We start from the raw sequence: 57,671 nt of genomic DNA, 5'->3' as shown, positions 1-57,671 counted from the left end.
TCTTCGGTATTATAAATTCCATTATCTCCTGTTACCATTTTAATTACCGTTGCCCCATTGTAAATGTTTTTTCTTACGGCTTTTTTGATTTCGTCAGGAGTGTCAGCGTCTAGGTACTCAAAGTCCCAAAAGTGCTCATGTTCTGTATTAATACCTCTGGTTTGTCCACCATATGGAGCTATAATTTTTCCAGCATAGATAATTGTCGGGCCTTGTATCCATCCTTTTTTAATTGATTTTATAATGTCGGCAGTGGCATAGTTCGCATCATTGCCAATTTCCTTGATTGTTGTAAAGCCATTGTCTAAAAATTGTTTAGCAACAACTACACCCCTTATGGCGCGGAGAGAGGTGCTTTCTTCTACATACATCAGTTTTGTCTCTACGTTTCTGTAGGGAAGGTTAGCCGTTATATGAACATGGCAGTCCATAAGTCCTGGTAATACCCATGAGTTAGAAAGGTCAATGATCGTGTCTTTTTCATTGATTTTTAGATTTGTTCCAACTTCTTTTATTTTTCCCTTCTGTACTATTATCATTTGGTTATCCAACATTTTGCCATTTCTGGAATCAAAAAAATGCCCTGCTTTAATTACAGTGTTTTGAGCATGAAATCCTAAAGTTGAAATTACAAGTAATAAGGTAATTTTAATTTTTGTTGTCATTATGGTGTTTTAAGGTTATTGTTAGTTTGTTGTTGTTTTTGAGTATCCGTGTTGTAAACGCAACGATTGAGTAATAAATTAAAATTAACGCTCGTACCAAAAGAGCGTCAAAGATTGCAATCTGGATTAATTCTGTGGTTTAGTTCCTAGTTGTTCAATTGTTTTTTTAGCAGCTGCTAATCGGATTCTTTTATTTTTTTCTACCAGTTTATGTACTGTCCAGTGTTCTATTTTGTGATGTAATGGAACGAGTATTGCAGCAATACAGACCATTGCAATTAGCATAAGTATTGGAGAATGATGTGTTAGCTCACCTAAATAAGGATGCAGGAGTAGATTTAAAAATTCAAAGACAATAAGAAGTGCAATAACACCTAAAGAGTCAATCAGTTTTTGATTGGCTATAATGGTATGGCTGAGTAGTAAAAACAAAATTGCAAAACTGATTAGTCCTAAGGCAATTGCAGCATACTGCAGATTGTTATTGTGTTCTTCATTTTCCTGCTCTCTTTTTTCAGTGAGTTCTTTTTGTCGCTCTTTTTCTTGCATGAGCATACTTTCTATTTTCTTTGTTTTGGTAATGCTATTAATGCTGTCAGTTGCAACAGTATAAATTTCGAGGTATTTCAACGCGTCGGCGGTATTTTCTCTTTCCTTATAAATTTCGTAGATCATTTGTGAAGCAGCCGCTTTTTTAGAAAATTGGGGACTTTTTTCTGCGAACTTGTAGAACATGGCGGAATAATAAAAGGTAGAGTCTCTGTTATGGATACTTTTATAGTAGGTTGCTAACCCTTGGTATACATTCATATATTTATTTGCAATCGAAAATTGATCAGTTTTTTTGGAGGCTGCTTTTAATCCAAGATGGAAATAAGCCAATGCTAAAGTAGGGTTATGTAATTGGTTGTATGTATTGCCGAGCTCTGTCAAAATTGAGACATCCAAATCAAAGGCTTTGATACCTATTTGTTTTTGACGTAGGTTCATTTGATAAGCCTGTTGTAAATAGGTTAAAGCCAAATCATACTGTTTCAAACTACGACGGTAAATTTGTCCGATTTGCAATGTGGCCAATATTTCCCAATCGAGTTCTTTTGTTTTTTTTGCAAGCACTCTAACTTTCTTTTGTATTTTGATTTTGTTCGCAATATTATCATCGCAAAATGATAAACAATTATACAAACGAATCATGACCCTTGGGTTATTGTGCTGTTCGCCTAATTTCATTGCTTTTATGAAATGGCTCAGTGCTTGAAGATTGTTGCCATTTATATAGAAATAATACCCCACAAGCTTATGTCCAAGGGCTTCAACATCCTTATTTTTATTTTTTTGACCTATTGCTATGATTTGATAGGGATAAAAAGTACCTGAGTCATAAACGCCACTTTTACCTTGATCCATATCATTCCAGGCAATAACTGCATCAGTTTGTAAGCTGTCAGTTTTTATGTTTTCTAACTGATGAATAAATTTTTCTGCTGCTTTATTTTGCCCGATGGCTGAGAGTGTCGCGAACATGATGAACAAAACCATTAATGAGGTTCTTAGATTAAGTATGTTTCTTAGCATAGATATATTGTTAATTAATAGTGTCTGAAGGTGTGATATTGAAGTTGTGACAACTTATCTTTTGGTGCTAACTTCTATGTGCAAAACTTTGTTTAACTAATTTTCCTAAATTAAGTTTTATATATAAAGTTCAGTTTCAGACGTGTTATCTTTTCAAATATATAACTTAATGACGAAAATGCTGATTAAAATATTCTGTTTTTGTATATTTATTTAAAATAACTTCTTTTGATTCAGTTATTTATGAGAAAATGTAAATACTGTTTTTTAGTACAAATTCCCTAGTCCTAATTGCTTTGCCTGTTTGCTTCGCTCGTGTGAAACGGCATCCTTTTTGCGGATAAAAAGATATAGCGAATAGCAGGAAACAGCTTCTAAAAAAATGAAAAGCACCCTTAAATTAGCTTAATTATATTCTGGTTCCTGTAAATTGTAAACTGAATAGTTTTTTTGTACTTTTGCACTCCGAACTGAGTGAATGTTTTTTAGGAAGTTAAAAAACAGTTATCAAAGGTTTAGTATGCCTTTTGGCAAAAATAAAATAGAAAAAAAATAAAGATATATACAGATGTTAGATAGACTTCAATATGTAAAACAGCGTTTTGACGAGATTTCGGATTTGATTATTCAACCGGATGTTATTGCTGATCAAAAACGGTATGTGCTGCTTAACCAAGAGTACAAAAGCATTAAAAACTTGGTTGAAAAGCGTGAAGAATATATTTTGGTATTGGCCAACATTGAGGAAGCCAACGAAATTATCGCTGACGGAAGTGATGCCGATATGGTGGAAATGGCCAAAATGCAACTTGATGAAGCGAAAGAAAGATTACCACAATTAGAAGATGAGATCAAATTCATGTTGATTCCTAAAGATCCAGAAGACGCGAAAAACGTGATGGTAGAGATTCGTGCCGGTACAGGTGGGGACGAGGCCAGTATTTTTGCAGGTGATTTGTTTCGTATGTATACTAAATACTGTGAAGGACAAGGATGGAGAACTTCGGTTGTGGATATGAACGAAGGTACTTCGGGGGGGTTCAAAGAGGTGATTTTTGAGGTTACTGGAGAAGATGTTTATGGAACTTTGAAGTTTGAGGCGGGAGTTCACCGTGTGCAGCGTGTACCACAAACGGAAACTCAAGGACGTGTGCATACATCGGCAGCAACGGTTATGGTACTTCCGGAAGCGGAAGAATTTGACGTTCAAATTGATATGAACGATGTTCGTGTGGATTTCTTCTGTTCATCAGGACCTGGAGGACAATCGGTAAATACTACGAAATCGGCAGTTCGTTTGACGCACATTCCAACCGGATTGGTGGCACAATGTCAGGATCAAAAATCACAACACAAGAATAAAGATAAAGCTTTGACGGTTTTACGTTCTCGTTTATACGAGATGGAATTGGCCAAAAAACAAGCTGAGGATGCTACAAAACGTACATCTCAAGTAAGTTCTGGTGACCGTTCGGCTAAGATTCGTACTTACAATTATGCTCAAGGGCGTGTAACCGATCACCGTGTTGGCTTGACATTATATGATTTGGGTAACATCATGAATGGTGATATCCAGAAAATTGTAGACGAGCTAGCATTAGTTAACAATATGGAAAAATTAAAAGAAGCAAGCGAAGTTTTCTAAAATTCACCCTGTTTATTTTATAAACACTTAATTGGATAATAAACCAATTAAGTGTTTTTTTTTGTCGTCCGCATTTTAAATGAAATAAATTATCCCCCTTTTTAATATTAATCTTAAACCAATTTGATGAAAAAATCATTACTTTTTTTACTAGTTTTTGCTAGTGCTTTTACAGCAAATGCCCAGTCCTATATGGGATATATTCCGGATAATTATGCAGGAATTCAAGGAGTACTTTTTAATCCAGCCTCTATCGTTGATTCTCGTTTTAGAGCAGATATCAATCTTTTTTCTACCAGTAGCTCTTTAAACAATGATTACTATGGTATAAGTTTGTTTGATTTAACAAAAAGCTCTTATGATGCGGGTACAGAAGGTAAAAGAACACCAACTAAAAATAATGGAGGAATTGTATATTCTGATGTGATGGGACCTTCATTTATGTTCAATATTGCTCCAAAACACGCAATTGCTATTTATACAAGAGCCAGAGCTATAATAAATGCAAATGATATAAACGGAGAATTATACGATCAATTGAAAGATGGTTTGGATGATGCATCTGATTTTAATATTCTTGTGGGTAATCCAAATGTAGTTGGACATACCTGGGGAGAAGTAGGAGCATCTTATGCTGCTGTTTTATGGCAAAGTAAACAACATTTTCTTAAAGGAGGTTTTACTGCTAAATATTTAGTTGGAGGAGCAAATTCTTATATGCAAGGAGATAATGTAACTTCAGCTTTTAATCAGACAAACGATCCAATGACAAGTACTTTGGTAACTACCGGTACACTTACAATTGGAAGTAATCCGGATTTCATTACTGGAGATGAGGATTTTGAATTTAACCCTGACTCAAAAGGATATGGAGCTGATTTTGGGTTAGTATATGAGTGGAGACCTGATTATGAGTCTTATGATTTGAAGAATGCCAAAGCCGCTGACAATAATTTCAAGGACTTGAATAAATATAAATTGCGCTTTGGAATGTCTATCACAGATTTAGGATCTATTAAATACAATAATTTAAAAGAAGATTTTTATAATATTAATGGTGTGGTTTCTCAACAAGATATTGATGATGCCGAAGACTTAGGCGAATTTTTGGAGACTCATTATGGAAAGCCTACGACAAGATATTTTTCTAAAAAAGCCAATTTGCCTACCGTAATGCACTTGGATGCCGATTGGAATATGTACAAGAAATTCTATTTGAACTTAAATGGAAATCTTAGTTTAGTTGACAAATCATCTCTTGGAAAAACGAGTTCAGCTAACACTTGGATTTTGACTCCACGTTACGAAACAAAATGGTTTACATTCTCTTTACCTATAAATTATATGGAATATAGCGGAATGCAAGTAGGTACTGGATTGCGTTTTGGACCTTTGTTCGTTGGTTCTAGTTCATTAATTACTAATGTTCTTTCAAAAGAATCTAGAGCGGCAGATGTTTATTTTGGTTTTAAAATTCCAGTATATCAACATAAATTTAAAGATACCGATGAGGATGGAATCTTAGATAGTGATGATAAATGTCCAACAGTTGTGGGGCCTATAGAAAACAAAGGATGCCCTTGGCCAGACAGTGATGCAGATACAGTTTTTGATAAAGATGATAAATGCCCAACAATTGCAGGTCCAGTAGAAAATAATGGATGTCCATGGGGAGATGCTGACAAAGATACTGTTTTGGATAATGTTGATGCTTGCCCTTCTGTTGCAGGCCCTGTTGAAAACAAAGGTTGTCCTTGGCCAGATACTGATGGAGATTCAGTGCTAGATAAAGATGATAAATGTCCAAACGAAAAAGGATTGGTTGCTAATGCAGGTTGTCCTGAGATGGATGCCGATAAAGATGGTGTTACTGATAAAGAAGATGCTTGTCCTACTGTTGCTGGACCAGCAAGTAATAAAGGTTGTCCTGAAGTAACTGCAGAAGTATTAAAAGAATTAAAAGTTCAAGCAAGAGCTGTGTTTTTTGTTACTGGAAAAGCAGTTTTGCAAACAGCAGATAAAGGACAAACGGACGGAAGACTTGATGCTATTAAAGAAATAATCAAAAATTATCCAAATGCCAAATTCTCTATTGAAGGGCACACAGATAATGTTGGAAAGCCTAATGCCAATCAAAAACTTTCTGAGGCTAGAGCCAAAGTAGTTATGGATGCTTTAATTGCTAAAGGTGTTAATCCAGATAATTTAACGTATAAAGGTTATGGAGCTTCGAAACCTGTTGCTAGTAATAAAACGGCAAAAGGAAGAGCTGAAAACAGAAGAACCGAAGTGATTCACGTAGGGACTATATACGAAGGAAAATTATAATTTTATTCTATATAAAAAAAATGAGGTCTCTGCAGACCTCATTTTTTTTATATAGAATAATCCTTTAGGTTAAGAATACGACTTATTTTTTTGCTTGGCTATTTTCATCTGATTTTGCACCCATTCTATTTAGAGTGTACATTGGAGAAAATTTAAGTTTAAGTCCTGCAATTTTATTATTATCATGACTAGTTAATCCTTCATTTTCAACAGTGTTTTTTCGAGTATCCAATGCTTCATATACAAGTTTAATTTCATCCCAATCTTCACGAGAATAGGAGTCTTTGTTTTTCTCTACAGTGTTTACAAAATTTTCATATACACTTAATATATTGTCTTTGTTTACCCAATTAAATTTCATGTCATCATTAACATAACCTGAACCAAACAAGATTCGGTACTTCACAGTTTTAGGATCATCTGCGTCTGTAGCCTCTTTTTCTGCTAAAATATTATTTTTGAATTCTTCATATTTCGCTTCAGAATTATTCAAATTGGTTTCCAATTTTGCTTTGTCAGTTGCATTGGCCAATGAGGTTTCAGCATCTGTTTTCAATCGGGAATAATCATTTTCGATTGCATCCCAATTTTCGGTGGCTTCTTCTTTTGTAATATTGCTTACAGAATCCACATATTTGCTATATGCATCCAATGATTTTTGTGCTGTTTCCTGTTTTTCATCTTTACAAGATGTAAAAGCTATTCCAATCACAAGTAGTACGAATGTTAATTTTACGTTTTTCATTTTTTCTAAATTTTTAAGACTAAATTATTATTATTTGAAACTCTTATTTATGTAGTAAGGAATGATTTTAATATCCTAACTCTTTATTGATACTTTTGATATTTTTAAGCTCAATATCGTTCATTCCTTGTTTGATTAATTCTTCTCCTTTGTTTGTAAATGAATTGTATTTTTCAGAGGCAGAATTCACAATGTTACTTGCCTTTTCTTTCAAATCATTTGTTACGTCTGAACTTTTTTTGATAATTTTTTTTCTAGTATTTGAACCTTTATCTGGTGCAAATAATATTCCTAAGGCTGTTCCTACTGCAACTCCGCCTAAAACCCCAATTACTGCTTGTTTAGTTTTCATTTTATTTATTTTTATATTAATTTTTAAACTTTTTTTCCACTTATAAATCTTAGTAAAATGGAGACTACGGCGATTACCAATAAAACATGGATTATGGATCCTGCACTATAAACAAATACGCCTAAGGCCCATGATAGTAATAAGATAACTGCGATTAAATACAATAAATTAGACATGGCTTCTGTTTTTAAAATATTACTACTTGGTTTCTACATTACAAAGTTGCGCAGGAATAGACCTATTTATGTTATGATATATTTTCTATATTTTATATAATTCACATTTTTTTCTAGATGTATGTAGAAATAAAGAAACAAAGTGATGTTTTATCGGGTAGGTTGTTCCTTTTTAAGTGCCTGAAGTTCTTTATCTGCTTTTTGAATTGTTTGTTTTTCAGATACTATTTCAACAGATTGAACTAGCTCAGCAAATTTTGAAGGAACAATAGCACTTGAGAATTTTATAGCATAACTTTTGGCAAATTCCGCTCCAAAATACAGTATAACGGAGGAATAATAAACCCAAATCATTAAAACTACAAATGATCCCGCAGTTCCATAAATGTTTTGAATATCAGAGTTGGTAATATAAAAGGAAATCAAAAATTTACCAGCCATGAATAATATTGCCGTGGTAAAAGAAGCCAGTCGAACTTGCCTCCATTTTATTTCGGCATCTGGAAGAATTGTGAAAATGGAACCGAATAATAATGAGATTATAATAAAAGTCATCAGGCTGTTAGTTATATAAACTATATAAAATAAGGAGTCTGGAAATTGAGAAAAAAACCGATCGCTCAATGTATCCATTATTGTTGAAATTCCTAATGACACTAATAAAATAAATCCAAAACTGCCGATTACACCAAAGGACAACAATCGTGCTTTAACGTATAACCAAAACCCTGATTGCTTTTTCGGTTTAATGCCCCAAATAGTATTTATCGAATCTTGAATTTCTGCAAAAACGGATGTTGCACCTATCAACAAGGTGATTCCACCAATTATTCCAGCTAAATTGCCTTTGTCTGATATGGACAAATTTTTAATTATCGTCTGAATCTGTGCTGCACTTGATGGTCCAACAAAGTTTTTAATTTGACTGTAAATCGTTCCTTCGGTTACTTCTCTGCCGCTTCCCCAGAATATGTCAGATAGAAATAAAATAACCAATAGTAATGGACCCATCGAAAACATGGTCGTGTAGGCCAAAGCGGCACTCATTTTTAAAACTTTATGTTCCAAAAAACTGTTAGCGGCTTTTTTAATCACCTGACCTAATGAAATAATATAGTTTTTGTAATTGTCCATTTTAAATACTTAAAGTGTTCTCAAGTGCAGCATTATTACTTTGTATTGTTTTTTTTGAATTTTTGGCAAATATTTTAAAATCAATATTTTGAGAAGTGTTTTCTATGTTTTTAAATATTGCAGTTTGATTTTTGATTTCTGTTCGTAATGCTTTTAAAAGGTATAAATTGGGATTTTTTCCTTTTAAAGAATCAGAGTTTATATTAAAATGATAAGACAGTTTAGGAACGATTATCAGATTATTTTCGGTCAGTCTTTTTAATTCAGAATCAATTTTTTGATGGTCTTTTTTTATCTTCAAAAGCAACTGAAGTGTTTTTACATCTTTAGTTTGGTAGAATGTAATGGTTGCGAGTGAAATAGTTTTTTTATTTGATTCGTTTAAGCAATCAATTAAATTAAAATCAATTGTAGACTCAGCCTTGGTAGGTTCAACTTTAAAAATGGTATCGTTGTTTTCTTTGTCAGTACAAGAAATCACACTGATGTTTACAATAAATAGCAATAGATTGTAAATAATATATCGGGGAAAAAAAAGCTTTTTCATTGCCTTTGTTTTACTACAAAGTTCATGATAAACAGATATAAGTAATTATACTATTTGCTTTTAAGCTTATATTATTTACATGTAAATTATTGTATTATGTAGCAAGAGGAACAGGAAGGTAAATTGTAAATATCGCTCCTTGATTTGGACTACTGCTGGCAAAAATATACCCTTTGTGGTTTTCCACTATTTTTTTGCAAATAGCGAGTCCTACACCAGTTCCCTGGTATTCGGTTTTGCCGTGAAGACGGTTGAATAGTAAAAATATTTTTTCGGCATATTCCTGTTCAAAGCCTATTCCATTGTCTGTAAAGTTTATTTTGTAATATTTTTTTAAACTTCTGTCTTTCAGAATTGGTTCTGTATTGGCAACAATTTCGCTGCAATTAATATCAATTATTGGAATACTGTTTTCTTCTGAATATTTCAGTGAATTACTCAATAAGTTGGAGAAAAGCTGTTGCATCTGAAAGCTAATTCCGTTTATTATAGGTAATTCAGTGTAATTTATAATTGCTTTTTTGTCTTCAATATTTTGGGATAATTCCAATAAACTATTGCTTAAGGATTCATTTAAATCAGTTTCGACAAGATTTTTTTCAGATCTGTTGGCTTTTGAATATTGTAATAAGTCGTTGATTAGCACCCGCATTCTGTCAGAAGCTCTTTCCATTCTAGATAGATATTCTTTGCCAAGATCCGTCAAGTTTTCTTTGTCTTTCTCATTAATTCGAGAAATAAAAGTTTGAATTTTTCGTAAGGGTTCCTGTAAATCATGACTCGCTACCTGGTTAAAATCATTTAGCTCTTTGATGTGTTTTTCTAATTCCGAATTTCGATGTCTTAATTGTAAGCTTTTGTTATAATCTTCAGAAACATCTTGGGTTGTTCCAATCATACTTTGGGTGCCTCCCAAATCAGTAAAAGGCTTTGCAATAGTTTTAAATTGCTTGATTTTTCCATCTTTTCTGATGATTCTATAATTTATGGCAGGAATTTCCATTGTAGATAAAGCTTTTTTAAATGCTTTGTCTACAATTTGTTTGTCTTCGGGATGGACATGTTCCAAAAGGTTTTCAATATTTGGTTCAAATGACTGAGGTTCGAAACCTAATAATCTAAAATTGTTGTCTGAATAAGTGAAATTTAAGGTGTCATAGTTTAAAACCCAGCTACCATATTTTCCAAGTATTTCTGCCTGTTTGCTTGATTCGTCAAAAATTTTGAGTTGGTTGTTTACCTTAATAAGATCTTCATAGTTGCTGTTTAATAATTCGTTTTTAACATGCTCATCAGTAATATCACCAGTTACGCCCAAAACAGTTTTGTTGCCTAGTTTATCCACAAATAATTTTCCAAAAGATCTTAAAACACGAATGCTGCCATTGGGTCTTATAATTCTAAAGTAGGTGTGGGGTAAATTTTCATCATTGGTAATTTTTTCAAAAATAGTATTTACAATTGCTGTATCTTCAGGGTGAACAAATTTCATGAAATTTGTTTGTCCTGCTTCAAAAGATTGAGGTTCAGTTCCTAAAATTCGATACAAATTATCGGAATAGGATATTATATTGGTGTTTAAATTCCATTCCCAAGTTCCAAATTCAGAAAGAATTTCGGCTTGATAGCTTAAAAAATGAGATTTGTTTAAATTAATGTTTGCTGCTTGGAATTTGCTTATATCTTTTGTGATTTGGTAATAAGTGAAAATCAAAAGTAAAAGCGTTATAAACAAAATGCTTAAAGTTAAAATAGGAGTAAGGAATGTTTGATTATTATATACGGTGTTTCGTTGTTTTAAAAAGGCTTTTTCAATATTCACCATTTCGTTAACTTTATTCCTGATTTTAACTAATAATATACTGCTTTCATTAAAATTTTTTTTGAAGATGTCATTATTGTTTACATCAAAATTGTTGTTAAAGTTTGAATAACTGGCTATATACTCATATCTTATGTTGATAATCTTATACAGTGTTTCTAAATTTTTTTGTTGTTCAGGATTATCCTGGGTTAGTTTTTTAAGTAATAAAAAAGAGTTATTGACATTTTTTATATCAGTTTGATATGGTTTCAAATAGATTGAATCTTTTGAAATCAAATAACCTCTCATACTGCTTTCCGAGCCTTTTATGTGGGAATATAAATGTTCTAATTCTAAATTTACTTCATAGGTACGTATCAGTAATTTTGAAGAATCAGAAATGTTGTTGATGTGTTTTACTGTAAGAATTCCAATAAAAAATAATATAAACAAACTTATTGTAAATATAATTTTATGATAAATAGAAGATTTATAGCTAATGTTTCTCATGAATTATAATCGAAGTAAAAAATTATCTTTATTTAGTCCGTTAGTGTGATATTGCCAATTGATGATAACAACATCTGACAGTATTTTTTTTAAATCATTAAAACTACTTGGCTTTTTGATGTAAATATTAGCCCCCAAAACAAAGGTGTTTTCTATATCCTGATCAGATGATGAAGTCGAATATATTGCAATAGCAATGTCATTAAATTTATCGTTCTGTTTTATTTCTTTCAAACAATCTATTCCATTTAAAATTGGCATGTTCAAATCCAAAAAAATAATATTCGGTAAAATTGTTTCCGGATGATTTAAGAAATTCAATAATTCCTTACCATTATTTACGGTATTGACGACTGTATTAATTTTTAATTCCTCAAAAGCATCGGTAAAAAATAATCTGTCGTCTTCATCGTCGTCTGCCAAGGTGATAAGTATATGGTCGTGTTGCATATTTTTTAGTTTATATTTTTAGAGGCAATTTCTCTTCGTCTTTTTATTATTCTCTGAAAGGTTGAAGGCGTTATACCAGTAGTGTTTTTAAACTGTGTACTTAAATGTGCAACGCTAGAGTAATTTAGCTTAAAGGCTATTTCTGTTAAAGATAATTGATTGTTGATAATTAATTGTTTAGTGTATTCAATTTTCTGAAGAATGATGAAATTTTCAATAGATGTATATGTTATTTCAGAAAAAAGATTAGATAGATAGCCATAAGAGTGGTTTAGTTTTTCGGATAAATACACAGAGCTTTTTACGTTTACATCTGTATCTTCATTAAAAACCATATCCACAATTGTGTCTTTTATTTTTTGAATTAAAACCGTTTTTTGATTTTCTACAATCTCAATTCCGTAAGGGCGTATCGATTCAGTAAACAACTTCAGTTTTTCTTCGGGTACTTTTTCTAGGAATTCAACTTCACCAAATCCCAAAGTCCTGAATTTTATTAGACATTCGTCTAGTTTTTCTTCAAGAATTTTTTTGCAGGTGGTGTTGAGATCAAATTTTACAAATACCTTCATATGCTAAATTGTTAGTTTATTGGTAGTTAAAAATGCTAAATTATGTTTCTTTAATGAAAAATTATTATAGGATTAACGCAAATTTGATTTGAAAATTACTGATGTTGTTTTACCAAATAAGTTTTAAAAGGTACAAAATTAAAAGTTAACTATATTTTACGCGGTTTTCAAGTCTTATTTTTTTCCAAATTTTTAATCTGTTTTTTGCTTTATTATTAAAGTATTTTTCTTTTGCTTCGCCTAATAAAATACCCATTGGTTTCATTTTTTCGGAATTGTCAAAAATCACTTTTAACGAAGCGGTGATTGGCAAAGCCAAAATCATACCTGGAATTCCCCATAACATCGAAAATAAAATTATAGACAAGATAGAAACAAATGCATTTAATGAAACTTTTGATCCAGTGATCTTAGGAGTTATAAGATTTCCTTCTAAAAACTGGATAAATCCAAATATTGCAATAACCCCAACCGCATACCAATAAGAATCTTTTGTTGCAAAAGCAATTAATGCTGGCAAAAGAGAGCCAATTATGATACCAATATAGGGTATGAGTAAGAGTAAAGCAGCTAAAAATCCAAAGAAAAGAGCGTGTTCGATTCCTAATAAAAACAGACCTAAACTATTCAGGATACCAACTATAGCCATTACCATAATTAACCCTGACAGATAGTTTTGTTGTACTTTATAAATTCCGTTTAGAATAAATCTCATTTTGGTTTTATTGCATACTCTTGCTGTTGCTTTATATATAAAGCTGACTAAAAAGTTTCGATATAATAAAAACAAAAACATATATAATGGGGATAAAACGAAATCCCCCAAAATACTACCTGAAGTGGCTACAAAATCCATGATATTGGTTGAATTTTGTTTTGCTATTTCTTTTATTTCCAAATCGTTGCTTCCTATGATGTCTTTACTACTAATTCCTGTTGATTTTTCTGTTTGAGTTAATAGAGGAATTATTTTTTGTTCAATCTGGACATAATATTTATCGCTTTTGCTAACAATTTCTTCAAATTGAAGACCTATTAAAATAAAAACAGTAAAAACTAAGCTAGTGAAAATAGTGATGGCAATGGTTATGGAAACAATTCGGTTAAAACATAATCGGGATTCGAAATAGTGTGCAATAGGATAAATTAGGATGCTAAGAATGATGGCGAAAAATAGCGGAATTAAAAAATCCTGTATCATGTATGCTATGAATACGATTGAAATAAAGGCTAATAAATCCAGTGCAATATGGTCTTTTTTATCTGTTGTATTCATCTGAATTTTTTTTAAAGTAAAGAACTGTCTATAAATTAATAACCTCTAAAAATTAGAAATTAGTAAAAGAATAGACAGCTCAATTTTTTAGGATGAATTCTTTACAATTCAGCAATCCATTTTGTAATTTCATCTTTTGTTTTGCCGATTTTTTTTTGAATTTTTCCGTACAATTCATCTTCTTTTCCTTCTTCGTACAGTAAATCATCATCCGTTAGATCTGCATACTGTTGCTTCAATTTACCTTTAATTTCGTTCCAATTTCCTTTGATTTCTGTAGTATTCATAATAATTTATTTTGAATTAATAATTTAACTTTGATTATCTAATGAATCGTCTTAATAATCAACTTTACAAAGATATTTAAGCACTCCCGTAAATCCCTTACACAATTATTTAGGATTATTACAAAATTTCAAGATTTTTAGTTTCAAGTTTGTAAATTTGCCACACAACAAAATTTCAAATGACTACACAACAACTTCACGACCAAATTAAAATCAAAAAATCATTTCTATGCGTAGGATTAGATGTTGATTTGAACAAAATTCCAAAGCATTTATTGGAATTGGAAGATCCTATTTTTGAATTCAACAAAGCCATTATTGATGCTACACATGATTTGGCTGTGGCTTATAAACCGAATATTGCTTTTTTTGAAGCCTATGGATTAAAAGGATGGATTTCATTGCAAAAGACCATCAACTATATCAATGAAAATCATCCCGAAATTTTCACGATTGCCGATGCCAAAAGAGGCGATATTGGAAATACGTCATCAATGTATGCCAAAGCTTTTTTTGAAGATTTAAATTTTGATAGCGTGACTGTGGCTCCTTATATGGGAAAAGATTCGGTTGAGCCATTTTTGGCTTTCGAAAATAAACATACGATTATGTTGGCTTTGACGTCGAATGAAGGTGCTTTTGATTTTCAGACATTACAAGTTGATGGAAAAGAATTGTACAAAAAAGTATTGGAGACTTCAAAAACTTGGAAAAACTCCGAAAATCTGATGTATGTTGTTGGCGCTACCAAAGCCGAATATTTTACAGAAGTTCGTAAAATTGTACCAGATAGTTTCTTGCTAGTTCCTGGTGTTGGTGCACAAGGCGGAAGTCTTTCTGAAGTGTGTAAATACGGAATGAATGACAATGTTGGATTGCTTATCAATTCTTCCAGAGCTATTATTTATGCTTCGAATGGAACTGATTTTGCTGAAGTTGCGAGAGCCGAAGCTTTGAAAATGCAACAGGAGATGGAAGAGATATTAAGCACAAAATAATATATTTTTTTAGTCACAGATTAACACAGATTGATTTGTAAAAATCTGTGAAATCGGTGTTTTAAAACCCTTGCATACTTTGAGGTTCAATAAATGAAACAATTCACAGACCAAATCGGTATTACTCACACTTTTAATTCTTCTCCCAAGCGAATCGTTTCTCTTGTGCCTTCGCAAACCGAATTGTTATATGATTTGGGTTTGGAAAACAGCATAGTGGGAATCACCAAGTTTTGTGTACATCCCTATCATTTCAAATCGACAAAAAAAATAGTTGGAGGAACCAAAAACGTGCATTATGATAAAATTCGTTTATTGGAACCGGACATTGTCATTTGCAACAAAGAGGAGAATACCCAAGAAATGGTTGATGAGTTGCGGAAAATTTGTCCAGTTTGGGTAACCAATATTGCTACATTGGACGATAACTGTCAGATGATTACGGACTTTGGTCGGATATTTGATAAGAGAACAGAAGCTCGTAAATGGAACGACAAATTGACTTTTGCCTTGAGCGATTTTAAAAATTTCATCAAAGAAATTCCGGTTAGGAGAGTGGCTTATTTTATTTGGAAAAATCCATATATGGTAGCTGGTTCTGGGACTTTTATTGATGAATTATTAAAGTTGAATCGTTTTCAAAATCATTTTGCTACCAAAGAGCGGTATCCTGAAATTGAACTTAATAAAATAGAAGAAGTAGGCGATTTGGATTTGATTTTACTCTCTTCAGAACCGTTTCCATTTAAGGCAGAAGATGGTTATGAAATAGCCAAAGCTACACATAATGCTCAAGCCATTTTGGTTGACGGTGAAATGTTTTCTTGGCACGGAAGTAGATTGCTTAAAGCTTTGGATTATTTTAAATATCTGCATAGCAGCATCTGAAAAACTCTAACAATCCAAAAATCCAAAAAAGAACTATATTTGCCAAACAAAAAAAAGCTAAGTGATTAACTATACAATATATAAGAGCGAGAACAGTACTGAATGGGTCACATTTGTGCATGGCGCTGGGGGAAGTTCATCTATTTGGTTCAAACAAATCAGGGATTTCAAAAAAGACTACAATATTTTGTTGTTAGATTTGCGAGGTCATGGCGATTCTAAATCGACTTTAAAAACCGCTTTCAAACAGAAATATACTTTTTCGGCTTTGGCCAATGATATTCTAGAGGTTTTGGATCATCTTAAAATTGAAAAATCGCATTTTGTTGGAATTTCATTGGGAACAATTCTCATCAGACAATTAGCAGAAATGTACCCAGATAGAGTGCAAACTATGATTCTTGGTGGAGCTATTTTGAAAATGAATTTCCGTTCCCAAATATTAATGCGTTTGGGAAACACTTTTAAGTATGTATTGCCTTATTTGGTTTTATACAAATTCTTCGCTTTTGTAATAATGCCTAAAAAAAGTCACAAACAATCTCGATCACTTTTTATAAATGAAGCCAAGAAATTGTACCAAAAGGAATTTATTAAATGGTTTAAATTGACAGCTGAGATAAACCCTGTACTGAAGTGGTTTCGTCAAGTTGAATTGAATATCCCTACGCTTTATGTAATGGGAGAGGAAGATTATATGTTTTTGCCTTCGGTGAGAAAAGTGGTGGAAAACCATTATAAATCATCGCAGTTATTTGTAATAGAAAATTGCGGTCATGTCGTCAATGTCGAACAACCCAATGCTTTTAATTCAGCTGTTTTATCTTTTATACATACCGTTAAATAAAATCAAACCGTACCAAATAAAAAATGCCTGCACCATATAGATGCAGGCAATTTTATAACTAACCAAAACCAATGTAATAAATAACCAGTTTATTACATTGCAAAGATCAGCATTAAGTTTAGGTTTTGTTGTTAATGAATTGTTATTACTTAATGATGAAAAGTTAAGTTTTGATATTAAAATTTAACACATCAATATTTAGAAGTTTTTAAGAGTTAAATAATTAACAATCAGTATTTTTTGATTTGACACGGAATTGTTATTTTAATTGCCATTGACATTTTTTATTTCTTATCCTGTAGAGCAAAAACCTTTTTTAATACATCAGAAGTTCTGGCATTCAAATCGGTTCTGATGTTTTTTTCTTCAACTGTAATCATTTTAAATACCCCGTCCAAAGCTTTTTTGGTTATGTAATCCGTAAGGTCTGGATTTACTTTGGTTACAAAAGGTATGGTGTTGTATTGCTTAATTATATTCGCCCAAATCACGTCGGCCCCAACCTTACCTATCGATTGTTGAACCACTGGGCTAAACTTAGAATAGAGCGGTGTTTCTGTTGTTGATTGTAAATAAACCGTCGCTGCATTTTCTTTGCCCAACAAAATACTTTTGGCATCCGTTATAGTGATGTTTTTGATAGCCGATACGAATATTGGTGTTGCTTCTTTTACGGCATCTTCGGCGGCTCTGTTCATGGCTAATATTCCTTCGTCTGCCAATTTTGACATTCCCATTTTTCGAAGTGTTCTGTCCAGTTTGGCTAATTCTTCGGGCATAAGAATTTTAACAGCTTCATTTTTATAAAAACCATCGGTAGCAGTAAGTTTTGATACTTGAACGGTAACTCCTTTGTTGAGGGCTTCTTTTAGTCCAGCAGCAATGTCTAGACTGCTGTTTGTTTTTGTTGCTGCATTGATTTTTTCGGATGCTTTTGTGAATATGCTTTTCCATTGTGCATTACTGATTGCAGGTAGAATAAGGAGGAGAAATATAACTTTTTTCATTTTTAGATTTAATTTTTTTCCAAAAGTAGACAAACAATATTTACTAATGAAGAGCAATTTCCCAATGAAATGCTAAAAAAATGATCGGCTTCGTTCGTAATAATCGCTTGATTTTATTTGTTATATTTGTAATATATTGAAAAATAGATATTTGAGTATTTTTAAGATTAAAACAATTGCAATTTTAAAAAATGAAAATACAGGAATTGGAATTACTCTCTGATGATATTCCAAAAACAGAAGCTTTTTATAAGCAAGTTTTAGGATTGGATATTTTATATAGAGATGATTCCAGTATTTCATTTAATGCAGGTGCCACGAAACTGACTTTTCATTCTTCCCAAAATGTAAAACCAGTCTATCATTTTGCTTTTGATGTGCCCAATAATAAGTTATTGGAAGCTTTTTCTTTGATAGAAAGCAAAACCGAAATCATGTATGTAATTCGGCCCGATAAAATTGCCGATTTCTATAACTGGAATGCTAAGTCCTTTTATTTTTATGACAATAATGGAAATATTCTGGAGTTCATTGCGAGAAACGATTTGAATAACGCCGCACAAAATTCATTTGATGGTAATTCCATTCTGTCAGTAAGTGAGATTGGATTGGTTTCCAAGAATGTAGCAGAACAATGTGATGTACTATTTGATAAGTATGGATTAACTCCATATTCAAAACAACCAAAATTGCCCAAATTTATTGTTTTGGGAAACGTGACTGGACTTTTTATCCTTGTTGAAGAAAACAGGGATTGGTATCCAACGGATAAAAAATCGAAATCATTTTGGACAAAAGTGGTTTTTAATCAGGAAGGAGAAATTAGAGTATTGGAAGTTTTAGAATAAATTAAATCAAAATAAATGTAATATTAAATCAAACAAAAAAATGGAAAATCAAGACAATCAACCATCACCGGCTAGTATTATGCAAATTGGATCTGGGTTTTGGGCATCAAAATTATTGCTGGCCGCAGTAAAATTTCAATTATTCACCAAGCTTGCCGAAAAGCAATCAATGTCGGCACAGCAAATAAAGACGATGTTGAATCTGAAGTGTAATGATATTCATTTGTTTGATTTTTTGGATGCCTTAACGGGTTTTGGTTTTCTTAATCGAAAAGGGATTTTGGAATCGGCGGTTTATTCCAATAGCGTCAATGCCGATGCTTTTTTGGTTATTGACAAGCCGGCTTATATAGGTGGAATGCTCGATATGCTGAATAATCGTTTGTATCAATTTTGGGGAAATTTGGAGGAAGGTTTGCTTACAGGTTTACCACAAAATGAAATTAAGGCAGGAGATGATAATTTATTTGATGAACTCTATAAATCACCAGAAAGATTATTGGAATTTATTAATGCGATGGGAAGCATTCAGATAGGAAATTTTAATGCATTTGCTCAACAGTTTGATTTTTCAAAATACAAAACCTTAACCGACGTTGGAGGATGCGGTGCGGCATTGTCTGCTACGGTAGCCAAGCACCAACCTCATATGAAATGTACAAGTTTTGATCTTCCAGTTGTCGAACCTATTGCAAAAGAAAAAATAGCAAAAACACTTTTTTCGGATAGAGTTACAACAGCAAGCGGCGATTTTTTTGCTGACCCGTTTCCAAAAGCAGATATTGTGGTGATGGGAAATATACTTCACGATTGGGATGAACCAAAGAAATTAGCACTTCTACAAAAAGCATACGATGCTCTTCCAGATGGCGGTGCCTTTGTGGCTATAGAGAACGTAATTGATGATGATCGATCCAAAAATGTTTTCGGAATGATGATGAGTCTAAATATGTTGATTGAAACTGGAACTGGTTTTGATTATACTTTTTCCAGTTTCAATAAATGGACAAAAAGCGTGGGCTTCAAATCGACCTCGATTGTTCCGCTCACAGGTCCTGCAAGCGCAGCAATTGCTTATAAGTAGATTGTTGTGAAATGCCAAAACGGTCATGTTTCCTAAGAGAAACAAACATTAGGAATCTTTTTATCGCACCTAATTTAGTATGGTTGTTTTTGGTACATTACAACGTTAATAAAACGGATAAAGACCTATGCTATTATTAGCCGATGTAAGTATAGTTTATTTTGATTGCACTTTTTTATGATTTTTATTTCTTAATGCAATAATCACTAGATGTTTATCTCTATTAAAAATAAATAACTTAGAACCTAAGTTACTGTGCTTTGGCAATTCTGAAACTTTTTATAACTAGCTGGAAAACTCTATTTGATCTTTGTAACTTATTCATCTGCTGCCACTCCTTCTTTTGAATTATCGATTACTTCCAAGTAATATGGAACACCTGATTCATTTTTCATAGTAGGATTAAAATCTTTTTTTTCTGCTAAGGCTTTAGGCACTGTTCCCGAAAATGAATTAAAAGATAAATTAACATTTTGCAATTTTTCCATTTCACCCATACTTAAAGGAATTTGACCATTCATTTTATTATCGGAAAGAGTTAAAGTTTCTAATTCTTTCATGTTTTCAATACTCGGACTGATTTTTCCTGAAAATTTATTATTGCTTAATAATAATTCTTTTAAATTTATTAATTGATATAAAGAAACAGGGAGTTGACCCGATAATCCATTATAGAGTAGAGAAAGAATTTCTAACTTTTTTAAATTACCTATTTCGCTTGGCAATTCACCAGAAAGCCTATTCGTAAAAATACATAATACCCTTAAGTTAGGTATTTCACAAATAGAATTTGGGATCGTGCCCGACAGCATATTAAATGACAAATTTAATTCTTTTAGACTTTTTAAATTCCCAATCGTTTCAGGAATCGTTCCTGAAATCTGATTTATAAACAGATCTAATACTTCTAAATATTTTAATTCAGTTATCTCCACAGGTAATGTGCCGACAAGGTTATTATTGGAAAGGTTGATTCCTACCACATGATCGTTTTGAATTTTAATACCGTGCCATGTGGAAATTGGAGCTTTCAAATCCCATTTCACTCTCCATTGGTTGCCATTTGTGCTTTGATATAATTTTATTAAAACATTCTTTTCAGAATTCGGAATGGCATGTGCCGATAATGAAATTGAAAAAGCAACAGTAAGAAATAATGTTAAGATATTTTTCATAGTATTCTTTATTGGGCTAAGTAAAACAAAAGTAGTGCCAAAATCCATATAGCGCAATAAAAATCGACAAATTACATCTTTTATTGTTTTTTGTAATATTTGAATTACTTTTTAGTATTTTTTTTAAATCGAAATGCATATAGAAAAACTAATTGTATTTGATGTATAATCTTAGATTAAGGAAATGAATTGCAGTTTTTGTAAGCACATTAGTGATATTGCTTGTTGGATTTGTTTGGTACAACTCAAAAGTATTTGATGCTTTTTTTATGAATTATGTTTTTATTTAGGTTAGAAAAAGGCAAAAAAAATATTAAAATCAGAACTGATAAAACAAAAAAAACAGTAGTAAACCTAAGCTTACTACTGTCTAAAAATTGTACTTTTATTTTTATTAACCCTGTATCATTTTTTCAGGACTAGACATGATTGCATTTCCTAAGAAAACACAACCGTTTTGTTGTTATAGACCATCGTTTTTCGTTGGGCATGCAGGGTGACGGCTCTGGCGAGCACCATACGTTCCAGATCACGCCCTTTCATAATGAAATCCTCAATCGAATGGCTGTGGGAAACTCTCGAAATATCCTGCTCAATAATTGGCCCTTCATCCAGTTCCTCGGTAACGTAATGACTCGTGGCACCAATAATTTTTACCCCGCGCTTGAAAGCTGAATGATACGGTTTGGCTCCCGGAAATGCTGGTAAAAAGGAATGATGAATATTAATGATTTTGTTTTTGTAAAGCGCAATTAGATTCGGGGTGATAATTTGCATATAGCGAGCCAAAACAATAAAATCAATATCGAACTTTTTCAATAATTCAATCTGTGCTTTTTCGCCTTCTTCCTTATTTTCTTTGGTAAACGGAACATGAAAAAACGGAATGTTGAATCGCTCGGCAACCGGTTTCAAATCTTCGTGATTGCTGATTATTAAAGGAATTTCTAGGGGTAATTCACCAGCAGAAAAACGTCCCAAAAGATCATACAAACAATGATCGTATTTTGAAATAAACAATGCCATTTTTGGTTTTTCATCCTGTGGATACATTGCCCAAGTCATATTGAATGGCGTGGCAAGATTCGTCTGAAAATGATTTTTTATAGCTTCAAGATCCCAAATGTCTCTGCTAAATTCACATTCCAGTCGCATGAAAAACACATTCTCATCGGCATCAACATGCTGATCCAGGTAAATAATATTTCCATCAATCGAAGCAATATAATTCGTCACCGAGGCAATAATCGCCTTTTTGTCTTCGCAATGGATAAGTATGGTAATTTTTTGCATTTGTTTAAAATTTTCTAAAAATAATTAGGAGCCAATACTTCGTCAGTTCACTATCGCTCGTGTTCCACTGTACACTGCAAGTCCTCATTGATAAAACTGTTTTTCTAAGCTCAAAAAAGAGCTTCTTTCAGTCGCTTTTTTGGAGCAAGAAAAACTAGTTTCATTCATTCCGGGCTTTTCGTTTCCATCGGGGCTAGACATCGAAAATACCAATTTTTCACGAAAACTAAGTTCGTTTTTCTTAATAAAAAAATAATGTTATCATATTTTGTGTTTTGTGTTATTTTTAATGATTTTTATTTTAAAATTTATGTAAATTGCACCCTTAAATTATCATATTCACAAAATGGAATTAGTTAAACCGTACGTACCAGTAAATAAAGTTCGAATTGTAACTGCAGCATCACTTTTTGATGGTCATGATGCAGCAATTAATATAATGAGAAGGATTATTCAGTCCACAGGAGTTGAGGTAATTCATTTAGGACATGATAGAAGTGTAGAGGAAGTGGTGAATACCGCCATCCAAGAAGATGCCAATGCTATTGCAATGACTTCCTATCAAGGTGGGCACAACGAATACTTTAAGTATATGTATGATTTGCTTCAAGAAAAAGGAGCGGGTCATATCAAGATTTTCGGTGGAGGTGGAGGTGTAATCCTACCTTCGGAAATAGCCGAATTACAAGCCTACGGCATTACCCGAATTTATGCTCCAGATGATGGACGTGCGATGGGATTGCAAGGGATGATTAATGATTTGGTTCAACGTTCGGATTTTCCTATCGGAGATAAATTGACGAATGAACTGGATTTAATAGAAAATAAAACGCCAACGGCTATTGCCCGTTTAATTTCTGCAGCAGAGAATTTTCCAGAAATAGCCAAACCATTTTTTGATAAAATCCATACTAAGAATGAATCTTCAAAGATTCCTGTTCTTGGAATTACAGGAACGGGTGGAGCAGGAAAATCATCATTGGTAGATGAATTAGTGCGCCGATTCTTAATCGATTTTCCAGAAAAAACCATCGGATTGATTTCTGTTGATCCATCCAAACGTAAAACGGGTGGAGCGTTATTGGGAGATAGAATTCGTATGAATGCCATTAATAACTCTAGAGTTTATATGCGTTCATTGGCAACTCGTCAATCCAATTTAGCATTATCAAAATATGTAGCCGAAGCCATTGAGGTTTTAAAAGCTGCAAAATATGATATTATAATCCTTGAAACTTCTGGAATTGGTCAGTCCGATACGGAGATTATGGATCATTCGGATGTTTCATTATATGTAATGACACCAGAATTTGGTGCAGCAACCCAATTGGAAAAAATCGACATGCTTGATTTTGCCGATTTGGTAGCCTTAAATAAATTCGACAAACGCGGTGCTTTGGATGCAATTCGCGATGTAAAAAAACAATACCAACGTAACCATAATCTGTGGGATGTTAATCCTGATGAAATGCCGGTTTATGGAACTATTGCATCTCAGTTCAATGACCCAGGGATGAATACGTTGTATAAATCCATTATGGATAAAATTGTGGAGAAAACGGATTCTGATTTGAAATCGACTTTCCAAATCACTCGTGAAATGAGCGAGAAGATTTTTGTGATTCCACCTCATAGAACACGTTATTTGTCTGAAATCGCGGAGAACAACAGAAAATACGATGCTACGGCTTTGAGTCAAGAACAAGTGGCTCAAAAGTTATACGGAGTATTCAAAACTATAGAAAGTGTTTCTGGAAAAATTCCGGTAATAAATAAAGCAGGAATTGATGAAGATTCGGTATTGCCAAGTGCTTTAGAGTTAGAAAAACCAGGTGGTGCAGATAATAAAATCTTTTTGAATCTTTTGCTGAATCAATTTGATAAAGTAAAAATGGATTTGGATCCTCACAATTGGAAAATGATTTTGCATTGGGATGAAAAAGTAAATAAGTATAAAGATCCAGTTTACACGTTTAAAGTACGTCATAAAGAAATAAAAATGGCTACGCATACGGAGTCACTTTCACATACTCAAATTCCTAAAGTAGCGATGCCAAAGTATCAAGCTTGGGGTGATGTTCTGCGTTGGTGTTTGCAGGAGAATGTTCCTGGAGAATTTCCTTTTACCTCTGGTTTGTATCCGTTTAAACGTGAAGGAGAAGATCCATCAAGAATGTTTGCTGGTGAAGGTGGACCGGAAAGAACAAATAAGCGTTTCCATTATGTAAGTGCAGGTTTGCCTGCCAAAAGGCTTTCTACTGCTTTTGACAGTGTGACTTTATACGGAAATGATCCTCACATTCGACCTGATATTTACGGAAAAATTGGAAATGCTGGAGTTTCTATTTGCTGTTTGGATGATGCCAAAAAATTATACTCTGGTTTCGATTTAGTTCATGCTATGACTTCGGTAAGTATGACGATTAATGGACCAGCTCCTATGTTGCTTGGATTCTTTATGAATGCCGCTATAGATCAGCAATGTGAATATTATATAAAAGAAAATAATCTTGAAGATGAGGTTGCTGATAAAATCAACAAAATCTACAAGCAAAAAGGAGTAGAGCGCCCACATTATCAAGGTGATTTGCCTGAAGGAAATAATGGTTTGGGATTATTCCTTTTGGGAGTAACTGGAGATCAAGTATTGCCTTTGGAGGTGTATAATGAAATTAAAGAAAAAACACTTTCGCAAGTTCGTGGGACAGTTCAAGCAGATATTTTAAAAGAAGATCAAGCACAAAACACCTGTATTTTCTCGACTGAATTCGCTTTGCGATTGATGGGGGATGTTCAGGAATATTTTATTGCTAAAAATGTAAGGAACTTTTATTCGGTTTCTATATCAGGATACCATATTGCTGAGGCTGGTGCTAATCCAATTACCCAATTGGCTTTTACGCTTTCAAACGGTTTCACTTATGTGGAATATTATTTGAGCCGTGGAATGGATATCAATGATTTTGGACCAAATTTATCGTTCTTTTTCTCGAATGGTGTCGATCCAGAATATGCAGTAATTGGTCGTGTTGCTCGTAAAATTTGGGCGAAAGCCATGAAAAATAAATATGGAGCGAATGAAAGAGCCCAAATGTTGAAATACCATATTCAAACTTCTGGACGTTCATTACACGCACAGGAAATTGATTTTAATGATATTCGTACAACTTTGCAGGCTTTATATGCGATTTATGATAATTGTAATTCATTACATACCAATGCGTATGACGAAGCAATTACAACACCAACTGAAGAATCGGTTCGTAGAGCAATGGCAATTCAGTTGATTATAAATAAAGAATTAGGTCTTGCTAAAAATGAAAACCCTATCCAAGGTTCTTTCATCATTGAAGAATTAACAGATTTAGTTGAAGCTGCTGTTTTGCAAGAATTTGACAGAATTACAGAACGTGGTGGTGTTCTTGGAGCGATGGAAACTATGTACCAACGTTCTAAAATTCAAGAAGAAAGTTTGTATTATGAAACATTGAAACACACTGGTGAATTCCCAATTGTAGGGGTAAATACATTCTTAAGTTCTAAAGGTTCTCCAACGGTAATTCCAGCCGAAGTTATTCGCGCCACCGAAGAAGAAAAACAGTATCAAATTACCATGTTGGATAATTTACATCAGTGTCATGCTGTTTTGGTAAAAGAGCATTTGAATACACTTCAAGAAGCTGCTATCAAAGGTGAAAATCTATTTGGTCATTTGATGGAAGCAACAAAAGTTTGTTCTTTGGGACAAATCACAGAAGCTTTGTTTGAAGTTGGCGGTCAGTATAGAAGAAATATGTAAAAAAACATTTGTTTCTATTTTTAGAGAATGTGATATATTTTAATAGCAAGTCAAAAAGACCCTTTAGCATTAAAGGGTCTTTTTTGATTTTATTTTTATAAATTAGTATTATGAAAAAAACTTTTTTAAATCTTTTTATACTTCTCATTAGCATTTGTAGTTATTCACAAGAAAAGCAATTATTGCCAAAAGGAGTAATTGTTGATTCGGTTAAAATAGCAAATACTGATAATGAATCTTATGCGGTTTATTTGCCAAGTCTATATAGAAGAGAAGTGCCTTCTGCGATTGTTTTTATTTTTGATCCAGGAGGGAGAGGGAAAGCTGGTGTTGAGCCTTTTATTTTGGCTGCAGAAACTTATAAATATATTTTGGTATGTTCTAATAATTCGAAAAACGGGCCAATTGATGTGAATTTAGAAATTGCAAACCGTCTGTTTGAAAGTGTATCAACAGAATTTAATTTAAATCCTTCAGAACTTTATATTTCAGGTTTTTCAGGAGGAGCAAGATTGGCGAGTAATATAGCGGTTAATTCAGTTGCTTTTCAAGGTGTAATTGCTTGTGGGGCTTCTTTTAATGAAATGGATAAGTTTAATTTGCAAGAAGCTAGTTTTTCATATGTGGGCATGGTAGGAGACAAGGATATGAATTATCATGAAATGATTCAAAATGAAGAATGGTTAAATAAAATGGAGGTAAAAAACACTTTGTTTATTAGTCATCAAGTTCATACTTGGCCATCACAAAAAGAAATGCTTCGTGCTTTTGATTGGTTAGAAATACAAGCTTATAAAAATAGTATTAGAAAATCCAATGAAACCACCATCAAAAGAATCTATGATGAGAATTTAAAAATAGCTGATAGTTTAAAAGCAAATAATGAAATGATTTCTGCTGTTACCGAGTATGAGAGATGTAATGTGATTAATGATAATAGGGAGGGTGAGAAAATAAAAACAACTATTGAGTCAATAAAAAAATCCAAAGAATATAAGTCTCAAATTACGAAAAGAGATCAAATAGCGGTTTTAGAAAATGAAATTACCAGTTTAATTTTGGATCAATTTGATAAAGAATTGAAAGTTGCCAAAAGTGAAGATGATTTTAAATTTTGGAGGACAGAATTGAAAAAACTTGAAAACAGAAAGGCAAAAAGCAATGATGTTGCTATTAAAAATATGGTCGACAGGATTCAATTTATGATCAAAGGATTGGTTTATGAATCTGCCCATGAAAGTAAAAGAAACTTTCAAAATGATAAATTACTTTATTGTACGGAACTGGAAAAAGTGATACAATTGTATGATGAGAAATAATTGTTTTGAGGATTGATTGATTATTATATAAAAAAACAGCCCAATGAAGAGCTGCTTTTAGAAAATTTCGAAGTATTTGTTGTTAAACGAACTAGCCCAATTAGTTAGTTGAGGCTACATTTTGGTTTTTCATTTTCAATTCTCCTTTATAAACTTCAGCAATTGATCTTCTGGATAAACTTGAAATTTCTTTTGAAATAACAATTTCATGTGTTACTTTTTTCAAATTGGTTTCCACTTCCAAAAAATAAACACCGTCAGGAAAGTCTTCAAGGCTGTAAGTTCTTAAAATACCCCCTTTTCCAGTCGCAACCTCAGAATAGATTGCGGTATGGTCTTTATCATAAATTGTTACACTAGCTTTTGGAATTTCATTTACAGAAAAACTAATTTTTTTACCAGTTCCTTTTTTTACATTTAGTAAAAAATCACCATCGATTGCATAACTACTCATTGTAGTCATTGCTACTAAAACTACCAGACTAAATTTTAAAATCGTTTTCATAATACTGTTGTTTTAAATTAGTAATTAAATTTCTATAGCTAATTTAGAACGATATTCAATTTTATTGTACAACAGTATTCTCTTATTTGTATGCTATTTTAACTTCACGAAAACGATGTATGTTAATTTTTGATAATATAGGATTCTTTTGTGTTAAATTTGAATAGCTTTAAAATTGGGTCTAATGAAAAAAATGAGTCCAACACTTGAAATTATTACTCCTTCTTTTGGGAGTTCTTTTACTTTTACCAGATTTGTTGAGAATGCAAATTGTAAATCAGATCTCTGGCATTACCATCCCGAAATTGAATTGGTCTTTGTTAATGGAGGTTCTGGGAAAAGACAGATTGGGAGCCATATATCATATTATTCAGATGGTGATTTAGTTCTTATAGGTAGCAATTTGCCTCATTGTGGATTTACAAATGAACAAACTGGGAATAAGAATGAAACAGTAATCCAGATGCGTCCAGATTTTTTGGGAAATGATTTTTTGGAAATTCCTGAGTTGAAAAATATTCAACATCTTTTACATAAAGCAAAAGGAGGCTTAGCTTTCGGCTCTGAAACCAAGAAGTTAATTGCGTGCATGATTGAAGATATGGAAAATCAATCGAGTTTTGATCGGTTGTTAAGAATAATCCGTATTTTAAATACTTTGGAAACCAATAATGAATATACTATTTTGAATGCAGATGGTTTTTCGTTAGAATTGCATGTTCAGGATAATGACAGAATCAATGTAGTTTTCAATCATGTAAAAGATCATTTTCAGGAACCTATTCAACTTGATACTGTTTCGAACATGGTAAGTATGACAACTCCTTCATTTTGTAGGTATTTTAAAAAAATCACCAACAAAACCTTCACCACTTTCGTAAATGATTATCGTTTGGTTCACGCTTCAAAACTCTTGTCGGAGAATACCAAAAGCATTACCGAAATTTGTTATGAAAGTGGATTTAATAATTTTAGCCATTTTAATAAGTCCTTTAAAGCTTTTACCGGAAAAAGCGCTTCGCAATACAGACATGAATTAAAGTCTTTTATGGAGTAGTTTTTAACTCATTACTGCTATTAAAATAGATTATTTTAAGTAACAGGATATGAGTGTCTTGTCGTTTGTGTTCATTAATCAAATAAAGAGTCTCCTGTTTTTGTTTTTGGAAATTGTATATTTACATTTCATAAAAAAAGAATAATATGAAAAAAATACAAATACTATGTATTGCATTTTTATTAGGTAATACCATTTTTTCTTTCGCTTCAACTGTTGATACTTTGCAAGTTCCCAGTGTTGCCATGAGTAAGACCTATAAAGCAGCTGTAGTGTTGCCTAATTCGTACGCCAAAGGGAAAGCTGTTTATCCAGTGCTTTATCTTTTACATGGTGCTTATGGTCATTTTTCGGATTGGTTGTCAAGTACACCCAATAAAAATACAGTTAAGAATTTAGCAGATCAATATAATATTATAATAGTGATGCCAGAAGGAGAGACGTTTAGTTTTTATCTCAATAGTCCTGTAAATAAAGGCAGTCAGTTTGAAACTTATATAACAGAAGAAGTAATCCAAAAGGTTGATAAAACGTATCGAACGGTAAATGATAAAAAAGGGCGTGTCATCGCTGGGCTTTCTATGGGAGGACATGGAGCTTTGTATCTTTCTGCCAAACATCCGGAATTGTTTTGTGCAGCTGGTAGTATGAGTGGAGCGGTTGATATGGGTAGTTTACCGACTCTGGAATGGAAAAATAATATTAACAAAATGATGGAGCCCGTTTTTGGGGCTGGGGGTGCTCCGCAGGAAGTGTATGCGTCTTATGCTGTATTGAATATGGTAGAAAAAATGAAAAACAATAAACTGGCTTTGATTATGGATTGTGGGGTTGATGATTTTCTTACTGAAGCCAATAGAGAATTGCATAGGAGATTAGTGTATGCTAAGGTTCCTCATGACTATACCGAACGTCCAGGAGCACATACTTGGGAATATTGGGAAAATGCATTGCCTTATCAGGTTTTATTTTTTAGTAAAATATTAAAAAATAATGGAGTTCTAATCAATTAAACATTGGTTAAAAATGAAGAAAGAGCTTTTCGGTAAGAGAAGCTCTTTTTTTATGCTTTATATTTTTAAAGTATTTATTTTTAATTTGACACAAAGAAATATTAAGATTGTGTAAGAATGATTTTTTGATAATGAATGCTTGATTTTGATTCTTTATTCGTTTTTATACTACAAAAACAAATCAATTTAAATGTAATTTGGTCTATATGAATGTGTTGTTTTTTTTGTTATTTAACCAAATAAAGAGTTTTCTGTTTTTGTTTTTGGAAATTGTATATTTACATTTCATCAAAAAAAGAATAATATGAAAAAATTACTAATACTATGTATTGCATTTTTATTCGGTAATACGATTTTGTCTTTCGCTTCAACTGTTGATACATTGCAAGTTCCCAGTGTAGCTATGAATAAAACCTACAAAGCAGCTGTAGTTTTGCCTAATTCGTACGCAAAAGGAAAAGCTGTTTATCCTGTGCTTTATCTTTTGCATGGTGCTTATGGGCATTTTTCGGATTGGTTGTCAAGTACTCCCAATAAAAATACGGTTAAGAATTTAGCAGATCAATATAATATTATAATTGTAATGCCAGAAGGTGAAACGTTTAGTTTTTATCTCAATAGTCCTGTAAATAAAGGCAGTCAGTTTGAAACTTATATAACTGAAGAAGTAATCCAGAAGATTGATAAAACCTATCGAACGATAAATGACAAAAAAGGGCGCGTCATAGCTGGACTTTCTATGGGAGGTCATGGTGCTTTATATCTTTCAACAAAACATCCCGAATTGTTCTGTGCCGCTGGTAGTATGAGTGGTGCTGTGGATATGGGAATAATGTTAGGCCGAGAACCAAATGACCAAGTTTTAAAATTAATGCAGCCTGTTTTTGGCGATCAAAGTACTAATCCTGATTTGTATACACAAAATGCAGTAATTGGAATGGTTGATAAAATAAAAACCAATAAACTAGCATTAATTATAGATTGTGGTGTTGATGATTTTCTTATTGAACCGAATAGAGAATTACACAGAAGATTAGTATATGCTAAAGTTTCTCATGAATATACAGAACGTCCAGGGGCACATACATGGGAATATTGGGAGAATGCATTGCCTTATCAGGTGTTGTTTTTTAGTAAAATATTAAAAAGCAATGGGGTTTTAATCAATTAGGTTGTGTCTAAAATTGAAAAAGAGCTTTTGGTTGAAAATTTTTTTTGTTTTAAAGTATTGATTTTTAATTTTATATAAAGAAATTGGCTTTGAGTGGAAATGAATTTTTAATAACGAATTCTTGATTTTGTATCATTATTGATTTTATAAATAAAAAATATTTAAAGAATATTGAATAAAATTGCATTTGATAATTTTTTTGGCTTAATTTTTGAGATACCTTTGTAGAACTTTAAAATACAAATAAGATGAAAAAAATAATTACACTTTTGGCTGTTATAGGGATGTTTGGTTTTCAGAGTTGTGAAGGGCCAGAAGGACCTCCAGGTATCCCGGGTAATCCCGGACAAGATGGACAAGATGGTTTGATTGCAGAAGTTTTTGAGCTTAATGATGTTAGCTTTGTTAATGATCCGTTAGATAGTCCTGATATGGGTTATTTTATTTATCGAAAATTGGAGCCAAAAATATTAGATTCAGATCAAATTTTAATTTATAGATTGGCGGGTACAATTGATGCTGCTACTCCAATATGGCAATCGATTCCTAGAACGTTATTTTTGCAACAAGGAGAATTGGATTATGATTTTGATTTTAGCAAAGAGGATTTTACCATATATGCTGGAGGGACTTATAATTTATCGTTGACTCCAGAGTTTTTAAATAATCAAACGTTTAGAATTGTTATCATACCGGGTTATTTTTCAACAACAGTTGATAAAAGTAATTATAATGCCGTGGTACGTGAACTAAATATTAATGAAAGTCAAATTCAGAAAATTGAAGTACAGTAATAAATATAACTTTTGAGAGTATATAAAAAAAAGGAAATCGTGAGATTTCCTTTTTTTTATGCTTAATGTTGATAAAGTATGGTTAGTGTATATGTAATCCATGAAAGTATATCAATGTTTGTTTTTATGCTTTTTAGCTTCATCTTTTTTGCTTATTTGCAAAGAGACAATAACGCCAATAATAAGAGATAAAGCAATAAATCCCAATGAAGCCCATTCGGGAATTTCTATGTAATCATGTAATAACATTTTTAGTCCTACAAAACTCAGAATAGCAATTAGGCTATATTCTAAATGGCTGAATTTCTCTAGCATATTGGCTAGGAAAAAGTAAAGGGAACGCAATCCTAATATGGCAAAAATATTGGAACTAAATACTAAAAAAGGATCAGCAGTAATGGCTAATATGGCTGGAACACTATCAACCGCAAAAACGACATCCATTACTTCAATAATGATTAATGCCACAAATAATGGAGTGGCAGCATTACCTTTTTCGGTTTTGATGAAAAAATGTTCTTTGTCGGTAAGAGTAGAGATTGGAATTATTTTGCCTAAAATTTTATAGATTAAAGATTTTTTTGGATTAAATTCTTCTTCATCTTCCGATTTGAATAGCATTTTTATAGCTGTAAATAATAGGAATGCGCCAAAAACATAAGACGTCCAGCTAAATTTTTGGATCAATAATACACCAAAGTAAATCATTACCCCTCTGAAAACAATTGCTCCAAGTATGCCCCAAAATAAAACTCGGTGTTGGTGTTTTTTAGGTATTTTGAAAGAAGCGAAAATCAAGGCAATTACAAATATATTGTCAATGCTTAATGATAATTCAATCAGGTAACCTGTAATGAATTTCATTGAAGCAACTGAAGGTTTTAGGTGATCTGGATTTAAAACATAATCGGTAGAATATAACCAATAAACAACTCCAGAGAATAGCATGGATAAAGTAAACCAGATGGCTGTCCATTTACTTGCTTCTTTGGTGGTGATTACATGAGGGTTTTTGTTGAATACGCCCAAATCTAGGGCAAGAAATATAAATATTAGTGTAAGAAATAATATCCAAACGATCATAATGCTATCTGTTTTAAATGTTTTGCAAATATAAAATTTGATTTTTTAATCTATGGTTATTAATAACTAAAGATACTGTAATTTGTTTAAATAAAAAAAGTGCCTTCATTGCGAAGGCACTTTCTAGTTTTTATATGCTTATGATTACAATGCTGATTTAACAGTTTTGATAATTCTTGCAGCAATTTTGTATGGATCACCGTTAGATGCTGGTCTTCTGTCTTCAAGGTATCCTTTCCATCCTTTTTGTACAGTGTATAAAGGAATTCTAATTGAAGCTCCTCTATCAGATACTCCATAAGAGAAGTCGTGGATAGAAGCAGTTTCGTGTTTACCTGTCAAACGTTGTTCATTGTAAGCTCCGTATACCGCGATGTGTTCTTCAACAACTGGACGGAAAGCTTCACATATTTTTTCGTAAGTTTCTTTAGAACCACATGTTCTTAGAACTTCGTTTGAGAAGTTAGCGTGCATACCAGAACCATTCCAGTCTGTATCCCCTAGTGGTTTTGGGTGGTATTCGATATAGTAACCGTATTTTTCAGTCAAACGATCTAGTAAGTAACGGGCAACCCAGATTTCATCACCTGCTTTTTTAGCTCCTTTTGCAAACAATTGGAATTCCCATTGTCCACAAGCAACTTCTTGATTGATTCCTTCAAAGTTAAGTCCGGCAGCAATACATAAATCTGCATGCTCTTCAACTAGTTTTCTTCCGTGTGTATTTTTTCCACCTACTGAACAGTAGTACATTCCTTGTGGAGCAGGGTAACCACCTACAGGGAATCCTAGTGGTAGTAATGTTTTTGTATCCATGATAAAGTATTCTTGCTCGAATCCAAACCAAAAATCATCGTTATCGTCATCAATTGTAGCTCTACCATTTGAAGGGTGTGGTCTTCCATCAGCATACATAACTTCAGACATTACCAAATATCCGTTGATACGAGTTGGATCTGGATAAATAGCAACTGGTACTAGTAAGCAATCAGATGAACCACCTTCAGCTTGTTTTGTAGATGAACCGTCAAATGACCAGTTACCTATTTCTTCTAATGTACCTTTGAAGTTTTCATGTTCTTCAACTTTAGTTTTGCTTCTTAAATTTTGTGTTGGTTCGTATCCGTCTAACCAGATATACTCTAATTTAATTTTAGCCATAATATAATAATTTGTTTTTTGATTTTTTTTCTGATGCAAATATAAAATAATTTGTTTATGTCGTAAAATTGGGGGGTATTTTTTATTTGAGTGCTTTTAATTTTTAATATTACTGCAATTTTAGAGGGGTGTAATTGAAAAATTATGATTTTTAAGCTGTAAAATGATTGAATTCGTAATTTACTGATTTTAAAAGGTAAATTTAAATTAAGATTTTTAGTACTATAATTTGAAAATTAAGTTGTTAATACATTTTTTTTGATATTACATCTAACCCATTAGAATACAATTTATAAATGAATGCTTTAATTATTTGTTTAACAGAATAATTTATATTTGTATATGTTTATTAGTGATTATTAATTTAAGATTTATCATATGTCATCAATTCGTTTTCAAGCTTTAAAAGAAGCTTCAAATAGAAAGTTAGTAGAGTTTCAAGAGTCAGGAAGAAAATCGGTTCTCTTTGGAGCTAATGTTTTCAACGATAAGGCCATGAAGCAATATTTGACTTCAGATGCTTTTAAAGGTGTACAGGGTGCGGTTCAACACGGAACTAAAATCGACAGAAAATTGGCAGACTATATTGCCATGGGAATGAAAGAATGGGCTTTGTCCAAGGGTGTAACTCACTATACGCATTGGTTTCAGCCTCTTACAGGAACAACCGCAGAGAAGCATGACGCTTTTTTTGAAACTTCTTATGACGGAAGTGATCCACTGGAAAAGTTTGGCGGTGCTCAATTGGTTCAACAAGAACCAGATGCATCTAGTTTCCCTAATGGCGGAATAAGGAATACATTTGAAGCTCGTGGTTATACCGCTTGGGATCCAACTTCTCCAGCTTTTATATTTGGAACAACTTTGTGTATTCCAACGATTTTTATTTCTTACACCGGAGAAGCATTGGATAATAAGATTCCATTATTGAGAGCATTGTCGGCTATGGATGAAGCAGCTACAGAAGTTTGTAAATATTTTGATAAGAATGTTAAGAAGGTAACAGCTACTTTAGGCTGGGAACAAGAGTATTTCTTGATTGACAGATCATTGGCCAATTCTCGCCCAGATCTTATTATGACAGGAAGGACCTTGTTGGGACATACTTCTGCTAAGGGACAACAGTTGGACGATCATTATTTTGGTTCAATTCCAACTCGTGCTTTAACATATATGAGAGATTTGGAACAAGAATGTATGTTGTTGGGAATACCGGTTAAAACACGTCATAATGAAGTTGCTCCGAATCAATTTGAATTCGCTCCTATTTTTGAAGAAACAAATTTAGCAGTTGATCATAACTGTTTATTGATGGATGTTATGCAGAAAGTGGCTGAGCGTCATGATTTGAAAGTATTGCTTCATGAAAAACCTTTTAAAGGAGTAAATGGTTCTGGTAAGCATAACAACTGGTCGTTGGCAACTGATACAGGTGTGAACTTGTTGAGTCCAAGTAAAACACCAATGACAAATTTGCAGTTTTTGACTTTCTTTATCAATACTATAAAAGCGGTGAATGATTATGAGGCTTTATTGAGGGGTTCTATTGCCACTGCTAGCAACGATCATAGATTAGGAGCCAATGAAGCACCTCCGGCAATTATTTCGGTGTTTATTGGGGAGCAACTAACCAAAGTTTTAGCTGAATTGGAAGGAGTTTCTACTGGGAAATTGTCTCCGGAAGAAAAAACCGATTTGAAACTAAATGTTGTAGGTAAAATTCCAGATGTCCTTTTGGATAACACTGATAGAAATAGAACTTCACCATTTGCTTTTACTGGAAATAAATTTGAATTTAGAGCAGTTGGTTCTTCTGCAAATTGCTCAAATGCGATGACTACTTTGAATACCATTGTGGCTAAACAGCTTAGAGATTTTAAAACAGCTGTTGATGATTTAATTGAATCAAAAGACATGAAGAAAGATGATGCTATTTTCAACGTCTTAAGAGAGTACATCAAACAATCAAAAAAAATACTTTTTGAAGGAGATGGTTATAGTGAGGCTTGGCAAAAAGAGGCAGCAAAAAGAGGATTAAGTAATTTTAAAACTACTCCAGAAGCTTTGAAAGCAAGAGCCTCAAAACAAGCGATAGATTTGTTTTCAGAGATGGGAATTATGAATCAAATTGAGGTGGAAGCTCGTTATGAAATAGAATTAGAGGAATACACCAAAAAAATACAGATTGAAGGTAGAGTTCTTGGTGATATTTCAAAGAATCATGTAATTCCTACAGCTATTAAATATCAAAATACTTTGATTGAGAATGTTAAAGGATTGAAAGATATTTTTGGATCTGAGTTTGAATCTATTGCCAAAGAACAAATCATATTGATAAAAGAGATTTCTGGACATATTGAAGGTATCAATTCTAAAGTAGAAGAGATGACTGAAGAAAGAAAGAAAGCCAATAATTTAACTGATGCTCATGCAATGGCTGAAGCGTATTGTAATCATGTAAAACCATATTTTGAAATCATTAGAAATCATTGCGACAAATTAGAATTATTGGTCGATAATGAACTTTGGACTTTAACTAAATACAGAGAATTACTTTTGACAAAATAAATTATTAAAGTTATTGAAAAGAGACTATTCGTAAGAAAGTCTCTTTTTTTTATGAATTAAATTGTAAAATTAGTAGGATAAATATAGATTTATATTTTATCGATTTGACACTTTATCGGTTTAGTTTTACAGTTTGTCGGAAATACCTAATTAGTTAATAAATAGATAATTGTCTTTTTTTGAATGTTCAAAACATTATTTTAAATTTGTTCGGTGAAAAAATGAGAAGTAACGAAATAAAGCTTTTTTACGATGTCACAATAATGAAAGATACCCCATTTTCATTAAAAGTAAAACCTACAAAATTATAATATAAATTTCCCCATTATATTATTAAAACCTACATATATGTTTGTATTAACAACCAATTAAATATATGTATTATGAAAAAAATTTTTTTGAGCGTCTCGACAACGTTATTGACAATGGTAGGATTTGCGCAGGCAAACGTAAGTGATGTAGGCCAGTATGGATGGCTAAATGGAGCATTAGTTGTTCAAGTGGGGGAATCCAATGAATCTGATGTTATTCAAGGAGGATTAGCTAACTTAGCTGTAGTAGGTCAATTGGGAGATTCAAATGAAGCTTTTATTGGGCAGTTGGGAATTGCAAATGGAGCGTTAATAACTCAAAATGGTTCTTCAAACAATGCGGGGATTATTCAAATTGGTGCATTCAATTTTTCTTCAATTAATCAAGAGGGAGATAACAATAGTGCAGGAAATATACAATTAGGAGTTGGAAATACTTCTGCTATTGCTCAAGACGGGGATGATAACGCAGGTGTTGTTGTACAAGGATTTTGGGGAAATGCTGTAGGGTTAACTCAAATTGGAATTGGAAATTTTGCGGAATCGATTCAACTTGGTTGGGACAATACCTCTAACATTACTCAATATGGTCTAGGTAATATAGCTGGAACGCTTCAGATTGGTTATGATCATGTAAGTAATATAACTCAGGGAGGTTTAGGTAATGTTGCCTTGGTATTCCAATCCAATTAATTTATTAAAAATTAATGTTCAAGAAGCAGAGCTGATTAGTCGGTTCTGCTTTTTTTATTTAATTGGAAACGTGATTAAGTATAAAAGTTAATTCTAATAAGATTCTCTTTTGTATAAAAATATGATGAAATGATTATTTGGAGGTGTTTTCAAAAATTTTGATTTATAAAAATTGGTTTAAAGTATTAAAATTATAATAGTCTTTATATAGTGTTGAGATTGTAGATGGTATTTTTATTCGCTTTTTTGTTCTTTGTCGATTTACTTTTACACTTCATCGAAAAACATTGAAATGTCTATAAATTAGGTTGTTATAAGTTTTTTTTATAAAAATTAATTTATAAATTTGACACATAATATTTCATTAAGCATATTATTTAGATGAAATTTTAAATAAGAAATTCCCAAATTTCAATTTTTAAAAACCTGCAAAATAGTACAACTTACCCCTCGTTTGTACTTTTATTAAACCTACGATTATGATAATATAATTACCCTGTTATGTTATTTTAGCCTACATAATAATTTGTATTAACAACCAATTAAATATATTTATTATGAAAAAAGTTATTTTGAGCATCTCAGCGATGCTATTGTCAGTAGTAGGTTTTGCACAAGCAAACGTAAGTAATGTGGATCAGTGGGGTGCTTTAAATGGAGCATTAGTTGTTCAAGTAGGAAATGAAAATGATTCCGATGTTTTTCAACTTGGAGTTTTGAATATTTCTGTTGTAGCTCAAGATGGGGGTTTCAATGAAGCAGACACTGATCAAATAGGTCTTTTGAATATTTCGACTGTTAGTCAAGAAGGTAATGGTAATCAAGCTTATGTAGGACAGCTTGGAGCATTTAACTTTGCAAGCACTTCTCAAATAGGTGAAAGTAATAATGCTGCAACTATACAATTAGGAGCTTTAAATACTGCGTCTACTATTCAAGAAGGAAATGATAACAATGCACTTACAGTACAAGTTTTGGCTGGAAACAATTCTGAAATTTCTCAAGAAGGAGAATTTAACGGCGCAGCAGTGTTCCAATTAGGATTTGCAAATGATGCTTTAACTGTTCAAAATGGTACTGGCAATATTAGTGGTACTATACAATTAGGGTTCTTAAATGAAGCTCAAACTTGGCAAACTGGAGAATCTAATGCTGCTTTGACTATTCAATTGGGTGATTCTCATTCTAGTGTAATAAGCCAAAACGGTTATGCAAACGGAGCTATTGTTTTTCAATCTAACTAATTAGGTTTTAAAAAAAGCATCCTAAAAATAAAAGGGGAACTGAATTAAAAATTCAGTTCCCCTTTTTTAATGTTTTATTTTATTTTTTGAGTGTCTTACCTTTTTTTATATGGATATGGTTTTACTGTTATTTAAATAATGAGAGATATTTCCTATTTTTATTTTTTTCATGATTTACCCTTCAACGACTTAGTTTCGCTTTTTATCGAATAAGTGACATGAAGACTTAAAATAGCTTATTTCAGTTAGTTATCTTTTGAAAACATTTTATAAATTTGATAGTATAATTGAATTTAAAGTTTTAAAGTATTACTTTTTTACTGAATTTGTAAAATTTTGGTTTCTGATGTTTTCTTTTTTTATAAACAATTAAAATTGAAAGCTGTTAGCTGAAATTATTGGGATAAGCATTTTTAAAGTTTGTTTTAGAAGTTCTTTTTTTTAAATCCAAAAGCCATGATTATAAAAGATAAAATATTTTTATTCGTTATGCTACTCGCTTCTCCGTTAGTAGTTATTGGGCAAGAAGAGGTTGATAATAATTCGCTTGATGCGTCTAAGTTAATTACAAAAGAATTGTTGATTAGGAATGATAAAGTAAATGTTGAAAATTCACAAAGTACCAATCAATATCTTCAGAACAATAATTTGATTCAAATTAAGCAAATAGGGAATTATAATTATTCTAGTGTTTATGTGAGGAGTTATCAAGCAGATGTTCAGGTGAATCAGAATGGAGATAACAATTATGCAAATGTCTATAGAAACGCTTATACACTGAACGAAAATATCAACCAAACAGGAAATAACAATTTTATTAGTGATTTTTCTGTGTATTCGGATGAACCTGTAAATACCTCTTTCAATCAATATGGAAATAATTTGACAATAATTAGTAATGGTTCGAATTCCATTTCCAAAAATTTGCAAATCAACCAAACTGGAAATTCAGGTACTGTTTATATCTATAATCGTTAGATCATGAAAGGCTTTGTGCTAAAATGGCTTTGTTTGTGTTTGTTTTTTAGTTTTCAAAAAATGAATTCTCAAGCTATTTATAAAGAGGTAAAAGCAAAAATTGAAGTTGAAAAAGTTGAAAATATGCTATCCGTAAGAGGTACAGTTGAAAATTTAAAAGCAGAGTATAAAAGCATCTCTTATAAACTGACAGTTTTCAAAAAGAATAAAAGCAATTCTAATAGCTCTAAGAATGCTCAAGATGGAAGAGTTATTTTAGATCCTCAGCAAAAAGTCACCTTGTCCAAAACTCAAATAAATGAGGGTAAGGACGATCAAATTATTCTATTGTTGATTATCTCTGATGAGAATAATGTGATAATTGGTAAAGATAGAATAGAAATGGGAGTTGATGACGAGTCAAAAGTTGATGAATCAAAACCCAATGATGGTTTGGAAATGATGAATATAGTGTCGAATGATACCAAGACAAAATTAGGAAATGATTTCTACGAACTGTTTTATAAGGAATATTCCAAATTAAAAATTAAATCTAATAAAATTGTTTCGGTTCAAGAAGAAATGACTTTTGGTAGAACGACAAAAATAATGGTGTCGGTTGATGGAGAGTTGATTAATGAATTTATTTCAAGACCCGATGAGGATTTTATGAAATATATGGCAGAGACAGTCTCTGATAATGTTTTTAAATATTTTAAAAATATTGAAAAGCAAAATAAGTCTATACTGAGATATTAAACATATAATAATTAATTGTTTTAATAATTAAATAAAAAAAGAAATGAAATCATATCTAATTTTAATTTGTATGCTTGGTCTTTTTTTGAATACTAATGCTCAGGCATTAATATATAAACCCATGAATCCAAATTTTGGTGGTGATACTTTTGGTTATCAGATGTTGCTTAGTTCTGCTGATGCACAAAATGATTTTAAGGAAGATCAGTCAAATGCTTTTAAACAACCCTCACAATTGGAACGTTTTAAAGAAAATTTAAATAATCAATTGTTGAATAAAATTTCTAATTCATTATTCGAAGATCAGTTTGGAAGTAATGGTATATCAGAAGGAACCTATAATTTTGGAACATTATCGGTTGATGTTTACCCTTCAAATCTTGGTTTAACGGTGGATATATTAGATATAGAAACTGGTGAACAAACACAAGTAATAGTTCCTGGAAGTTAATTTAGAGTAATAGACTATATTTTGCCTCATTTTTTGTTAAATAACCTTATTCATGAATCGAAAATTAATCATTGCGTTTTTACTTGCGCTTCTTTTGACGAGTTGTGGTGCGTACTTTAATCAGCCAGTTGGAGTTCAAAAGGCTGTTTTTGGTGAGAATACACCTGCAACTATAACTTTAAGAAGTTTACCTCTACCTAAAGAGCAAGTAGTAGTAGGTGTTTATAAATTTAAAGATCAAACTGGTCAATATAAACCTACTGAAATAGGAAGCACCTTTAGTACCGCAGTCACACAAGGTGCCACTTCTATATTAATAAAAGCTCTTCAAGACTCTAAATGGTTTGTGCCTATTGAGCGAGAAAATCTTAGTAATCTTTTGAACGAAAGAAATATAATTCGTTCTACAAGACAAGAGTATGCTACTGATTCCAATACCAAGGATACTCCTTTGACCCCATTATTATTTGCCGGGGTTTTATTAGAAGGAGGTATTATATCCTATGATTCCAATATTATTACGGGTGGGTATGGAGCTCGATATTTTGGTGCGGGTGCTTCAACTCAATACCGACAAGATCGAATTTCTATATATCTGAGGTTAGTCTCTACTTCAAACGGTAAAATTCTAAATACAGTTTATGTATCCAAAACGATACTTTCACAAAGTATCGATGCTAGTTTGTTTCGATATGTTAACATAAATAGACTTTTAGAAGTAGAAACTGGTTATACTCGAAATGAACCAATTCAGCTTGCCGTTACCGAAGCTATAGAAAAAGCGGTTGAAGGTTTGGTTGTTGATGGGATTAAGGATAAAATTTGGGAGGTAAAGGCAACAAATGACGAAGTTAAAGCATTTTTGGATAATTATGCTAAAGAAAAAGAAGAAGCTGATTTAGCATTGCTTTACGGTAGAGATAGAAATGAAAAAAGAGGTAAAGCAGGATTTGACTTAGCTGGAGGTGCAGCTTATATTGATGGCGATTATATAAACCCAACTCCTAAACCAATGTTTAAAGCTGGAATGAGGTATTTTTTTACACCCTATTTTGATATAAGTGGTTCATTTAGTGTTTTTCGAGTCGGGAATAAAGATATGTTAGATGTCGGTTATGGCTCTATTGACGTGAATCTAGATTTTACGATTCTCCCGTATGACTATTTTAGCCCTTTTGTTTACATAGGGACTGGTACTTATTTTAATAAAGCTTACGATAACATACAAAACAAAATTCAAGGTGGTGTAGGTTTAGAGTATTTAGTGTCAAATAATTTTGGAATAAAAGTTTACAGTGAGTTTAATATGAGTTTCTCAGATAGACTCGATTATATAGCTGCTGGAAAAAGAGACGATTATTTTTATTGTTTTGGACTGGGGGTGAGTTATTATATACCACAACGATTTGGTAAAAAAGCAGTCAAATAATTTCAGTGATTTGAATGCTTAAATTTTGCAAATAAATAAAGTTATTTATAAAAAACCTACAAATGGAAAAGTTAAGAATCGGAATTTTAATGTGCTTAATTATCTTATTTTCATGTTCTGAAGAAAAGATAACTGATGGCGGAACTGGTACTGTAAAGGGAAGAGTTGTTGATGCTGTTACTTTTGCACCAATTGAAAATGCAAAGGTTTCTTCAAATCCTTCTACTGATACCTATTTTACAGATAAAGATGGATATTTTACTTTTGAAGGAATTACAATTGGAAAGTATACTTTTGAAGCGAGAAAAGATAAATATGTTGCTAAGTTTGAAGCGGCAACTGTTAAGCTGAATGAAACCACTCAAATTATTTTTGAATTGAAAGTCTCAACTGCCGATAACAGACCACCAGATGTTCCTGTATTAACTTCTCCTGCTGATCTTGCCAAAAATCAAGCTATAAATCTACAGTTGACTTGGACAGCTACCGATATTGATAAAGATTCATTAACATATGTTGTAACTGTTAAAAATGGAACTACAGATGAAATCACAACATACAAGGATTTAAAGACAAGAAGTTTGGATTTGAAAGACTTAAAATATAGTACCAAATATTATTGGCAAGTTGCTTCTTCTGACGGAATTAATATACCGGTCAATAGTTTGGTCAGTTCTTTTACTACTTTGCCTTTTCCTAATCCAAGATTTTTATATATCAAAAAGGTAAATAACAATAATGTAATTTATACAGCTGATGAGGCAGGTAATGAATTGCAATTAACATCTTCGTCTATTAATAGTTATAGACCAAGAAAGAATTTGCAATCTAATAAAATTGCTTACATCAGTTCTGATGGTTCACAGAACCAAATTTATATGATGAATCTTGATGGGTCGAACATCAAAAAAATCACGAATACTGTGCCTATAGCTGGATTCAATATGGAAAATATCAATTTTTGTTGGAGCACTAATGGAAGTCAGATTCTCTACCCAAATTTTGATAAATTATATCGAATAAATAGTGATGGCGGTGGTTTAATAGAAATATTTAAAACTCCAAATGGTAAATTTATTTCTGAATGTGATTGGAATCAGAGTGCAAATCAAATTGTATTAAAAGTAAATGATATATCAGGTTATAATGTTGAGATTTATGTAATTAAAGGGAATGGTCAGGTGTTGTATAATGTGCTTTCTGGGCAGACGGGAGCGGTTAGCGGTTTGAATATGTCCTTCGATACACAAAAAATTGTATTTACCAGAGATGTTTCTGGAAACGAAAATTCGACATATAGAAGATTTGATTCGAGAATTTTTATTTATGATAGGGTTGCAAATACCATAACACAGCTGAATACAACTAAAGATAATGGCTTTAATGATTTGGATGCAAAATTTTCTCCAAATGAAGCTGAAATCATTTTTACAAACACTTCCAATGATGGAATATCAGTTAAAAATGTTTATAAAACATCTGTAACAAACACAGGTACGGGTACTACGGGTAGTGCTAGAACATTACTATTTTCGGGTGGTTCAATGCCCGAATGGAAATAAGGATGTAATAAGGGTTATAATATAAAGGTTGAAATACGTTTAAACTTTTCTTGCTATTTATAGAAGAGTTTAGGCGTTTTTCTTTTTTAGGTTTTTATATTTGATTTAGTGAATTTTTCCAAATCGATAACTTTGTTTGTAAGAGATATTTTAAACTGCCATTTGTCTTTTCTTTCTTTCATAGAATTATTAATTAAGTTTTATTGTAAATTTGAACAATAAAACCCAAATCATGAAGTTTTTTGCCACCCTACTATTTAGTTTTATGGTTTCTTGTGTTTTTGCACAGGAACAAGTTTCGTTTTTTTTTGAAAGCAACAAGTTTGTTTTACAAAAAGAAGAGTTATTGAAATTGAATAAATGGTTGAGCGTAAATAAGGATGTAAAAGTTGTTGGAGTTTATGGTTTTTGTGATGAAGAAGGATCTGTTGGTTATAATGATACTTTAGCGAAAAAGAGGATCAATTACGTGTTCAACACCATAAAGAATAAAATAAAAATTAGAGAGGATTTCAAAACAAGAAATTTTGGAGAATTACATACTTCCTCTCCAATTAAAGCTGAAAACAGAAAAGTTACTTTGTATTATATTTTGCCAAAAGATTTTGTAAATGAGGAAAAAATTATAGCACCCAAAAAAGTAGTTGTGGTAGAAAAGAAAAAGCCAAAAGTTAAATTTTCTGATGTTTATGTTTATGAAAATCCAGATGGATCTTCAGTGAACATTAAAATTGATACTGTCTTTATGAAAAAAGTAAGCCTTGCCAATATTGGTGAGAAGCTAAAATTGGAGAGCATGAATTTTTTCGTTGATACTTTTGCGATAATGCCACAATCCAGATCGGTAATGTTTGAATTGTTGACAGTTATGCAAAGCTGTCCAGATTTAAAAATACAAATTCAAGGGCATATTTGTTGTGTTAAAAAAGATGTTCGGGATTTAAGCACCCAACGAGCCAAAGCGATTTGCAAATTTTTGGAATATAATGGTATAGAGAAGAACAGAATGACTTTTGTTGGATTCGGTAGTTCGAAACCATTATATACTTTACCCGAAAAAACAGAAGCGGAACGAGAAGCAAATCGTCGTGTAGAAATTGAAATTATAGCCAATTAAAAGTAGTTTACAGAAATCGGAATTCAGGTTCTAGAATTTGAAATTTGCCATTGCCATTGCCATTGAAATTTAATTGTATAATTGTTACATTAAAATTATCTTTGCCCAACATACACACAACTAAAAAATGAGTTCAGATACTTCAAAAAGATATGCACAACGTGGTGTTTCGGCATCAAAGGAAGATGTGCATAACGCCATTAAAAATATAGACAAAGGTTTATTTCCTCAAGCATTTTGTAAAATTGTTCCTGATTATTTGACACAGGACGAAGACTATTGCTTGATAATGCATGCAGATGGTGCTGGTACAAAATCATCATTGGCCTATATGTATTGGAAAGAAACAGGGGATATTTCGGTTTGGAAGGGAATCGCTCAAGATGCGTTGATCATGAATATTGACGATTTATTGTGTGTAGGTGCAACCGATAATATTTTGCTTTCTTCAACTATTGGAAGAAACAAAAACGTTATTCCTGGCGAAGTTTTATCTGCCATTATTAATGGAACCGAAGAACTAATAAAAGAGCTTGATTCGTTTGGTGTTACTATTCATTCAACTGGAGGAGAAACTGCCGATGTTGGTGATTTAGTAAGAACCATTATTGTAGATTCTACAGTAACGGCTAGAATGAAACGTTCCAAAGTAATCGATAATGCCAATATAAAAGCAGGTGATGTCATCGTTGGATTAGCTTCTTTTGGACAAGCGACTTATGAAAAAGGTTATAACGGAGGAATGGGAAGTAACGGACTTACTTCTGCACGTCATGATGTTTTTGAAAAATATTTAGCCAATAAATATCCAGAAAGCTTTGATGCGGCTGTTCCTAATGAATTGATTTATTCTGGACAAGTAAAATTGACTGATGCCGTAGAAAATTCGCCTATAGATGCTGGGCAATTGGTACTTTCGCCAACAAGAACTTATGCGCCAATAATCAAGAAAATTTTAGACAAATATACTTCACAAGATGTTCACGGAATGGTGCATTGCAGTGGAGGAGCACAGACAAAGATTTTACATTTTGTTCAAAACTTACATATTATAAAAGACAATTTATTTCCGGTTCCGCCTTTGTTTCAATTGATACAGGAGCAATCCAAAACCGATTGGAAAGAAATGTATCAAGTTTTCAACTGTGGACATCGTATGGAAATATACGTGCCCGAAGCTATCGCACAGGACATTATCGCAATCTCAAAATCATTCAATGTTGATGCCCAAATTGTGGGTAGAGTAGAAGCCTCTGATTCCAAAAGACTAACAATCACTAGCGAATACGGTACTTTCGAGTATTAAAAATTGTTAAAACGCTCCGTTGCTCAATCGTTTAATTATGCAATCTTTCAATCTTTTAATTTTTTAAAATGTACGAATTAATATTCTGGAAATACTTGGAAGGTGTTTATTTAAATCATCACGAAGTGTATGAAGCAATCGATGAGCAGCAACTTGTGGAAGGCCTAGAAATACTTCCAGTTGAGGTAATCCTAAATAGATTTAATACCGTTTTTACAAAATGGGAGAAAGTCGATAATAACAGTTGGAAAAACACCAACGGCAAAGGCGCTTTTCAAATAAGAACAACCCCACAAAGTATCAAAATAGATTGTTATGGCACCGAAGGCAAGACCATGAATTTACTTGTTGATACAATGGCTGAATTCAAATGTCCGTTATATGACCCTCAAGTTCCTGAGCGTTATGACGAAATGAGTGAATAGTTTTTTCAGGAGCTATTCCAGCTATCCGTTACAAGTCCTCGCATAAAACATTAATTTTCTAAGTGATAAAAGGAGCTTCTACTGGTCGCTCTTTCATAACAAGAAAGTTAATGTTTTATACTGTGGGCTTTTCACTTCTATCTGGGCTATGAGATCAGTAATTATTTATCAAACTGCAGAGATTTGTCTTTTTTTTATAAATTAGTAAAAAAAAATAATGTCTATTTCTCAATTCCCTCAAGATGTTGTACTTCAAGATGAAATGGTTTTACTTCGTCCTTTACAACTTACCGATATCGAAAACCTACTTGATATTTCAATTAATGAACCAGAAACCTGGGAATATTCATTAGTTCGCGCCAATGGAAAAGAAAATTTGGAAAAGTATATTCAAATTGCGCTTAAAGCAAGAGAAAATCAAACCGAATTTCCATTTATAGTTATGGATAAAAAATCAGGTAAATATGCTGGAAGTACTCGCTTTTATGACATCAATATGCCGTTCAAAACGGTACAATTGGGATATACTTGGTATGGGAAAGATTTTAGAGGGACAGGACTCAATAAACACTGTAAGTATCTTTTATTGCAATTTGCATTTGGAACACTTGGTATGGAGCGTGTAGAGTTCCGTGCCGACAACAACAACCAGCGAAGCATTGCTGCAATGAAAAGCATTGGATGTAAAGTTGAAGGAGTTATGCGTAGCCACATGCCAACAGCAGATAGTGATGTTCGTAGGGATAGTATTGTATTAAGTATCCTTAAAAACGAATGGTTCGATACTGTTAGAGAAAATTTAAACTCAAAATTATAATTCTTTTTTTAAATAAACATTAAATAAATAGAACATGCATTTATAAAAAAGGCAAGGAATTAAATAAGACCAGAGTCTTTGTTAGGGAAACTAATGTAAAATGTACTTCCTTTGCCTTCTTCACTTTCAACCCATATTTTACCTTTATGTTTTTCGATGAATTCTTTGCACAAAATCAATCCTAATCCTGTACTAGGTTCATCTTCAGTTCCAATTCGGTTATTTTGAACATCTATTTTGAATAAATCTAGAACCATTTCTGGACTCATTCCTATTCCTGTATCTTTGACTGTAATGAGAGTGTTGTAAAAATCTTCTTTTTCTTGGATGTCAACTGATCCTCTTTTTGGTGTGAATTTTATAGCATTCAAAACAATATTGCGAATTACAGCTTGGAACATATTTTTATCTGCAAAAAGTGTCGTAGAATTTGAAATAGTTGTATTGATACTTATTCCTTTTTTATCTGCATTATTCTGTAATGTGACAATACTATCCAATACAGCTGTTTTTAACGGGTATTCTTTTGGAACAAATGGAATTAAATCTTGTTCCATTCTTGACCAATCCAATAGATTCTCCAAAAGGGCAAAAAGATTTTTGGCTGAACTTCTCATATTAACAGCAGCAAATTTTATATCCCCAGTAGACATTGTGTCTATGTCTTCAGCCATTAACTCTGTTAAGCCCAAAAAGCCATTGAATGGGCCTCTTAAATCGTGTGCAATGATGGAATAAAATTTGTCTTTTTGGGAATTTATATTCGAAATCAAAATGTTTTTTTCTTTGAGCAAGAGATTATTTCTTCTTTTGGAATCGTATAAGAACAAGAATAAGCCCAATAATGCCGCAACAGCAGTAGATATCGTAATTAGAAAATAGACTTTTCGTGAATCACTATTTATTCTGAGGGTTTGAATTTCTATTTGTTTGTCCCTTAAATCTATTTCTCTTTGAAATTCAAGATTGGCTAATTTTTTTTCACTTTCTTTCGAAAATATAGAGTCCTTTATGCGGGAATATTTTTCAAAACACTTCAACGCTACTTCATAATTACCTTTTGATTTGTTGGCTTTGGAAAGATAGAAATAGGTTTCTTGGATGTCTTTTAAAGATTTATACTTCTCAAAAATACGTAAGGCATTTTCAAATAAATAGATTGATTTATCGATAAGTGTTTCTTTATCTTTTTTATATTTTTCATCTTGTGACATTAAGTAAAATGCTCTTCCAAGGTCATAAGTGTTATAATTATTATAAAGGTTTGAATGATCATCATAAGTTGCGATTGACTTATTTAAAAACTCTATGCCTTTTTCATAATTTTTTAAGTTGATATAACAAATACCTATATTGGAAAGATTTAAACCAATTCCTTCTGCGTCGTCAAGTTTTTTGTTTATTATCAGTGCTTTGTAAAAGTAGTTTAATGATCTCCGATATTCTTTTTTTTGCAAATACACATCTCCCATATTATTCAAAAGCAACGAAACATTTCTTTCTTTCTTGGATTGATAGCTTAGTTTCAGTGCTTTATTATAAAAAATAAGTCCTTGTTTGTAATTTTTGAGATCAATATAAATTAATCCAATGTTATTGTAAGCAGTAGTTAGGCTTTTTGCGTCATTTAGATTTTCATAGATTGCAAGTGCTTTATAAAGATTTTTTAAAGCATGGGCATAGTCTGATTTTATTTCATAAGCGGTACCCAGATTCCCATAGGTATCAGCAATATGCTTGTCGCTTTTTGTTTTTTGAGCATAATGAAGCGCCTTTTTTGCATAATTTATTGCTTCATCAGGACCAATATATTCTGAGTAAGAGGAAAGATTTGTTAGTAAAACTGTTTTTTCTGATTCGTCTTTTGCTTGTTTTAATGCTATTTTTAACGAGTCAATAGTCTTATAAATAGGATTTTGTGCTTGTAATGTAGAAAAGATCAAAAAAAGTAATAATAGAGTAGTTTTTCGAATCATTTATGTGGTATTTTTTTCAAAAATACACTAATTTATGTTAATTCATGAGGAAAACTAAAATAAAAAGTAGTGCCTTTGTTTACTTCACTTTCTACCCAAATTTTCCCATTATGTTTCTCCACAAATTCTTTGCACAGGATTAATCCCAGTCCAGTACTTGGTTCGTTTTCAGTTCCATTTCTATTGGTCTTAATATCTAGTTTAAATAAATTATTCTGTATTTTGGCATCCATTCCAATTCCAGTATCGGATATTGAAACGATTGTATTTTTCGAATCTTCATGAGCTTCGATTTTTACACTTCCATCTTTTGGTGTAAACTTTATGGCATTGGACAATAAGTTTCGAATAACTGATTGCAGAATGTGATGATCTGCATAAATAGTTAAGTCTTCCGGTATTGACCTTTGAATTTTAATTCTTTTTTTATTTGCTTCGTCTTGTAGCGCGTTAATACTTTCGTTTACTAAAGAAAGAAATTTGCTTTTTTGAGGGTTAAAGGGAATTAATCCCTGTTCCATTCTCGACCATTCCAGTAAGTTTTCCAATAATCTATGTAAATTGACTGCAGAGCTTCTCATATTTACTGCTGCAAATTGGATTTCTTCTTTATCCATATTGTCAATATCTTGAGCCAATAGTTCTGTTAATCCTAGAAAACCATTGAAAGGTCCTCTAAGATCATGTGCAATTATGGAGAAGAATTTGTCTTTTTGTTTGTTGATGTTGGATATTACTTTGTTTTTCTCTTCTAATTGTAAGTTCGTTTTTCTCTTTGATAAATACAGCCAAAAAAAGAGGGTTAAAAGAATTATTACCGCAATGGTTATGGTATATAATAGATAGACTTTTCGAGCTTCATTCTTGATTTTAAGATTTTGAATTTCAATTTTTTCATCTCTCAACTCGATTTCTCTTTGCGATTTTAGAAATTCAATTTGTATTTTATTTTCATTAGAAAAAATGGAATCATTTAGCTTTGAACTTTTTTCAAAAAGTTGAAGGGCGAGTTCTGGTTTTTCTTGGGTTTTATAAATTTTAGACAAATAGGAATAGGAATCTCTCATGTCCATTAATGATTCCTCTCTTGTGAAAATGATCAAGGATTCATTGATATAGTTCAAAGATTTTTGCAAAAAGCTATCTCGATTTATTTTGTTTTTTTCGCCTAAAGCGAGATAATAATAAGATTTACCTAATTCTAATTTATTATAAGCATTGAATAAACTTGGGTCATCATTGTAAATAGAAATGGATTTGTTAATAGCTTCAATAGATTTTCGATATTGCTTAAGAAAGTTTAAAGTAATACCAATATTAGTATAATTTATTCCAGATTTATAGCTGGTCTTTTCATAAGCATTCATTTTAATTGCTTTATTAAAATAATCTAATGCTTTTTGATATTGTTTCATTCTCAAATAGACATCCCCAATGTTATTTAAGTAGGTTGCAATGGATTTCCTATCATTAATTTCTTTGCTAGTTTCTAATGCTTTTGTATAACAGGATAATGCTAATTTGTAATTTTTAAATTCAGCATAGATTGTGCCAAGTCTATTATTGGCATTGGCAATTCCTTTTTTATCGTTTAGATTTTCGCTGATATTAAGCGATTTATAGATATAATCTAAGGCTTTTGGAAAATCAGCTTTTAACCAATAATATATGCCATAATTGAGGTAAGATCTTGCTATTCCTTTTTCATAATTGTTCTTTTTGGAAAGATTATGAGCTATTTCAGCATATTGATAACTTTTTTTAGAATCAATATTATAGTATGAAAAAGATAAATCATTAAGAATGTTTATTTTTAATGTGTCTTCCTTAGCATTTTTTAGTTCTATTTTTAAAGAATCAAGTGTATGTTGCTCAATATTTGTTTGAGAAAAAGAAAGAGTACTTGTAAGAAGTAGACAAAGTAAAAAGATTGATTTTTTCATTAATATTTATTTAGTCCTGTCCTAAATGACATTGAGCGTATTTTTTTTTGAAAACTAAAATTAAATGTAGATCCTTTTCTTCTTTACTTTCTAACCAAATTTCGGTTGGGATTTTGATTGAGAAAACAATTGTTTTCTGGAGTTTTATTTTTAATATAGCTACTGATTTTGAATTTTGGGAATGATATTAATAACATTCCATAATTATAATTTTACGTTTTATTTATTATGTGAAAAAATATTCATCGGTATTTTTGCATAATTTTTTTAAAAATAATAATAAATTGAAAATATTATAATATTATTTCTCAAAAAGTGTTCCATTTTTGAAAAAAATATCGATATGAGGCTATTTTTAATCGACAAAATGTAAGTAAAATGTTTTTTGTAATACTAAGCTTATGTTGTGATAAAAAACATTACTTCTAATAAATTTTATTATAAAGTTACAAATTTGTATTTACCACTAGATATTTATTTCATTTTTTCAATAGTGTTCTTTGTTTTTATCTAGCAAAAACATAATTCCCTTAAAAAAGGATACCTTTGTGAACTATAAAAAATAAATAAATTAAAAGTATCTATATGAAAATAAATCCAAAAAACGGAATTGATAAACTCATTTTCGGAATGAAACAAAATGATGTTATTGCTGTTTACGGTAAACCAAATAAAAATTACAAAGACGAAGATGAAAATGTGATTTTTGTTTATAATGAACTTAAAATTCGTTTGACTTTTTATGAAGAAGAAGATTTAAAATTAGGGTATTTAGTTGCATCGAATCCAAGTTTGGAATTGTTTGGTAATAAAGTAATTAATAGAAAAATATCGGATGTTAAAAAGGATTTGGCTCAAAAGGGAATAACCAAATTTACCCAAGAAGAATTCGATACTTTCGAAAACTATTTTAATGAAGAAAATTGGATTATTCTTCAAACTGAATTTGACGAAGTCGTAAAATTCGAAATTGGAGCAATAATTAATGACAAAGATGAATTTGATTGGAAGTTTAAAAAGTAATGCTCAGAGTTTTTATGTAAATATGGAGTGATAAATGTTTTATTCAATTCAGTGTAAAAAAAAATGGATTACCAATGGTAATCCATTTTTTTTTTACAAGTAACAATAAGTTATTTGTTTAAGATTATTGTTTTTGACTTAAACCTGATTTTCTTTTTTTTGTCAAATAATTGCGTACTGGGACATCTATATAAGTCATCGTCAGATAGGCAAATCCAATCAAAACAAGTGTACCCAAAGAAACAACTACAAAGAGTGAAAATCCACTGAATTTATAGATATTTTGATATGTTGCGAATATCCATATTGCAAAGTAATGTGTCATATATAACGGATAGGATATGTTACCTAAAAAAACACATATTTTTTTTGTTTTTGGAGAAGTTACAACTCCTGCTCCCAAGGCAATCAAAAACGGGAAATAGAAAAGGACAATATGTGGTTCTGTCAAATAGTTCCATTCTGGATTAAAAGGATATAAAAATGCAGGGATTAAAAGCAGTGTAAGTCCGAGGAAGCCTAATTTTGATGGAATGATCCATTTGAAACGGTAGACTAAAATACCTGCTAAAAAGGAATAAGAAACACGTGCGCAACCATGCCAAAATGTAATGCCATCCCAGCCTCCCATGATACTGTAACTACTGTATGAAACATATGCTAATAGAATTCCAGCTATAAGTGTCAACAGTAATAAAATACGACGGGACAAACGCCATAATATTAGTGAATAAATGATATTAGCAATATATTCCCAAAACAATGACCAAGCAGGTGCGTTTAATCCAAAATTATTGCCCCAACGCTCATTCATTATCGGGAGGGGTATTAATAAGAGGGAACAAACAAAAAGAAGCAGTAGTTCAGATACGCTTCTGTTGGTAATATCACCATAAGGAATAAGGAAATAGCCAATTAAGCCCAGAATTGATCCAATAATGACCAAAGGATGCAATCGGATAAGGCGTGATTTAAAAAATTCAATAACTCCCATTTTTTCAATTCGGTCATCATATGCGTAGGCAATTACAAAACCAGAAAGACAAAAGAAAAAATCTACCGCAAGATAGCTATGTGCAAATAAATTTTTACTGGGATGATCATATGCCCATTCTAAAAAGTGAAAAATAACCACCGATATTGCGGCTACACCTCTAAGTCCGTCAAGGATTTCATAATGCTGTTTTGTTTTTATTAATTCGATGTCTTTCATGATAAATGTTTGTTTTATGAATTAGCCCAAATTTCATGAATTTATCCGTGAAATTTGGGCTAAAATTTATTTTGTATTTATCTTCAGGAACTAAACCCAAAAAATAATCTAATTCCGGAACACTGAAAATAGTATACTATTTACTGGTTTACTTTAATCAATTCCACTTCAAAGATTAAATCACTTTTTGGAGGAATGGCACCTGGATACCCTCTTTCTCCATAAGCTAAGGTATAAGGTATGTAAAATTTGTATTTTGCACCTTCCTTCATCAATTGAAGTCCTTCTGTCCAACCTTTAATTACCTGGTTTAAATTGAAATCAATTGGCTCTCCGCGTTGAACACTACTGTCAAATATTTTTCCATTATTAAAAGTTCCTGTATAGTGTACTTTAACATTACTCGTTAATGCTGGAATTGCACCAGTGCCTTCTTTTAAAACAATGTATTTTAAACCACTTGCAGTTGTTTGTCCATTGGCAAATTCTTTCAAAGCAATTGCATTTGCTGCTGCTCTTTCGCTTTCTTCTTTCTCAACTTTTAATTTTTCTTCAACCGCTTTATTTGAATAATAATCTGAGAATACTTTTGCAGCATCAAATTTTTTGGCAGTTTCTCCTTTTCTAGAAATTGTAATCTTTGTGATTACATCATCTTGTGCAATAGTATTTACTACCGACATTCCTTGTGTTACTTGACCGTAAATAGTATGTTTTCCGTTTAACCAAGGCGTATCTTTGTGAGTGATAAAAAATTGACTTCCATTGGTAGCAGGTCCAGAATTTGCCATAGCAAGAATTCCTGCTTTGTCAAATTTTGAATCATTAAACTCATCTTTGAAAGCATAACCAGGTCCTCCAGAACCATTACCATCTGGATCACCACCTTGAATCATAAAATCTTTGATTACCCTGTGAAATTTTAGACCATCAAAAAAAGGTTTTCCTTTTAATCTTTCAACGGCAACAAATGGATTTTTTCCTTCAGCCAAACTTATAAAATTAGCTACTGTAACAGGAGTTTTTTTGTAAAATAATTCAACAGTGATATTTCCTTTATTGGTTGCGATAGTGGCATAAATACCTTCGGGAGTAACAGCAGCAGGAGCTTTTACAGTTGTTGCTGTTTTTTTTGTGGTAACTGGTTTTTTTGTGTTTTGTGCGTGTAAATTGAATAACCCTAAAAAGAGTAATAATGTGATTTTAGATTTCATTGTATAAAATTTTAGTGTCAACTATTTTAAAATTAATTAGGCATTTTTTTTATTAACTCAATCTCAAAAATGATATTGGTATTTGGTGGAATTACATCACCTGCACCGGCTTCTCCGTATGCAAGATGTGATGGGATAAAAAGAACCGCTTTGTCTCCAATGGACATTTTTTCTATTCCTTCGATAAAACCAGGAATCAAACCGTCTTTTCTTCCTGCTTGAAATGGAATAGGTATGTATTGATTGGCTGCTGCTCTTGCTGGTTCAAATTTTCCAAAAGTTTTAGATACGTCTTCAATACTTGTGTCAAATAAAGTTCCATTTTCCAAAAATCCTGCATAATGAATATAAATGGTTGAACCCATTGCTGGCTTTTTACCTCCACTTTTTTTAGTGATTACATATTGAAGTCCAGTTGCTGTTTTGCTAGCTTTACTTTTTAGTTCAGTAAATGAAGCTACTTTTTGATCACAAACAGCTTTGTATTTGGCTTCATATTCTTTTTTTGCAGCGGCCTCTGCGGCTACTTTTTGTTTTTGGCTTTCAGATTCTATTTTGAAATAATCATAAAAAGTTTTTTTTGCATTAAACTTCTTGGCATCTTCACCATTTCTGATGATAGTTATACTTTTTATAAAATCATCTTGCTCTATTTTATTCACCACTTCAAGGTCGTAATTTACTACATGTCCAAAAATAGTGTGTTTTCCATCTAACCAAGGTGTCTCTAAGTGAGTGATGAAAAATTGACTGCTATTGGTTCCAGGCCCATTATTGGCCATTGCCAAAATCCCACCTTTGTCAAATTTTAAATTGCTAAATTCATCTTTGAATTTGTATCCTGTATCTCCAGATCCTGTTCCTAATGGATCTCCAGTTTGTGCCATAAAATCTTTGATAACTCTGTGGAATTTTAATCCAGTGTAAAAAGGCTTTCCTTTCAAAGTATCGTTGACAACAAATTCATTTTCACCTTCTGCCAATGTAATAAAGTTGGCAACTGTTACAGGTGCTTTTTTATAATCTAATTGCAATAAAATATTTCCTTTATTGGTTTCTATTTCGGCATATAAACCATCGGGTAAATTGTTGTGTTCTTTGTTACAAGAAATCAAAGTTGTAATGAGGAGTAATGCAAATAAAATATTTTTTTTCATTCTACTTTTTTTAATTTGTTAACGTGTCTTTTATGGTTGATTTGGGTTTTGTAGGCATAGGTGTATTTGCTTTTGCAACGGTTTTTGACTGAATTTGCTCATTATACTTAGATTCAGTCATAAAATCACGAAGTGTAACAGTACAAAATAAAGGTTGATTGGTGCCAATTTTGTTGTTGTCACCATGATATCCATATCCCATGTGCGAAGTGAAAAGAAAGTGTACTTTTTCTGTTTTTCGCATTAGTTTTATTCCATCTCTCAATCCCATCATGATTTCTTGTTTGTCTACTTTGTAAATCTGAGGTTCTAATTCTGCTTGAGAATAAATAATATTCCCCTTCAAATCTTTTATTTCATAATCAAAAAAAGCAATGTCTCCTTTTTGCGGAGTAAGACTGTCGGTCAAGTTTCTGGTTTCGTAATAATACCAATATCCTTTTTTGGAAGCTATATATTTCTTAGTAGGATCACTCTTTATTATAGCTTCGATTTGGTCTTCTTCTCCAGCAATCATTTTTTTATTTCGAGCAATAGATTGTTTCATAAAGCTTCCAGATGATTGTGAAACAGGTCTTCTGGCTTCTTGATGCTGTTTGCAACCTGTAAATAAAATGGAAGCAAAAAATACTATTAGTAATATTTTAAAATAGTTCATGGGCTATTGTATTTTTAAATTTTGTACTAAACTTTCAAATTTGTGTAGTGTTTCTTCCATCGAAATTTCTGACTTTCCTCCAGCAGCATTGCTGTGTCCTCCGCCTTGGAAATAATCTCTGGCAAATTGATTTACATCAAAATCACCTTGTGAACGGAAAGAAATTTTGATGATTCCCTCTTCTTTATTTTCGATAAAAATAGCGGTAAAAACAATTCCTTTTATACTTAAACCATAATTAACAATTCCCTCTGTATCACCTTTTACATAATCAAAACTGTTTAATTCCTCTTGTGTCAATGAAGTGTAGGATGTTTTATGATCGATCATTACTTTCATGTTTTGCAAAGCACGACCCAATAGTTGCAAACGATTATAAGAACTATTGTCGAATAATAGGGTTGGAATCAAAGTATTCTCTACTCCAAGATCAATTAATTCGGCAATAATCCTATGGGTTGTTCCGGTAGTTTTTGGAAATCGAAACGAGCCGGAATCAGTCAAAATCCCTGTGTAAATACATGTTGCAATAGTTTTGTCTAAATCTTGTTTTTTGTCCAAGAAAGAAATGAAATTATAAACCATTTCACAAGTAGAACCAAAAGCAACATCAGAATAAGTATGTGTAGCATAATCGTCTGGTTTTTGATGGTGGTCAATCATGATAAAAGGAGCAGTAAGTTTTTCTAAAACCTGTTCCATTTCACCAACTCTGTGAAGAGCGTTAAAATCCAAAGTAA

At 32.0% G+C, this 57,671-nt stretch carries 51 protein-coding genes (2 of these 51 only partly in view); 26 read left to right on the top strand and 25 right to left on the bottom strand.

Annotated features, from left to right (window positions below; translation table 11 throughout):
- Together J2W95_RS02025 and J2W95_RS02020 are read right to left on the bottom strand one after the other, a co-directional pair.
- On the bottom strand, positions 1–665 hold the 5' portion of the coding sequence (locus J2W95_RS02025) for an amidohydrolase family protein (protein ID WP_310003426.1). 586 nt of this gene lie to the left of the window's left edge; only the first 665 of its 1,251 coding nucleotides appear in the window; the start codon lies at positions 663–665; its stop codon lies beyond the left edge, outside the window.
- A 126-nt stretch (positions 666–791) separates the two neighbouring features.
- The gene (locus J2W95_RS02020) at positions 792–2,189 is read right to left on the bottom strand and encodes a tetratricopeptide repeat protein (RefSeq protein WP_310003424.1); all 1,398 of its coding nucleotides are present in this window, start codon (positions 2,187–2,189) and stop codon (positions 792–794) included.
- Positions 2,190–2,808: 619 nt separating this feature from the next.
- Here J2W95_RS02020 and prfA point away from each other — a divergent pair.
- Both prfA and J2W95_RS02010 read left to right on the top strand, forming a co-directional pair.
- Positions 2,809–3,885 carry a peptide chain release factor 1 gene (prfA, locus tag J2W95_RS02015; protein WP_116795805.1) on the top strand — a complete coding sequence of 359 codons (1,077 nt, stop codon included), beginning with the start codon at positions 2,809–2,811 and terminating at the stop codon, positions 3,883–3,885.
- A 126-nt stretch (positions 3,886–4,011) separates the two neighbouring features.
- On the top strand, positions 4,012–6,213 hold the full coding sequence (locus tag J2W95_RS02010) for a DUF5723 family protein (RefSeq protein WP_310003421.1): 2,202 nt from the start codon (positions 4,012–4,014) through the stop codon (positions 6,211–6,213).
- 82 nt (positions 6,214–6,295) lie between these two features.
- On the opposite strand, the gene J2W95_RS02005 is transcribed toward J2W95_RS02010, so the two are convergent.
- The 10 genes from J2W95_RS02005 to J2W95_RS01960 form a co-directional block, all read right to left on the bottom strand.
- Positions 6,296–6,958 (bottom strand): DUF6565 domain-containing protein, encoded by a 663-nt coding sequence (locus J2W95_RS02005; RefSeq protein ID WP_310003419.1) that lies wholly within the window; start codon positions 6,956–6,958, stop codon positions 6,296–6,298.
- Between the two features lie 67 nt (positions 6,959–7,025).
- On the bottom strand, positions 7,026–7,310 hold the full coding sequence (locus J2W95_RS02000) for a YtxH domain-containing protein (protein ID WP_310003417.1): 285 nt from the start codon (positions 7,308–7,310) through the stop codon (positions 7,026–7,028).
- 23 nt (positions 7,311–7,333) lie between these two features.
- On the bottom strand, positions 7,334–7,486 hold the full coding sequence (locus tag J2W95_RS01995) for a lmo0937 family membrane protein (protein ID WP_310003416.1): 153 nt from the start codon (positions 7,484–7,486) through the stop codon (positions 7,334–7,336).
- 150 nt (positions 7,487–7,636) lie between these two features.
- Positions 7,637–8,620: a YihY/virulence factor BrkB family protein gene (locus J2W95_RS01990; RefSeq protein ID WP_310003414.1), complete on the bottom strand. Its 984-nt coding sequence runs from the start codon at positions 8,618–8,620 to the stop codon at positions 7,637–7,639.
- 1 nt (position 8,621) lies between these two features.
- The gene (locus J2W95_RS01985) at positions 8,622–9,167 is read right to left on the bottom strand and encodes a hypothetical protein (protein WP_310003412.1); all 546 of its coding nucleotides are present in this window, start codon (positions 9,165–9,167) and stop codon (positions 8,622–8,624) included.
- 94 nt (positions 9,168–9,261) lie between these two features.
- Positions 9,262–11,481, bottom strand: a complete 2,220-nt coding sequence (locus J2W95_RS01980) for a PAS domain-containing protein (protein ID WP_310003410.1) — start codon at positions 11,479–11,481, stop codon at positions 9,262–9,264.
- A 3-nt stretch (positions 11,482–11,484) separates the two neighbouring features.
- Positions 11,485–11,931, bottom strand: coding sequence for a response regulator (locus J2W95_RS01975; RefSeq protein ID WP_310003408.1), 447 nt, complete (start codon positions 11,929–11,931; stop codon positions 11,485–11,487).
- A 5-nt stretch (positions 11,932–11,936) separates the two neighbouring features.
- Positions 11,937–12,503 (bottom strand): helix-turn-helix domain-containing protein, encoded by a 567-nt coding sequence (locus tag J2W95_RS01970; protein WP_310003406.1) that lies wholly within the window; start codon positions 12,501–12,503, stop codon positions 11,937–11,939.
- 145 nt (positions 12,504–12,648) lie between these two features.
- Positions 12,649–13,779: an AI-2E family transporter gene (locus J2W95_RS01965; protein WP_310003404.1), complete on the bottom strand. Its 1,131-nt coding sequence runs from the start codon at positions 13,777–13,779 to the stop codon at positions 12,649–12,651.
- A gap of 101 nt (positions 13,780–13,880) precedes the next feature.
- A complete protein-coding gene (locus J2W95_RS01960) occupies positions 13,881–14,066 on the bottom strand; it encodes a CsbD family protein (protein WP_310003402.1) in 186 nt (61 codons plus the stop codon).
- Between the two features lie 179 nt (positions 14,067–14,245).
- On the opposite strand from J2W95_RS01960, the gene pyrF reads away from it, so the two are divergent.
- The 3 genes from pyrF (at position 14,246) to J2W95_RS01945 (ending at position 16,799) form a co-directional block, all read left to right on the top strand.
- The gene (pyrF, locus tag J2W95_RS01955) at positions 14,246–15,064 is read left to right on the top strand and encodes an orotidine-5'-phosphate decarboxylase (protein WP_310003400.1); all 819 of its coding nucleotides are present in this window, start codon (positions 14,246–14,248) and stop codon (positions 15,062–15,064) included.
- 93 nt (positions 15,065–15,157) lie between these two features.
- Complete coding sequence (locus J2W95_RS01950) at positions 15,158–15,952, top strand: ABC transporter substrate-binding protein (protein ID WP_310003398.1); 795 nt, start codon at positions 15,158–15,160, stop codon at positions 15,950–15,952.
- Positions 15,953–16,013: 61 nt separating this feature from the next.
- Positions 16,014–16,799, top strand: coding sequence for an alpha/beta fold hydrolase (locus J2W95_RS01945; RefSeq protein WP_310003396.1), 786 nt, complete (start codon positions 16,014–16,016; stop codon positions 16,797–16,799).
- Between the two features lie 284 nt (positions 16,800–17,083).
- On the opposite strand, the gene J2W95_RS01940 is transcribed toward J2W95_RS01945, so the two are convergent.
- Positions 17,084–17,806 carry a DUF4197 domain-containing protein gene (locus J2W95_RS01940; protein WP_310003393.1) on the bottom strand — a complete coding sequence of 241 codons (723 nt, stop codon included), beginning with the start codon at positions 17,804–17,806 and terminating at the stop codon, positions 17,084–17,086.
- Positions 17,807–17,997: 191 nt separating this feature from the next.
- Between J2W95_RS01940 and J2W95_RS01935 the strand changes: the two genes are divergently transcribed.
- Together J2W95_RS01935 and J2W95_RS01930 are read left to right on the top strand one after the other, a co-directional pair.
- Positions 17,998–18,654 carry a VOC family protein gene (locus tag J2W95_RS01935; RefSeq protein WP_310003391.1) on the top strand — a complete coding sequence of 219 codons (657 nt, stop codon included), beginning with the start codon at positions 17,998–18,000 and terminating at the stop codon, positions 18,652–18,654.
- A gap of 40 nt (positions 18,655–18,694) precedes the next feature.
- On the top strand, positions 18,695–19,738 hold the full coding sequence (locus tag J2W95_RS01930) for a methyltransferase (RefSeq protein ID WP_310003389.1): 1,044 nt from the start codon (positions 18,695–18,697) through the stop codon (positions 19,736–19,738).
- Between the two features lie 317 nt (positions 19,739–20,055).
- Here the strand turns inward: J2W95_RS01930 and J2W95_RS01925 are convergent, their stop codons facing one another.
- Positions 20,056–20,913 (bottom strand): leucine-rich repeat domain-containing protein, encoded by an 858-nt coding sequence (locus J2W95_RS01925; protein WP_310003386.1) that lies wholly within the window; start codon positions 20,911–20,913, stop codon positions 20,056–20,058.
- A 438-nt stretch (positions 20,914–21,351) separates the two neighbouring features.
- The gene (purU, locus tag J2W95_RS01920) at positions 21,352–22,206 is read right to left on the bottom strand and encodes a formyltetrahydrofolate deformylase (RefSeq protein WP_310003384.1); all 855 of its coding nucleotides are present in this window, start codon (positions 22,204–22,206) and stop codon (positions 21,352–21,354) included.
- Between the two features lie 346 nt (positions 22,207–22,552).
- Here purU and J2W95_RS01915 point away from each other — a divergent pair, with 346 nt between their 5' ends.
- Positions 22,553–26,005, top strand: a complete 3,453-nt coding sequence (locus J2W95_RS01915) for a methylmalonyl-CoA mutase family protein (RefSeq protein ID WP_310003382.1) — start codon at positions 22,553–22,555, stop codon at positions 26,003–26,005.
- A 110-nt stretch (positions 26,006–26,115) separates the two neighbouring features.
- Complete coding sequence (locus J2W95_RS01910; RefSeq protein ID WP_310003381.1) at positions 26,116–27,324, top strand: alpha/beta hydrolase; 1,209 nt, start codon at positions 26,116–26,118, stop codon at positions 27,322–27,324.
- 100 nt (positions 27,325–27,424) lie between these two features.
- Here the strand turns inward: J2W95_RS01910 and J2W95_RS01905 are convergent, their stop codons facing one another.
- Positions 27,425–27,829 carry a secretion protein gene (locus tag J2W95_RS01905; RefSeq protein WP_310003378.1) on the bottom strand — a complete coding sequence of 135 codons (405 nt, stop codon included), beginning with the start codon at positions 27,827–27,829 and terminating at the stop codon, positions 27,425–27,427.
- A gap of 184 nt (positions 27,830–28,013) precedes the next feature.
- Here J2W95_RS01905 and J2W95_RS01900 point away from each other — a divergent pair, with 184 nt between their 5' ends.
- From J2W95_RS01900 to J2W95_RS01885, 4 genes are all read left to right on the top strand, one after another.
- On the top strand, positions 28,014–28,886 hold the full coding sequence (locus J2W95_RS01900) for an AraC family transcriptional regulator (protein ID WP_310003376.1): 873 nt from the start codon (positions 28,014–28,016) through the stop codon (positions 28,884–28,886).
- A gap of 146 nt (positions 28,887–29,032) precedes the next feature.
- Entirely contained in the window at positions 29,033–29,899 is an 867-nt protein-coding gene (locus tag J2W95_RS01895; protein WP_310003374.1) for an alpha/beta hydrolase, read from the top strand.
- 304 nt (positions 29,900–30,203) lie between these two features.
- The gene (locus J2W95_RS01890; protein ID WP_310003372.1) at positions 30,204–31,070 is read left to right on the top strand and encodes an alpha/beta hydrolase; all 867 of its coding nucleotides are present in this window, start codon (positions 30,204–30,206) and stop codon (positions 31,068–31,070) included.
- A 248-nt stretch (positions 31,071–31,318) separates the two neighbouring features.
- Entirely contained in the window at positions 31,319–31,864 is a 546-nt protein-coding gene (locus tag J2W95_RS01885; protein ID WP_310003370.1) for a hypothetical protein, read from the top strand.
- 111 nt (positions 31,865–31,975) lie between these two features.
- Here the strand turns inward: J2W95_RS01885 and J2W95_RS01880 are convergent, their stop codons facing one another.
- Both J2W95_RS01880 and J2W95_RS01875 read right to left on the bottom strand, forming a co-directional pair.
- Positions 31,976–32,947, bottom strand: coding sequence for a TerC family protein (locus J2W95_RS01880; RefSeq protein ID WP_310003368.1), 972 nt, complete (start codon positions 32,945–32,947; stop codon positions 31,976–31,978).
- A gap of 144 nt (positions 32,948–33,091) precedes the next feature.
- Entirely contained in the window at positions 33,092–34,108 is a 1,017-nt protein-coding gene (locus J2W95_RS01875) for a glutamine synthetase beta-grasp domain-containing protein (protein WP_310003365.1), read from the bottom strand.
- A gap of 378 nt (positions 34,109–34,486) precedes the next feature.
- Here J2W95_RS01875 and J2W95_RS01870 point away from each other — a divergent pair, with 378 nt between their 5' ends.
- The 12 genes from J2W95_RS01870 (at position 34,487) to J2W95_RS01815 (ending at position 47,747) form a co-directional block, all read left to right on the top strand.
- Positions 34,487–36,676 carry a glutamine synthetase III family protein gene (locus J2W95_RS01870; RefSeq protein ID WP_310003362.1) on the top strand — a complete coding sequence of 730 codons (2,190 nt, stop codon included), beginning with the start codon at positions 34,487–34,489 and terminating at the stop codon, positions 36,674–36,676.
- A gap of 383 nt (positions 36,677–37,059) precedes the next feature.
- Positions 37,060–37,680 carry a hypothetical protein gene (locus J2W95_RS01865; RefSeq protein WP_310003360.1) on the top strand — a complete coding sequence of 207 codons (621 nt, stop codon included), beginning with the start codon at positions 37,060–37,062 and terminating at the stop codon, positions 37,678–37,680.
- 557 nt (positions 37,681–38,237) lie between these two features.
- Positions 38,238–38,924 carry a hypothetical protein gene (locus J2W95_RS01860; protein WP_310003358.1) on the top strand — a complete coding sequence of 229 codons (687 nt, stop codon included), beginning with the start codon at positions 38,238–38,240 and terminating at the stop codon, positions 38,922–38,924.
- A gap of 456 nt (positions 38,925–39,380) precedes the next feature.
- On the top strand, positions 39,381–39,902 hold the full coding sequence (locus tag J2W95_RS01855; protein ID WP_310003356.1) for a hypothetical protein: 522 nt from the start codon (positions 39,381–39,383) through the stop codon (positions 39,900–39,902).
- A 60-nt stretch (positions 39,903–39,962) separates the two neighbouring features.
- Entirely contained in the window at positions 39,963–40,640 is a 678-nt protein-coding gene (locus tag J2W95_RS01850; protein ID WP_310003354.1) for a CsgE family curli-type amyloid fiber assembly protein, read from the top strand.
- A 43-nt stretch (positions 40,641–40,683) separates the two neighbouring features.
- Entirely contained in the window at positions 40,684–41,091 is a 408-nt protein-coding gene (locus J2W95_RS01845; protein WP_310003352.1) for a curli production assembly/transport component CsgF, read from the top strand.
- A gap of 52 nt (positions 41,092–41,143) precedes the next feature.
- Positions 41,144–42,520, top strand: coding sequence for a CsgG/HfaB family protein (locus J2W95_RS01840; protein WP_310003349.1), 1,377 nt, complete (start codon positions 41,144–41,146; stop codon positions 42,518–42,520).
- A gap of 62 nt (positions 42,521–42,582) precedes the next feature.
- Complete coding sequence (locus J2W95_RS01835; RefSeq protein WP_310003347.1) at positions 42,583–44,082, top strand: carboxypeptidase regulatory-like domain-containing protein; 1,500 nt, start codon at positions 42,583–42,585, stop codon at positions 44,080–44,082.
- A gap of 232 nt (positions 44,083–44,314) precedes the next feature.
- Positions 44,315–45,199 carry an OmpA family protein gene (locus J2W95_RS01830; protein ID WP_310003345.1) on the top strand — a complete coding sequence of 295 codons (885 nt, stop codon included), beginning with the start codon at positions 44,315–44,317 and terminating at the stop codon, positions 45,197–45,199.
- Between the two features lie 127 nt (positions 45,200–45,326).
- Positions 45,327–46,505 carry an AIR synthase related protein gene (locus tag J2W95_RS01825; RefSeq protein ID WP_310003343.1) on the top strand — a complete coding sequence of 393 codons (1,179 nt, stop codon included), beginning with the start codon at positions 45,327–45,329 and terminating at the stop codon, positions 46,503–46,505.
- A 68-nt stretch (positions 46,506–46,573) separates the two neighbouring features.
- Entirely contained in the window at positions 46,574–46,930 is a 357-nt protein-coding gene (locus J2W95_RS01820) for a hypothetical protein (RefSeq protein ID WP_310003341.1), read from the top strand.
- Between the two features lie 217 nt (positions 46,931–47,147).
- A complete protein-coding gene (locus tag J2W95_RS01815) occupies positions 47,148–47,747 on the top strand; it encodes a GNAT family N-acetyltransferase (protein WP_310003339.1) in 600 nt (199 codons plus the stop codon).
- A gap of 59 nt (positions 47,748–47,806) precedes the next feature.
- On the opposite strand, the gene J2W95_RS01810 is transcribed toward J2W95_RS01815, so the two are convergent.
- Together J2W95_RS01810 and J2W95_RS01805 are read right to left on the bottom strand one after the other, a co-directional pair.
- Positions 47,807–49,723, bottom strand: coding sequence for a tetratricopeptide repeat-containing sensor histidine kinase (locus tag J2W95_RS01810; RefSeq protein WP_310003336.1), 1,917 nt, complete (start codon positions 49,721–49,723; stop codon positions 47,807–47,809).
- Positions 49,724–49,755: 32 nt separating this feature from the next.
- Entirely contained in the window at positions 49,756–51,666 is a 1,911-nt protein-coding gene (locus J2W95_RS01805) for a tetratricopeptide repeat-containing sensor histidine kinase (RefSeq protein ID WP_310003334.1), read from the bottom strand.
- A 585-nt stretch (positions 51,667–52,251) separates the two neighbouring features.
- On the opposite strand from J2W95_RS01805, the gene J2W95_RS01800 reads away from it, so the two are divergent.
- Positions 52,252–52,689 (top strand): hypothetical protein, encoded by a 438-nt coding sequence (locus J2W95_RS01800; RefSeq protein ID WP_310003332.1) that lies wholly within the window; start codon positions 52,252–52,254, stop codon positions 52,687–52,689.
- A gap of 124 nt (positions 52,690–52,813) precedes the next feature.
- Here the strand turns inward: J2W95_RS01800 and J2W95_RS01795 are convergent, their stop codons facing one another.
- The 5 genes from J2W95_RS01795 to J2W95_RS01775 all read right to left on the bottom strand — a co-directional run.
- Positions 52,814–53,902 (bottom strand): acyltransferase family protein, encoded by a 1,089-nt coding sequence (locus J2W95_RS01795; protein WP_310003330.1) that lies wholly within the window; start codon positions 53,900–53,902, stop codon positions 52,814–52,816.
- Positions 53,903–54,042: 140 nt separating this feature from the next.
- On the bottom strand, positions 54,043–55,116 hold the full coding sequence (locus tag J2W95_RS01790) for a BamJ family beta-barrel-assembly machinery protein (RefSeq protein ID WP_310003328.1): 1,074 nt from the start codon (positions 55,114–55,116) through the stop codon (positions 54,043–54,045).
- A gap of 32 nt (positions 55,117–55,148) precedes the next feature.
- The gene (locus J2W95_RS01785) at positions 55,149–56,273 is read right to left on the bottom strand and encodes a peptidylprolyl isomerase (RefSeq protein ID WP_310003324.1); all 1,125 of its coding nucleotides are present in this window, start codon (positions 56,271–56,273) and stop codon (positions 55,149–55,151) included.
- Positions 56,274–56,283: 10 nt separating this feature from the next.
- Positions 56,284–56,931, bottom strand: coding sequence for a gliding motility-associated peptidyl-prolyl isomerase GldI (gldI, locus tag J2W95_RS01780; RefSeq protein ID WP_310003322.1), 648 nt, complete (start codon positions 56,929–56,931; stop codon positions 56,284–56,286).
- A 3-nt stretch (positions 56,932–56,934) separates the two neighbouring features.
- On the bottom strand, positions 56,935–57,671 hold the 3' portion of the coding sequence (locus J2W95_RS01775; RefSeq protein WP_310003319.1) for a DHH family phosphoesterase. Its footprint extends 271 nt past the window's final position; only the last 737 of its 1,008 coding nucleotides appear in the window; its start codon lies off the right edge, out of view; it ends in the stop codon at positions 56,935–56,937.

The organism is Flavobacterium granuli (assembly GCF_031456055.1).
Lineage (GTDB): Bacteria > Bacteroidota > Bacteroidia > Flavobacteriales > Flavobacteriaceae > Flavobacterium > Flavobacterium granuli_A.
This window is presented reverse-complemented; position numbering and strand designations above follow the sequence as displayed.

Coding starts and splice junctions, on each gene's coding strand:
- J2W95_RS02020 (WP_310003424.1), bottom strand. CDS start 2,189: ATGTTCGCGACACTCTCAGCCATCGGGCAAAATAAAGCAGCAGAAAAA.
- prfA (WP_116795805.1), top strand. CDS start 2,809: ATGTTAGATAGACTTCAATATGTAAAACAGCGTTTTGACGAGATTTCG.
- J2W95_RS02010 (WP_310003421.1), top strand. CDS start 4,012: ATGAAAAAATCATTACTTTTTTTACTAGTTTTTGCTAGTGCTTTTACA.
- J2W95_RS02005 (WP_310003419.1), bottom strand. CDS start 6,958: ATGAAAAACGTAAAATTAACATTCGTACTACTTGTGATTGGAATAGCT.
- J2W95_RS02000 (WP_310003417.1), bottom strand. CDS start 7,310: ATGAAAACTAAACAAGCAGTAATTGGGGTTTTAGGCGGAGTTGCAGTA.
- J2W95_RS01995 (WP_310003416.1), bottom strand. CDS start 7,486: ATGTCTAATTTATTGTATTTAATCGCAGTTATCTTATTACTATCATGG.
- J2W95_RS01990 (WP_310003414.1), bottom strand. CDS start 8,620: ATGGACAATTACAAAAACTATATTATTTCATTAGGTCAGGTGATTAAA.
- J2W95_RS01985 (WP_310003412.1), bottom strand. CDS start 9,167: ATGAAAAAGCTTTTTTTTCCCCGATATATTATTTACAATCTATTGCTA.
- J2W95_RS01980 (WP_310003410.1), bottom strand. CDS start 11,481: ATGAGAAACATTAGCTATAAATCTTCTATTTATCATAAAATTATATTT.
- J2W95_RS01975 (WP_310003408.1), bottom strand. CDS start 11,931: ATGCAACACGACCATATACTTATCACCTTGGCAGACGACGATGAAGAC.
- J2W95_RS01970 (WP_310003406.1), bottom strand. CDS start 12,503: ATGAAGGTATTTGTAAAATTTGATCTCAACACCACCTGCAAAAAAATT.
- J2W95_RS01965 (WP_310003404.1), bottom strand. CDS start 13,779: ATGAATACAACAGATAAAAAAGACCATATTGCACTGGATTTATTAGCC.
- J2W95_RS01960 (WP_310003402.1), bottom strand. CDS start 14,066: ATGAATACTACAGAAATCAAAGGAAATTGGAACGAAATTAAAGGTAAA.
- pyrF (WP_310003400.1), top strand. CDS start 14,246: ATGACTACACAACAACTTCACGACCAAATTAAAATCAAAAAATCATTT.
- J2W95_RS01950 (WP_310003398.1), top strand. CDS start 15,158: ATGAAACAATTCACAGACCAAATCGGTATTACTCACACTTTTAATTCT.
- J2W95_RS01940 (WP_310003393.1), bottom strand. CDS start 17,806: ATGAAAAAAGTTATATTTCTCCTCCTTATTCTACCTGCAATCAGTAAT.
- J2W95_RS01935 (WP_310003391.1), top strand. CDS start 17,998: ATGAAAATACAGGAATTGGAATTACTCTCTGATGATATTCCAAAAACA.
- J2W95_RS01930 (WP_310003389.1), top strand. CDS start 18,695: ATGGAAAATCAAGACAATCAACCATCACCGGCTAGTATTATGCAAATT.
- J2W95_RS01925 (WP_310003386.1), bottom strand. CDS start 20,913: ATGAAAAATATCTTAACATTATTTCTTACTGTTGCTTTTTCAATTTCA.
- purU (WP_310003384.1), bottom strand. CDS start 22,206: ATGCAAAAAATTACCATACTTATCCATTGCGAAGACAAAAAGGCGATT.
- J2W95_RS01915 (WP_310003382.1), top strand. CDS start 22,553: ATGGAATTAGTTAAACCGTACGTACCAGTAAATAAAGTTCGAATTGTA.
- J2W95_RS01910 (WP_310003381.1), top strand. CDS start 26,116: ATGAAAAAAACTTTTTTAAATCTTTTTATACTTCTCATTAGCATTTGT.
- J2W95_RS01905 (WP_310003378.1), bottom strand. CDS start 27,829: ATGAAAACGATTTTAAAATTTAGTCTGGTAGTTTTAGTAGCAATGACT.
- J2W95_RS01900 (WP_310003376.1), top strand. CDS start 28,014: ATGAAAAAAATGAGTCCAACACTTGAAATTATTACTCCTTCTTTTGGG.
- J2W95_RS01895 (WP_310003374.1), top strand. CDS start 29,033: ATGAAAAAAATACAAATACTATGTATTGCATTTTTATTAGGTAATACC.
- J2W95_RS01890 (WP_310003372.1), top strand. CDS start 30,204: ATGAAAAAATTACTAATACTATGTATTGCATTTTTATTCGGTAATACG.
- J2W95_RS01885 (WP_310003370.1), top strand. CDS start 31,319: ATGAAAAAAATAATTACACTTTTGGCTGTTATAGGGATGTTTGGTTTT.
- J2W95_RS01880 (WP_310003368.1), bottom strand. CDS start 32,947: ATGATCGTTTGGATATTATTTCTTACACTAATATTTATATTTCTTGCC.
- J2W95_RS01875 (WP_310003365.1), bottom strand. CDS start 34,108: ATGGCTAAAATTAAATTAGAGTATATCTGGTTAGACGGATACGAACCA.
- J2W95_RS01870 (WP_310003362.1), top strand. CDS start 34,487: ATGTCATCAATTCGTTTTCAAGCTTTAAAAGAAGCTTCAAATAGAAAG.
- J2W95_RS01865 (WP_310003360.1), top strand. CDS start 37,060: ATGAAAAAAATTTTTTTGAGCGTCTCGACAACGTTATTGACAATGGTA.
- J2W95_RS01860 (WP_310003358.1), top strand. CDS start 38,238: ATGAAAAAAGTTATTTTGAGCATCTCAGCGATGCTATTGTCAGTAGTA.
- J2W95_RS01855 (WP_310003356.1), top strand. CDS start 39,381: ATGATTATAAAAGATAAAATATTTTTATTCGTTATGCTACTCGCTTCT.
- J2W95_RS01850 (WP_310003354.1), top strand. CDS start 39,963: ATGAATTCTCAAGCTATTTATAAAGAGGTAAAAGCAAAAATTGAAGTT.
- J2W95_RS01845 (WP_310003352.1), top strand. CDS start 40,684: ATGAAATCATATCTAATTTTAATTTGTATGCTTGGTCTTTTTTTGAAT.
- J2W95_RS01840 (WP_310003349.1), top strand. CDS start 41,144: ATGAATCGAAAATTAATCATTGCGTTTTTACTTGCGCTTCTTTTGACG.
- J2W95_RS01835 (WP_310003347.1), top strand. CDS start 42,583: ATGGAAAAGTTAAGAATCGGAATTTTAATGTGCTTAATTATCTTATTT.
- J2W95_RS01830 (WP_310003345.1), top strand. CDS start 44,315: ATGAAGTTTTTTGCCACCCTACTATTTAGTTTTATGGTTTCTTGTGTT.
- J2W95_RS01825 (WP_310003343.1), top strand. CDS start 45,327: ATGAGTTCAGATACTTCAAAAAGATATGCACAACGTGGTGTTTCGGCA.
- J2W95_RS01820 (WP_310003341.1), top strand. CDS start 46,574: ATGTACGAATTAATATTCTGGAAATACTTGGAAGGTGTTTATTTAAAT.
- J2W95_RS01815 (WP_310003339.1), top strand. CDS start 47,148: ATGTCTATTTCTCAATTCCCTCAAGATGTTGTACTTCAAGATGAAATG.
- J2W95_RS01810 (WP_310003336.1), bottom strand. CDS start 49,723: ATGATTCGAAAAACTACTCTATTATTACTTTTTTTGATCTTTTCTACA.
- J2W95_RS01805 (WP_310003334.1), bottom strand. CDS start 51,666: ATGAAAAAATCAATCTTTTTACTTTGTCTACTTCTTACAAGTACTCTT.
- J2W95_RS01800 (WP_310003332.1), top strand. CDS start 52,252: ATGAAAATAAATCCAAAAAACGGAATTGATAAACTCATTTTCGGAATG.
- J2W95_RS01795 (WP_310003330.1), bottom strand. CDS start 53,902: ATGAAAGACATCGAATTAATAAAAACAAAACAGCATTATGAAATCCTT.
- J2W95_RS01790 (WP_310003328.1), bottom strand. CDS start 55,116: ATGAAATCTAAAATCACATTATTACTCTTTTTAGGGTTATTCAATTTA.
- J2W95_RS01785 (WP_310003324.1), bottom strand. CDS start 56,273: ATGAAAAAAAATATTTTATTTGCATTACTCCTCATTACAACTTTGATT.
- gldI (WP_310003322.1), bottom strand. CDS start 56,931: ATGAACTATTTTAAAATATTACTAATAGTATTTTTTGCTTCCATTTTA.